Consider the following 57,671-nt stretch of genomic DNA (forward strand, 5'->3'; position numbering starts at 1 on the left):
TTCTCTTGGCGGGATAACCCCTTCGCTTAACGGGATAATAGAGATGCTTGGCGGGATATCTCGACTTATCCCGTGAAGCCAATTGATTATCCCGTCTACAACACAAGATATCCCGTGAAGAATACACATGTTTCATAATTGTCACATCTTTGTTCCACAAAATGACGTTCAAAATAAATATTACTTAAATTTACTAGTTTAATTGGTAGGCGCATTGGGTTTAAGTATAGTATAGTTATAAGTAATGAAAGCTTCAAAATTGAATAGTTTGCAGAACGGAGGCGGAATAATGGAATACCAAAACCAAGTCGCAAAAATCTTGCAAAATATAGAGAGAGTCATGATAGGTAAAGAACAAGAGGTCACATTGAGTTTAGTTGCCTTACTAGCAGATGGACATGTTCTATTAGAAGACGTACCAGGCGTAGGTAAAACAATGATGGTACGTGCATTATCAAAATCACTAGATTGTGAATTTAAACGTATCCAATTTACACCAGATTTATTACCATCCGATGTGACGGGTGTGTCGATATACAATCCGAAAGAAATGGTCTTTGAATTTCGTAGTGGTCCGATCTTCGGAGATATAGTTTTAGCAGACGAGATTAATAGAACCTCCCCAAAAACACAATCTGCATTATTAGAGGCAATGGAAGAAATGAATGTAACGGTAGACGGTATGACAAAATCATTAAATAAACCATTCTTTGTAATGGCAACACAGAATCCAGTGGATTATGAAGGAACGTATCCATTACCAGAAGCACAGCTGGACCGTTTTCTGATGAAATTAAGTATGGGATATCCGAATGAAGTAGATGAGTTCGAAATGTTAAATCGTACGGATCGACAACATCCAATCGATGAAATTACACCAGTGATTCATAAAGAACAGCTGATAGAAATGCAAAAAGAAGTAGATTCTTTATATGTAGACGCTACTGTAAAAAGATATATTGTGCAGCTTGTTTCAGCAACGAGAACGAGTAATTTTGTACAATTAGGGGTTAGTCCACGGGGTTCAATAGCATTAATGAAGGCTGCCAAAGCGTATGCCTATATACAAGGTCGTGACTATGTAATTCCAGATGATGTCGTAATGCTAGCACCATATGTGATGGCACACCGAATTATATTGCGACCTGAGGCAAGATATGAAGGAGTTACTCAAGAAAAGTTGATTACACAAATTTTAGATGAAATAGACGTTCCTGTTCGAAAGGAATTACATGGATGAAAGCACTCCTTCGAAAAATAGTAACGGAAGTCCAGTTATTTTTCTTATTAGGATTTTTATTTGTATTTTCTATGTTCCAAGGTGGATTTGTTAGTTGGTTTCTCTTTTACAGTATGTCACCGATTATTCTATATATGATGATGCTACCATTCTATCCTCTTCAGTATTGGGAAATAGACAGACACCTTTCTAATAGATATTTACAAGCGGGTGGAAAACTAGATATAAATATTACGATTAACCGAAAGTTTCCATTCCCACTCTTTTTCTTAATAGTCGAAGAAGACTATCCAGAATCGCTTCAATTTCAGGATATTGGCAAGAAAAAGTATCAAAATATTACCGAACAAGCAGGCTTTGAAAGGAAAAGGCGATGGAAAAAAGTAATATATCCTGGTTTCAAGCGGCATATTGCTATCACATATCCATTAGACCACTTACCAAGAGGAAAGCATCAATTATCACAAGTACATTTGAAAGTTGGCGATCCATTCGGCTTTGTGGAGGCAGCGTATACGATTGACTTACCTCAAGAATTTCATGTCTATCCCGCTATACAAGAAATCAAGTGGAAGCATTATTCATTGAGTTTAGAGGAAGGGGCTAGCCCGTCCCATATGCATGATGAGAAGTTGACAAATGTAGTGTCAGGTGTTCGTGAATATATTCCGGGAGATCGATTTTCGTGGATTGATTGGAAAACAACTGCCCGAAAAAACACGGTTATGACGAAGGAATTTGAGCAGGAAAAAGATTCAAGTATGGCTTTGATCCTTGATGTAGATGGTTTGCAAAATCAGCGTCATTTAGTATTTGAAGCGGCTATTGAATGGACGGTTTCGATTTTGCATACGATTCGTAAAAAAAATCAAAATGTTTCTTTTTATACGCTAGGGAAAGATGTGAAATATTTTTCGAATCAGCAGTTGCAATTTCAGTTTCCGATTGTTCAAAATTATCTTGCCACTGTAAAACAAGAACATGAAGTGCCTTTAGCACAAAAAATAGTATCATCAATACCTGAATTGGCGAAAGGTTCTACCGTTTTATTTGTGATCACACATTTAGATGAAATATTGGTAGATCGGTTTGTGGCATGGAAGGGTCAGGAGTATATCGTAATGATTTGTTATATTGTAGCAGAGAAAGACCATCAACTACACCAAGAACAATTAATAAAATCACTTCGCCTGAAAAATATTAGTGTGCAAATTATAACCGATAAACAATTGCAGAAAGAACAATGGGAGGTGAACCCATCCCGATGACATCAAAAATATCTCTATCCTCCATTTCCTCCTTTATCCTTTTATTGGCTGGATTTTTATTGTTTTGGGAATGGCTACGACCCTTGGAAGAAGTAACAGATACGGGAAATTCCCATTTGTTTGTAATTTACACTGCGATATGTTTTTTAGTATCCTTTTTTCTGAGGAATGGATGGGTGAAATTTGCCCTTAAATTTATTGCTTTATTATTGATTCTCGATTATTTATTTCTTGCTGAAACATTACTGTCTAGAGAATGGTTGCAACTAATCAAGACAGAGGTAAGCTATAATCTGGAAATCGCTTGGAATAATGATTGGTATTTAATGACCGCCTTTTTCAGAAGTCTCCTGTTTTTATTGTTGTTGTGGTTAATGAGTTATTTATTGCATTATTGGTTTACAGTCGCAAATAAATTTTTCATATTTGTCGTGTTAACGATCGTTTATTTAGCTGTATTAGATACGTTTACTGTATATGATGCCCCATTAGCAATGGTACGAACGTTTGTCATCTCGTTTGTTGTGTTAGGACTTAGTCGTTATGTAAAATTGATGGATAATAATGAAACGAATGATAAACAAAGCAATCTAGTGACTTGGATGTTACCGATTGTTGCCATCGTTTTATTTGCTGCCTTATTGGGAATTTATTCACCGAAACCAACACCACAGTGGCCAGATCCTGTCCCTTTTATTAAAAGTACTGCAGGACATGTCGGTTTTGGAGATGGTCCAGTTCAAAAGGTAGGTTATGGGGAAGATGACTCCCGTCTAGGAGGCTCATTTGTTCAAGATGATACAACAGTATTTGAAGCAATTGTCCATGATAATGTATACTGGCGCATTGAGTCAAAGGATGTCTATACTGGAAAGGGTTGGGAGCGTTCTTCTGAATTAGATTATGCTCCACTAGAGAATGGCGAGGTACAGTGGCGCACATTTCCGTTAGAAAATACGGAGACAACTCCGTATGAAGCAATGGTACGACCTGAGTCAACGAATGAATTACCTAAAGTAGTTTATCCTTACGGTATTAACCGAATTGAGTCCATGCAACGTGAAACATTTTATATGGACATGGCGTCGGGTATGATAGAGGCGGAGTCATCCGAACAGTCACCCAACAGATCCTACTCTGTCCAATATGATGCACCCTCTTTTTCTCTGGATGAGCTTCGGAATAATTCTAATAATGACCCCGAAGACATTAAACAAAGATATTTACAATTACCTGAGGATTTACCTGAAAGGGTCAGTAATTTAGCGGCAGAAGTAGTTGAAGATGAGGAATCAAGGTATGATAAAGCAAAGGCGATTGAGAGTTACTTTGCTCAAAATGGTTATACCTATCAAATTGAAGATGTTTCCGTACCTGATGAAGGCGAAGATTATGTGGATCAGTTTTTATTTGAAACACATGTAGGATATTGTGATAACTTTTCGACGTCGATGGTAGTGATGCTCCGTTCTTTAGATATCCCTGCCCGCTGGGTGAAAGGTTTTACTGGGGGAGCAGAAGTGGCGGATCAACCACCACTTCCTGATGGTTACTCCCTTTACGAAGTAACCAATAATAATGCACACTCATGGGTTGAGGTGTTTTTCCCTGATACGGGTTGGGTACCTTTTGAGCCTACAAGCGGCTTTACAAACCCAACTGATTTTTATCAAGATGTGACAAGTGATATTGACACGGGAGATTCTTCAGAAGAGGAAAACGCAACAGAAGAAGAAACTAGCGAAGAAGAACCTGAATTAGAAGATGCTGAAGCAGAGGAAGAGCAAGAGGATAATCTGATCGGTGATTTAGAAAATAATGATAATTGGAATGGTTGGCTCTATTTTTGGATTAGTATTATTGTCGTTATTCTCATTCTAGCAACTGTTGCTTTTCTAAAAAGAAATCAAATCAGAGATTGGTATACATTAAGAAAATGGCATAAACTAACTCAAAAGTTAGAGATAGAACCCGCCTATATCTATCTGTTGACTCTTTTAGAAAAAAGAGGCTATAAGCGTAGAAAAGGTCAAACTCTGAGGCAATATGCAGTGGAAATTGATCAACAATTAAGAACTACGGAAATGTATGATCTAACGTTAGCATATGAACAATACATTTATCGAAATCAGGAAATATCAGAAGATAAAAGTAAATTAAGGAATTTATTCCAACGCGTAATTGATCAAATATTAGCTTGACCAGTGCCGAAACGATTGATAGAATAGATAAAAATTATAGCGTGAAAGCATGTTGTGTGCCAACTTGTTTTTTGCTTGATGCAGTTATTTACGCATCTGTTTCAATACCTTCATATATGTTTGAGAATAGGGCTCAAATGTTTCTACCGGAACACCGTAAATGTTCGGACTATGAAGGCGGCGATCTTACCATAGATTTCTGCCTTTCTGTATGTTTTTAAAGAAAGGCAGATTTTTATTTGTGATGATACTTAAAGTTTCTATAGATTAATTGAAGGAGTGGACAACTTGGAAGTAAACAATGAAATGATTTTGGTTTTAGATTTTGGTAGTCAATATAACCAGTTAATTACCCGGCGAATACGTGAATTTGGTGTATATAGTGAGCTTCATTCCCATCGTTTAACAATAGAAGAAATTAAAGAGATGAATCCAAAAGGGATTATACTTTCAGGTGGACCACATAGTGTCTATGGAGAAAATAGTTTCCGTTGCGATGAACAAATTTTTGAGCTTGGTATACCAGTTCTGGGAATCTGTTATGGTATGCAATTGATGACACATCATTTTGGTGGTGTAGTAGAACGTGCAAACCAGCGAGAATACGGAAAAGCTGATATTCATGTGAAAGAGAATGCACTCCTTTTTGAAGGTACACCAAAAGAACAGGTCGTATGGATGAGTCATAGCGATAAAATTATCGAAGCTCCAAAAGATTTCGCGATTGAGGCAACAAGCTCATCAACACCTGTAGCAGCAATGAGAAATAAAGATAAAAACTTATTCGGTGTTCAATTCCACCCAGAGGTTCGTAATTCTGAATATGGTAATAATTTATTAAAGCAATTTGTATTCCAAGCATGCCATTGTAAAGGTGATTGGACGATGGCGAACTTTATCGATATGGAAGTAGACAAGATCAGAGAACAAGTCGGCGACCGTAATGTATTATGTGCGCTTAGTGGTGGGGTAGACTCATCAGTAGTTGCTGCTTTAATCCATAAAGCGATTGGCGATCAGCTAACATGTATCTTCGTGGATCACGGTCTATTGCGAAAAGATGAAGGGGAAACGGTGATGCGTACCTTCCGCGATCAGTTCCATATGAATATTATTAAAGTGGATGCACAGGATCGTTTCTTATCAAAACTAAAAGGCGTTTCCGACCCAGAACAAAAACGAAAAATCATTGGTAACGAATTTATTTATGTGTTTGATGATGAGGCAGCAAAATTAGAGAAAATGGACTTTTTAGCTCAAGGTACATTGTATACTGATATTGTCGAAAGTGGTACTGAAACAGCACAAACGATTAAATCACACCATAATGTAGGTGGCTTACCAGAAGATATGGAATTCACGTTAATTGAGCCATTAAATACACTGTTCAAAGATGAAGTTCGTGCTTTAGGAACAGAGCTAGGTGTACCCGATGAGATCGTTTGGCGCCAACCATTCCCAGGTCCTGGTTTAGGTATCCGTGTATTAGGAGAAATTACGCCAGAAAAAGTGGATATTGTTCGTGAATCGGATGCTATTTTACGTGAAGAAATTCAAAAGGCTGGACTTGATCGGGATATTTGGCAGTACTTTACGGTGCTTCCTGATATTCGGAGCGTAGGTGTCATGGGAGATGCTCGTACGTATGATTATGCGATTGGTATCCGTGCAGTAACTTCGATCGATGGCATGACTTCTGACTGGGCGCGTATTCCTTGGGATGTACTTGAAAAAATATCTGTCCGTGTTGTTAATGAAGTGAATCACATCAATCGAGTATTGTATGATGTGACGAGTAAGCCACCAGCGACGATTGAGTGGGAGTAAACTACTCCTGAAATAGATTAATGTTAATGACAGAGATATCACTTAATTGAATTGTGGTATCTCTCTTTATTTGAAATGTGTTTAGGAATATTGTCTATGTCAATGCTTTAAGGTTACCGAATTTTATAGGTGAGAGCTCATTTCAATAATTAAATTATAATAATAATATTTTCAAAATGGGCATTCATGCTTGGTGTTTGTTTCCAAATGTAGCAGTCCTTTGAAAAAACGAACGATGAATAAGTACAACGAAAAAAACATTCGTATTTTCTCTTGACTGATTATTACAAGGATAGTAATATATTAAATGAACTTATTAAATTAATAATAACCATTCGTCGTATAATGTTGGGGATATGGCCCAAGAGTTTCTACCGAAGCACCGAAATTTGCTTCGACTACGAGGAGGATGAAAGTTACTAGTTGTGTATTATTTTAGTAGCTTCTCCGAATTGTAAGGAATACTCTGGGTTACAGCCTAGAGTATTTTTTTTACGGCAGATATTAAAAGGAGAGAAAATAAAATGAGGAAGTTTTTTGAATTTGATAATTTAGGAACAAATTATCGCACAGAAACCGTTGCAGGTATTACTACTTTCCTGGCAATGGCATATATCTTATTTGTTAATCCAAGCATGTTAGCAGCAGACGGTGCAACAGGGATGGATGAAAATGCTGTATTTGTTGCGACAGCACTAGCAGCTGCGATCGGTACCTTAATAATGGGTGTTTTTGCGAAATATCCAATTGCGCTCGCACCAGGAATGGGTCTAAATGCATTTTTTACGTATACAGTGGTATTAGGTTATGGTATTCCTTGGGAAACGGCTTTAGCAGGTGTTTTAGTTTCAGGTATTATCTTTATTATTTTAACTCTTACAGGTGTTCGTGAAAAAGTAATTAACGCCATTCCGGCTGTTTTAAAGATGGCTGTAGGTGCAGGTATTGGTTTGTTTATCGCATTTATCGGTTTTCAAAATTCAGGAATTATTGTAGCGGACGATTCTACAATGGTAGCATTAGGTGATTTAACAAATGGACCGACATTACTAGCGGTATTCGGTATCGTTATTACCGTTATTTTAATAGCTATAGGGTTAAAAGGTGGCGTTTTTTATGGAATGGTGATCACTGCCATTGTTGGGATGATCTTTAGTCAAGTTCCTACACCAGAAGCGATTCTTGCACCAATTCCAGACGTTTCACCAACTTTTGGTGCGGCCTTCTCTCACTTAGGTGAAGTGTTCACTTTACAAATGTTAGTTGTAATTTTAACTTTCTTGTTTGTTGACTTTTTTGACACAGCGGGTACATTAGTAGCTGTTGCTTCCAAAGCAGGACTAATGAAAGATAACAAATTACCTCGTGCAGGTAAGGCATTATTTTCGGATTCTGCTGCTACCGTGGTAGGGGCAACATTAGGTACATCAACAACAACCTCGTATGTTGAATCAGCAACAGGGGTTGGAGCAGGCGGACGTTCCGGTTTCACATCTGTCGTCACGGCACTCTTGTTTATTTTAGCGTTGTTTTTCTCTCCATTATTAGGAGTAGTAACTTCTTCGGTAACCGCACCAGCGCTAATTATTGTTGGGGTACTAATGGCTTCATCATTAAAGGATATTCCTTGGGATAAGTTCGAAGTTGCTGTTCCAGCATTTTTAACAGTCGTGACAATGCCACTTGCATATAGTATTGCTACAGGTATTGCAGTTGGTTTTATCTTCTACCCTATTACAATGGTAGCTAAAGGCAAAGTAAAAGAGATTAACCCGATCATGTGGGTGCTGTTCATCATCTTTATCTTATATCTAACATTCTTACATTAAAATGTTATGAACGTAACAAAACCCCGGTTCAAAACTCCGGGGTTTTATTGTACGTTAGGAAAGCATAAGATATTAGTAACGGAGTAATTCGCCGAAGGGAAAATTTTGAATGTACAAAGTATAAGGAAAGCTTCGGCATTCGCTAATAGAGGAGCAAATGCCGAGTTTTTCTAATCATTAATATTGTAAATCAGTTTGGCTATTTGAAATAGCTTTTGAATATATAAAACTTTTATGATACAATCATTGAAAAGCAACCAATGAAAGAGGTTTCATCTATGCCAATTATCCAATCTGTTGATCGAGCATTGAAGATTTTAAATTTGTTTAATGATCAACAGTCACAATTAAAAATTACTGAAATTAGCACTAAATTAGATTTAAACAAAAGTACTACACACTCACTGCTAAAAACATTGAAGCAGCACAACTATATCAAACAAGACCTGGATAGTGGTAAATACAGCTTAGGGCTGAAGTTACTTGAAAGAGGACAATTCGTATTAAATAGTATGGATATTAGAGAAATTGCCAGAAAACACTTAATCGACTTGTCGGTTGTTACCGGTCAGACTGCTCACCTTGTTATTTTAGAGGGTGTTTATGGTGTGTATATCGATAAGGTAGAAGGCGCTTCAGCGATTGTATATTCGCGCATTGGAAAAAGAGTACCTATCCATTCTAGTGCGGTTGGGAAATCATTAATTGCATATAAAGGTGAAGAGGAAATAGCTAATCTATTAGAAAACTATGATTTCTTTAAACAGACCGACCATACGATTGTAGAAAAGCAAGTATACTTACGAGAATTAGAGAACGTAAGACAATCAGGATATTCGATCGATAATGAAGAAAATGAACCAGGAATATTTTGTATTGCAGTACCGATTTTTGACCATACCAATCAAGCAATTGCAGCTATTAGTATTTCAACTACTAAACAAACGATTACCACAGAATTAGAAAAGGAAATCGTTAATAAATTGAAACAAACATGTTCTGAGATCTCTGATACCTTAGGCAATAAAAGAATTTATCTTTCATGATGAATTTTTTTATTAACTATATATGAAAACTTAGTTTTATAATGTAAAACAAATCAATTAAAAGAGGAGGAAGAGGGAATGAAAGTAATAAGATTCAGAAAGAATTCGACTGAAACACAGCTAGCTGTTATTACAAAAGAAAATAACATCTTTGAGCTTATGTATGATACATTTCAAGATTTACTTAGCCAAACAGAACAGGAAAAAAAATCAGCTCTCCAATTAATAGAAGAGGATATCAAATCGAAATCACCAATCGAAAAGTCTTATTCTGAGTTAGATTTACTTGCGCCAATTCAATCAGATGAAGTCTGGGCAGCCGGTGTAACTTATTTAAAAAGTAAGGAAGCACGAAATCGTGAAGCAAACGTTCAAAAGGATTCTTTTTACGATAAGGTGTATGATGCCAGAAGACCCGAAATTTTCTTGAAATCAACAGCAAGACGATTGATTGGTCCTAATGTGCCTGTTGGAATCAGAACAGACTCCAATTGGCAAATACCAGAACCTGAACTAGCGTTAGTAGTAAAAGCAGATGGGGAAATCGTAGGTTATACAGTCGGGAATGACATGAGTAGTCGTGATATTGAAGGGGAAAATCCACTTTATTTACCGCAGGCAAAAATGTGGAAAAACTCATGTGCTATTGGTCCAGCGATTTTGTTAGCGGATACAGTCGAGGATCCTTACAACCTAGAAATAGAGTGTCGGATTGAGCGTAACGGGGAATTAGTAACAAAGGGTAATGCAAATACCTCGATGTTAAAGCGAACGTACAATGAGTTAGTATCCTATTTAATCAAAGATAATGACATTCTAGATGGAACGACGTTATTAACAGGAACATGTATTATCCCTGATGATAGTTTTACTTTACAAGAGGGTGATGTAATTGAGATAGAGATTGAATCCATCGGTATTTTAAGAAACCCAGTAAAATTAGCAACTAATTTATAAAAAAGGAGAATGTGATATGAGCGAAAAAACTTTTTCTAATTACATTGGTGGCGAATGGAAAGCATCTGCGTCAGGTGAGGTTATTCAAAGTACAAATCCAGCTAACAAAACCGAAGTAGTAGGTAGTGTGCAAAAATCAACAAGGGACGAACTAAATGAAGCAGTTGGCCAAGCGAAGGGTGCATTAAAGGCATGGCGCAAATTAGCCGGAGCGGAACGAGGCAATTACCTCTATCAGGCGGCAGCAATTATGGAAGAAAATCTTGAAGAGATCGCAACCACGATGACAAAGGAAATGGGAAAATCGTTACCGGAAGCTAAAGGAGAAACGATGCGCGGCATTCAAATCCTGAAATATTATGCAGGAGAAGGCATGCGTTCCGAGGGTGATGTCATTCCATCAACAGATGCGAGTGCCTTCATGTTCAGTAAACGTGTACCTGTTGGTGTTGTTGGTGTAATTACACCATGGAACTTTCCTGTAGCAATTCCAATTTGGAAAATGGCACCAGCATTAATTTATGGGAACACCGTTGTATTGAAACCAGCCTCCGAAGGATCTGTAACTGCGGCAAAAGTCTTCGAATGTTTTGATAAAGCAGGATTTCCGGCAGGAGTCGTCAATTTCATTACAGGAAGTGGTTCTGTGATCGGTCAAGGTCTCGCAGAGCATAATGATGTCAATGCTGTGACCTTTACTGGTTCTAACAATGTAGGTAGAAATATTGGAAATACTGTCGGAGCTCGCGGTGGAAAATATCAACTAGAAATGGGCGGGAAAAACCCGATCATCATTGCGGAAGATTGTGATATTGAAGCAGCTGTCGATGCAACGTTAAGTGGTGGTTTAAAATCAACTGGGCAAAAATGTACTTGTAGTAGTCGTGTAATCGTTCAATCTGCCATCTATGATCAGTTTAAAGAGCGTCTACTTGAAAAAGCCAAAGATATTACGGTTGGCGATGGTATGGATGGATCAACTTGGATGGGGCCTTGTGCGAGTGAAGGGCAATTCAATACCGTGAAACACTATATCGCAAAAGGACAAGAAGAAGGAGCGGCATTAGCGTTAGGTGGTAATGTTTTAACTGAAGGTAACCTGAAAGATGGTTATTATATCGAACCAACGATTTTTGATAATGTAACAACAGATATGACGATTGCACAGGAAGAAATATTTGGTCCTGTTTTAGCACTAATGAAAGTGGAAACAATCGAAGATGCGATTGATTTGGCTAACGATGTAGAATTTGGTTTAAGTGCCTCGATCTTCACGAAAAACATCGACCATATTTTAAGCTTTATTGACGATATTGAGGCAGGTTTGGTACGAATTAACTCTGAAACAGCAGGTGTTGAATTACAAGCGCCATTTGGTGGTATGAAAGCGTCCAGCTCATACTCAAGAGAACAAGGTCAAGCAGCAAAAGAATTCTTTACGACAACAAAGACTGTGTTTATCAAAGGATAAGTTCAATTGTGTGTCTGACTGGTTGTTAAGATTATCCCCTCTTGCTTGTAACTAATCAAGCAAGAGGGGGTTTATATATATAATTTTTTAAAAAAATAGGAGGATAGCAATTAAAAACATGAGCAGACGAGAAGAAGCACTATCCATGCATTTGCAGCACAAAGGAAAACTTGGAACGTACTCGAAAGTATCTGTAAAAAATACGGAAGACCTAAGTTTAGCGTATTCACCAGGGGTAGCAGAGCCGTGTCGTGAAATTTATAAGAATCCCAAAACGATTTATGATTACACGATGAAGGGCAATACGATTGCTGTCGTCAGTGATGGAAGCGCTGTATTGGGACTAGGTAATATTGGTACACATGCAGGATTGCCCGTTATGGAAGGTAAATCAGTATTATTTAAAGAATTTGCAGGAGTTGATGCTTTTCCGATTTGTGTCGATTCACAAAACGTAGAGGATATTATACAAACCGTTAAAATGATTGAACCGAATTTTGGTGGTGTGAACTTGGAGGATATTTCTGCTCCAAGATGTTTTGAAATTGAGGAACGTTTAAAGAAAGAATTAGATATTCCGGTATTTCATGATGATCAACATGGAACAGCTATTGTAACCGTAGCAGGACTAATTAATTCGTTAAGACTTGTCAATAAAAAATTTGAAGAGATTAAAGTGGTGGTAAATGGTGCTGGTGCTGCGGGGATAGCTGTCACTAAATTATTACAGCATTTTGGTGTAGCAGATATTATTGTGTGTGATTCCAAAGGTGCAATTTACAAAGGTAGAAATAAAGGAATGAATCCTATTAAAGAAAAAATAGCAGAGTCTACGAATCATGCAGGAGAAAAAGGTAATCTCAAGGAAGTACTAGTAGATACAGACGTGTTTATTGGAGTTTCTATTAAAGATATTTTAACAGGTGAGATGGTAAAAACGATGGCAAAAGATCCGATAATATTTGCATTGGCGAATCCTGATCCGGAAATTCTACCTGAGAAAGCTAAAGAAGCTGGTGCTCGAGTGATCTGTACAGGTAGAAGTGATTATCCAAATCAAGTTAACAATGTATTAGCTTTTCCAGGGTTGTTTAAAGGTGCACTAAAGGTAAGAGCCAAAGAAATTAATGAAGATATGAAAATCGCAGCTACTCAAGCAATAGCTGAATTAGTTAGTGAAGAGGAATTGTCTGATGATTATGTAATTCCAAATCCATTTGATACAAGAGTTGTGGAAGCTGTATCCCAAGCGGTTTCAGACCAGGCATTAGCAAGTTCAACGATAAAACTATAAAAAAATTGAAAGAAAGAGTATTGACAACTTTTCTGATCCATGGTTTAATTTACTAACAAAGGTTGACCAATTGATGACTAAACCAATCAATAAATCAACCTTTAGTTATACGGGTTATTTGTAAGCGTTTTATCAAAAGGAGGTGCAAACAACATTTTCCGTTTTTATCATTATTCAAAAAAGGGAGAGGTCAAATTGAAAAAGAAATTATTACTTTTACTTATGCTACTAGTTACAAGTATTCTTATTATTGCGTGTAACGGTGATGAAGATACTGTAGGTGAAGATTCAGAAGGTACAGATAACGGTTCAGGTGAAGAATCAAATGATGAAGGTTCAGCTAGTGAAGAAGAAGTTGAAATCAGGTTTGCATGGTGGGGTAATACAGAACGTGATAAAAAATATAATGAAATTCTCGATCTTTACGAAGAACAGAATCCTAATGTAACGATTATTCGTGAGCCTTCTACTTGGAATGATTATTGGCCTAAGTTGTCAACTCAAGTCGCAGGTGGAAATGCGCCAGATATATTCGGTTTACACTTACTTTTATATGGAAACGAATATTTTACGAAAGATGTTATTGAGCCTTTAGATTCTTATGTTGACCAAGGCTTAGTTAGTTTAGAAGGATGGGATCAATCCGTATTAGATGCAGGTACTTATAACGGTGATTTATTAGCACTAGCTAAAGGGGTTACCATACAAGCATTAATTACAAACAAATCAAAAATTGAAGGGCTAGGACTAGACGCTCCTCCTGCCGAAATTAGCTACGAAGATTTTAAAGATTACGCAGCAACTGCTGCTGAAGCATTACCAGATGGCGAATATGTAACAGTTGATCCAACCTTAATTGGGGAACATGGAATAGAGATGTGGGTTAGACAACAAGGAGGATCATTACTAACTCCTGATGGGTCAGCATTAGGCTTTGAAAAAGAGCATTTAACAGAATATTGGCAATATTGGGCGGAAATGAGAGAAATGGGTGCGGTACCACCAGCAAATATTAGTGCTGAGCAGGCAGGAGTACCAGAAGAAAGTACACTTTTTGCTCAAGGAAAACAACTTTTTCAAGATCGTCCAACCAACCAAGCAAAAATGTTTGCTGATTTATTAGGTGATGCAGAACTAGCCATTACTCGTTATCCAGTGATGGAAGATGGTGAATTCCGTGGTGGGGAACAATTGCAAGTGCCGGCTATCGTCATGAGTCAAAACTCTGATGTTAAAGAAGAAGCGGCAAAATTATTAAGCTTCTTTGTAAACGATTTAGAAGCAACAAAAATCTATAGTGCAGAAAATGGTCTGCCAGGGACTGAACCAGTTAGAGAGAACTTAGAAGGTTCCTTACATCCAATGGATCAAAAAGCAGTGGAACATATGAATCTAGTAACAGAAGACATTCCAAAAACGACCATTCGTCCAGAAGGGGCAGTACAGATTACAGAATTATACCAAAGTTACTCAGAACAAGTAGCTTTTGAACAAATGACAATTGATGAAGCGGTAGATGCATTTTTTGAAGAAGCAGCTACTATTTTAGGTCAGTAATTTATTAAGAGTGGACAGAATGCCATTTTGGTTATCTGTTCACTCATACATAAAATGGGGAGGTGAATGCTATGATTAGTAGATTTTGGCATAAGAATAAAATTCCATTATTATTTCTATCGCCTTGGTTAATAGGTGTTACTATTCTAGCCTTTATACCGATGATCGCTTCACTATATTTAGCATTTACGAATTACAATATGTTACAAGCTCCTACTTGGGTGGGCTTAGAGAATTTTAATACCATGTTAAATAGTGATAGTAGGTTCTTTCAGTCCTTAAAGGTAACATTTATTTATGTGTTTCTTGGAGTTCCGTTACAACTAATTGTAGCCTTTAGTTTAGCAACTGTGTTAAACAGAGGAGTTAAAGGGCTCTCGTTCTTTCGTGCTATCTATTATGTCCCATCTATATTAGGACCTAGTGTTGCAATAGCAGTGTTATGGAGACAATTATTTGGAATGGAAGGTATATTTAACGATTTTGTTTCTATCTTTGGGTTAGAGCCACAAAGCTGGATTTCAGACCCCTCTACATCACTTTATACATTAATTGTTTTGCTTGTCTGGCAATTTGGTTCTCCGATGGTTATCTTTTTAGCAGGCTTAAAACAGATTCCATCAGACTTATATGAAGCAGCTGCTATAGACGGTGCAGGTCCAGCCTATATGTTATTTAAAATCACGTTACCATTGATTACTCCAATTATATTCTTTAACTTAGTTATGCAAATCATTGGAGCATTTCAAGCATTCACTCCTGCTTATATCATTGGTGGAGGAACAGGTGGTACGCTAGATTCAACATTATTCTACACACTATACCTATATATAAAGGCGTTTACGCAATTTGAAATGGGTTATGCTTCGGCTATGGCTTGGTTCCTATTAGTGATCATCGCGACATTTACTGGATTGTTATTCTTAACAGCAAGAAAATGGGTACATTATCAAGATTAAGGAGGTGTCATCTTGTCAAATACAATTAATCAGTCGAACGTTACTTCCTCTTCAAAGCCAACAAGTAACTATTCCACCAAAAAGAAAATATTTGAAAGCGTAAAGTTTATCCTACTCCTCTTAGGAGCAATTGTGATGCTTTATCCGGTAATGTGGATGCTTAGTAGCTCATTTAAAACGGTGGATAAGATATTTACGGAAGTAGGTTTATGGCCGTCAGAGATTACTTTTAATAATTATCTTCAGGGTTGGGAAGGGATATCCGGATTTACGTTCTCTACATTTTATCTAAATTCATTTATCGTAGTAGGTTTAAGTATTCTAGGGAATATAATAGCCTGTTCCATGGCTGCTTATGCCTTTGCCAGACTTGATTTTACTTTTAAAAAGATATTATTTGCGGTTATGTTAGCATCGATGATGGTTCCTATTCATGTGTTACTAATACCACAATATATTTTATTTAATAATTTGAATTGGATTAATACCTATTTACCATTGGTTGTACCAAAATTCCTAGCAACAGATGCATTTTTCATATTCTTAATGGTTCAATTTATAAGAGGTATTCCAAGAGAGTTAGATAATGCGGCGAGGGTTGACGGATGTGGACCTGTTCAAATCTTTACAAGAATTATTTTTCCATTAATGACACCAGCTCTTGTAACGACAGCTATTTTTACATTTATCTGGACATGGAATGACTTCTTCTCCCAATTTATTTATTTAAGTAATCCTGAGAAATGGACGGTAACATTAGCATTAAGAGGTTTCTTAGATACGATGGGCGAGTCGATGTGGGGAGATATGTTCGCAATGTCGATACTGTCGTTAATTCCTATTTTTGTCTTCTTTATAGCATTCCAAAAACTACTTATTGAAGGTATATCAACAACTGGAATTAAATAAAAAACAGATATTCATTTTTAATGAGGGGGTGTAGTGAATGGAACTACAAGGAAAAACGGTATTAGTGACGGGTGCAGCGACTGGTATCGGAAGAGCAATAGCTCTAAAACTAGCAAGGAAAGGAACAAATATAGCAGTTAATTATACTAAATCTATTAATGAAGCTGAACAAACTTTAGAGGAAATTAAAGCTTTAGGTGTCCAAGGAATGCTAGTTCAAGCTGACGTATCTGATAATAAACAGGTTACTAAAATGTGTAATCATGTTCTTAATAAATTAGGAGCTATTGATATTTTAGTAAATAACGCAGGGACAACTAATTACGTTGCTTTAGAGGATTTAGATGGTATGAAAGATGAGTATTGGGATAATGCGTTTAACGTAAATGTAAAAGGTATGTTCTACACAAGCAGAGCATGTCAGGAAGAACTAAGAAAAAATAAAGGATGTATTGTGAATGTAACATCGATTGCAGGTTTTAATGGCTCTGGCAGTTCGATGGCATATGCTGCTTCAAAAGCGGCAGGAATTAGTGTAACAAAGTCATTGGCTAGAGCATTAGCTCCTGATGTTAGAGTTAATTCTGTGGCACCTGGAATCGTATTAACTAGATGGGTGAATGGTCAGGAAGAGCATATTGATAAACATAGTAGCGGCACTCTACTAGAAAGAGTAGCCAAGCCAGAAGACGTGGCAGATATGGTTTATGGAATAATTGCCGGTGGAGATTTTGTGACCGGGCAGACAATTGTGGTTGATGGTGGTTTCACCATTCATTAATAGATTTTACTAAACATAAGGAGGTATTTTACATGTCAAAAGGTATTTTTTTTGGTAAGGGATTTGGTAGAGCGATCGTTATTAATTTAACGAAAGGTGATAAGTTGTTAGAGAGTATTAGGGACCGATTGAAAGAAGAAGGGATAAAGGATGCTGTCGTATTTGGTGCGGTTGGATCCATGCAAAAATTAGTCTATCATCTTCCAACAAGTATGGGGCCAACCTCTGAAGATAAGTTTCTTACAATTGAAGGGGATGGACCAGTGGAATTAGGTTCTTTATCTGGAAATATCATCGATGGGGAGCCACACTTGCATATTGTAGCACAGGATAAAAAAGGAAATTATATTGGACATTTAGAAGAAGGAACAGAAGTATTGTTTTTAGCTGAAATCATTTTAGCAGAAATTGAAAGTTTGAATATCCATCGAGTTCAAAATGAACACGGTGTAGCATATTTATCCGAAAAATAATCGGATGGAAAATAAAAAATACTGGAGGAATTATTCATGGCAAAATCAAGAGAAGAAATTTTAGCGGAAATAAAAAAGTGTAGAGCAGCAGATTTATCAGATGGTATGGATGCATTAGGTTTAGTAAATAAAGGGTCTATGTCAACAGAAATGAGACCAATTAGACCAGGCATTTCTTTTGCTGGATACGCTTGGACAGTAAGACTTGTTCCAGATACAAGGACGCATAAACCTTGTGAAACAGTGGAAGAGTACATTCAACAAAAAAATGACTTTTGTTCAGATGCCTATTCCTTTATGAAGGAATTAAAAGCACAAGACGTAACCGATCATGTACTTGTGATTGATATGGATGGATATCCTGGTGGTGTGTTAGGTTCAGAAAATATGATGAATTTTCATATCATGGGTATGGCAGGAGCAATTGTAGATGGAGGTTGTAGAGATTCTTATGAGTGTAACCTTCAAAAAGTAAATGCCTTCTCTACTAAACGTACTTTCCATCATGTTACCGGTAGAATGAAAGGTGATGGTGTAAATGTTCCAGTTAGTTGTGCAGGTGTAACGGTAGAGCCTGGTGACTATGTAGTAGCAGATGACGATGGAGTCCTGGTTATCCCTCAGGAAAGAGCAGAAGAAGTGGTCAAGTTTGCTCAAGCTATCCTAAAAGACGACCAAGAAGCAAGGAAGAGTCATTATGAATCATTAGGATATCAGCCGGATGAAACTCTAAAAAGAATTTAGTTCTTGATTCCCCCTTTTCTTAACCATATTAAGTAGAGTTGCTTTTTCTAAAGCGGCTCTACTTTACCAATAAACTCTATCTTTTCTAGTTATCTTAACTCTTGTGAATAATTGACTTTCAATGGACATAGCACATATAATACCTGTATATATACTAAAGTAATTAGAACATGCAAAGAAAGTAGGGGAAGTCGATGGAAAAAGGTCAATTTGAATTTAAACCAATTCAAAAAAACCCTCTAGTTGTTGAGTTAACTAGAAGATTATTAGATTATATTTTTTCTGGAAGCATTCAACCAGGGGATCGTTTGCCGGCAGAAAGGCAGCTACAAGAAGCATTGGGAGTAGGTAGGTCAGCAATTAGAGAGGCCATTAAAGTCCTTACTGTTTTAGGGATACTAGAGGTGAAACAAGGAGATGGCACATATTTAAAAACAGCGGATTCGGGGTTGCTGCTCGAATCGATTGAATGGGGATTGCTCTTAGGTGAGAACAGGGTGCATGATATTATAGAAGTAAGAAAGGAAATTGAGGCGCCAATTGCCAGATTAGCGGCAGAGCGATGCACTGACACGGAGCTAAAAGAACTTCGATTAATCTTAGATAAATTAAAGGTTTCAACAATAGATGACTTTGTTGAGTTAGATATTGCCTTCCATATAAAAATCGCCCAAATGTCAAAAAACACAGTCTTTATCGGAATATTATCTAGTATTCAATCATTATTAAGAACGTGGATTAAATTAGTAATTGAAGAAGTTGGGGAAACGCAATTCTCTTATAATGACCATTATAATATATATCAAGCATTATCAAATAAGGATCCACAGGCATCTGTTGAAGCAATGGAGCTACATTTAGACGATGCAACAGGTAGAATATTAAATATTATAAAAGCAAAAAATGAAATAGATGCATAAATAGTGACTGTAAAACTTGGTACGAAACAAGCGATAACCGAGTTTTATTTTTGTTACTAGTGGTCAACCAATTCACCAAAAGGATGGGATGTTATGGACTTTAAATACTTTTTACCAACTACGGTTGACGTTGGATTAGGACTATCAAATTCAGTTGGGGAAATGTATCGAAAAGAGCAAGTGGATAAAGTGTTTATCATAACGGATAGAGGAATCAGAAAGGCGGGAATACTCGAGGGAATTTTAAATTCATTAGAAGAAAATGTTATTTCCGTCGATATATACGATGAAGTAATTCCCAATCCCAACGCCGAAAGTATAATGAATGGAGTTGAAAAATTAAAATCTTCAGGAGCAACGCAAGTTTTAGCTGTCGGTGGTGGTAGTAGTATCGATACCGCTAAAGGTGTAGCAATTATGATGCAAAACGAAGGGAATATCTTAGATTATGAAGGTGTAGGATTAATTAAACATCCTGGAGTGGATTTAACAGTAATCCCAACTACTGCGGGAACGGGAAGTGAAGTAACTGCTTCTACTATCGTAACAGATGCGAAAACCCAGTTTAAAGCAGCGGTAATCAGCCCTTATCTATTCCCCAAAAAAACCATTCTAGATGCCGAGTTAATCGTTGGACTACCTCAAGAAATTACAGCGGCAACTGGAATGGACGCATTAACACATGCGATAGAATCGTATACTTCTAAAACCGCTAATCCTATTAGTCAAGCATTAGCGATTCAAGCAATAAAAATGATAAGTGCTCATATCAAAAATACTTACTTCGTTGGGAATAATCTTGAAAGTAGAGAGAATATGCTGATAGCTTCTTTATTAGCGGGTGCTGCTTTCTCACAGTCTAGATTAGGTAATGTGCATGCTATATCTCATACCTTCGGTGGTGTATTCGATATCCCCCACGGTATTGCAAACGCTACTTTATTACCATTTGTGATGGAATTTAACCTTCCAGCTTGTCCAGAAAAGATGGCAGATATTGCGGAAGCGATGGGGGAAGATACTATAGGGCTGTCTTCATATGATGCTGGTAAAAAGGCAATTGAAGCTGTCATTAAGTTAAATCAATCCTTGCAAATTCCAAATAATATTAAGGATATTGGAGTTAATCTAGATTATCTCTCCAAACTAGTGGAAGATTCGATGCGAAGCGGCAATGTTCTAATCAATCCAAGATTAACAAAAGCAAATGATATTGAACAAATTATTAAAAACGCTTACAATGGAGAGTTGCATGTTTAGGATGACTCTTGAAAAGAGGGATGATGATGCCGAATAGTAAATATAATGCTCTAATTATGCATTTGAATGACAATGTAGCAACAGCAGTAGATGATCTTGCCGCAGGTGCAGATGCAAAGGTTAAAATTGAAAATAAAAACCAAACTATCGAGTTAATAAATGATATTCGTTTTGGTCATAAATTTGCACTTTCAGATATTAATAAGGGTGAGGAAATTAAAAAATATGGTGAGTCTATTGGTGTTGCCATTACTGATATTAAACAAGGTGAGCATGTGCATGTCCATAATATTGATAGTATTCGTGGGAAGGGAGCAGTGACAAAAAATGAATTTTAGAGGATTTTTAAGAAATGATAACCGTGCCGGAATTAGAAATCATCTATTAATTTTCCCTACATGCATGTCTGCATCTTCTACAGCTAAGTTAATTGCAGGACAACTACCAGGGGCAGTTAGCTTTGATAATCAAGTGGAAAACCAATTATCTAAAGAGGATGTTGAGCAGGTAGAAAGAACACTGCTAGGTTTTGCAACTCACCCAAATGTTGGAGCGATCGTTATGGTGGGTTTTGGAAAGGAAACAATTTCAGCCGACTCATTAGCCGAACAAGTACGTATGAGCGGAAAGCCTGTCGCATCTTTAAATATGATGGAATGTGGTGGGATCAAATCAGTTGTTGCTAAAGGAGTACAGATAGGTAAGCAATTTGAAGAAGAACTATCTTTAATACAAAGAGTCGATATACATGTCAATGAATTAGCAATTGGTATAGAGTGTGGCGGCTCAGATACAACTTCAGGTCTTGCTGCGAACCCTGCAGCTGGATTTGCCTCAGATTTGCTTATAGAAGATGGAGGTACCACCTTCTTGTCAGAAACTCCTGAGTTAATAGGAGCTGAGCACGTGTTAGCTAATAATGCCGTCAACGAAGAAATTGGTCGTCAAATTATTGCAACCGTTAACAAGTATGAGGAAAACCTGAAAAAATCAGGAATGGATTTTAGAGGTGCGCAACCGAGTCCGGGTAACATTCAAGGTGGATTATCTACTATTGAAGAAAAATCATTAGGGGCAATCTATAAATCTGGTACAGCACCGATCAAAGGTGTCTTACAATATGGTGAACGTTTTAAGGTAAAAGGTCATTATTTAATGAACTCTCCTGGATATGATATCGAATCAATTACAGGAATGATTGCAGGAGGAGCACAAATTATTATATTTACAACAGGAAGAGGGACTCCAGTTGGTTCTCCCATCGCTCCTGTAGTGAAAGTATGTGGCAATCCCAAGATGGCGGACATTATGAAGGACAATATCGACATAAATGCAGGAAAAATAATTACTGGTGAAAAATCTATAGAAGGTGTTGGCAGAGAATTATACGATTATATTTTAAAAGTAGCTAGTGGTGAAAAAACGAAAGCTGAGATATTTGGCTTTCAAGAATTTGCGATCAACCGAGTGATTTCATAGAAGGAGGTGAAGTGCTGTGGCGCTCAAAGGCTATATTCGAGAAAACGGACAGGTCGGTATTCGTAATAAATTGCTAATATTACCCTCTGTTTTATGTTCATCTAGTACAAGTGCTCAAATTGCAGATGCTTTACCAAACGTTGTTTCAATAGCTAATCAAGCAGGCTGTGCGCAAGTAGGGGATGACTTAACCCAAACCGAACGAACGCTTATGGGCTTTGGTCTCAATCCAAATGTTGGTGGTGTGTTGATTGTTGGATTAGGCTGTGAAGGTGTAAACCCTCTAGGATTGGCGAATAAGGTAGCAGAGTCTAAAAAGTTAGTTGATTATCTAGTTATTCAACAGGTTGGTGGAACGACAAATACAATCGAAAAAGGCATAGAAGAAGCCAACAAAATGGTGAATGCTATTGATGAGCCAAAACGAAATGTTGACCTATCTGATATATGTCTTGGGATAGTGATTGACAATTCCATAGAGGAAAGCAAATTGATCGTTTTGTCCAAAGTAATTGAAGTATTATCTGATTCTATAGGCGTAGTTATTATACCCAAAAGACATCAATCTTATTTTTCTGATGCTAAAGAATTGGTATATGGAAAAACGGTAACAGAAAAAGGAATATATTATACTGCTAGTGAATTAGGAAATGTTGCATTAATGACTGGAATGGTAGCAAGTGGGGCACAAACAATTATACACTTTACTGAAGACGGTGATCCTGCTGGTTCATCTATATCCCCTGTCATAAAATGTAGTGTGAACGAGGATATATTTGAGATTTTTTGGGAACACATCGATCTTGATATAAGCGCACCGCTGGCACAAAATAATGAAAGCCTTATTTCCAGTCAATTGTTATCAGTTGTTACGAATACAATCAATGGAATAGATACAAAGTCGGAAATGTTAGAGTTAAATGATTTTGCCATACACCGCATCTTACCAACTTTTTAATAGGAATCGTTGTAAAGAAAGGAAGTGTTGTTGTGAAAGTACCTTCCTATATCAGTGTAACAGACCAATTTATAAACGGTATGAATGTATACTTGGAACAAAAAAATATTGCTTTAAGTGAAGTAGTAGAAGTGTTCGCCGGTAATGGACAATTAGGGTTACGATTGGGATTAGAACCTGATCAAAATATATCAGACTTATTAATGCATCAGGATAAGTGGTATCGGGATGAAATCAGCAGCCAGTGGGATTTGCGACCTAAGGGTGTGATACAGGAGTCAGCAGATGAGACAGTTGTTCGATTTAAAAATAATCAAAGGCCAATTAAATTAATAATCGTTGCTGCTCCACCACCTGCTAATTCCTATTATTGTCCCAGTTACGCAATGGCTAAAAATCTACATGATTATAATCCTGAAGCAAAAATGTTATTTGTAGGTGAGTTAAATAGTGATGCTTTTGCTTCTGTGAAATTTTTTGAGCACGTTAATAAAGTGGAAGATCGACTGTTCGAGAAATGGATACAAAATACATACCACCAGCAAGGGTATTTTAAAGATCAAGGCATATTGGTCAAGCCTTATTTATTGGAGTTCTCTTACTGTAATGATGTGGATTGTGATTGTAAAAATAGTAATAATTAAAGTTTTGAATGTAGAAGAGTAAAACTGGTTGAGATCGCATTGACGAGGACAGAAACTGCCACGAGTATAGCAAATAATCCATATTCTTTATTAAACCTTATTGTTAATTTTCTGGAACCGATCGCTAATCATGAATGATAGGTTAAATGAAGGGGATATGCTGAAGCATGAAACAATGTATTGAGGAATAATGCATAACAGATGTATAAAATATAAGGACCCAAACGATATCGAAGTTTATTCGAATAATCGTTTGGGTTCTTCTAATTACATAATTCTTCTTATTGTTCTCTCAGCGCCTTCTCTCCCGCTTCTAATACCTCCACAATTCGATCGACATCATATACACTACCTTTCCAAGTTCCGCCACTTACTTTTTGTAAAGCAGCCCATAAACGAGTGTCGTCTGGAAGGTTGTCAGAAGGTTTGATATCTGCGTTGATGCTCCTTGATGCAAGAATACTAGCGCCTTCTTGATAAGAAACTTCTTTTTCTGCATCTCCGACAAAATTAATTGTACCTTCTAAGTTTTTGGCATCGATTCTTACTTCGATGATATCTCCATCCTGAAGCTTACCTATTGGTCCATCCGCTAGTCCCTCCGGTCCAACGTGACCAATACAGGCCCCTGTTGAAACACCAGAGAAACGAGCATCGGTAATTAATGTTACATATTTTCCATAAGATAAGTGTTTTAAAGCAGATGTTACTTGGTACGTTTCTTCCATCCCAGTTCCTAAAGGACCACAGCCTGTTAAAATCATAATGTCGCCTTTTTTAATCTGCTTTGTTTTGATTGCTTCAATCGCACTAGCTTCACTTGTGTAGATTTTAGCTTCACTTTTATGATAATACACTTGGTTTTCATCGAGTCTGGAAGGATCAATAGAAGTTGATTTAATAACAGCTCCTTCTGGTGCGATGTTTCCGGTTGGAAATGTAACAGTAGAAGTTAATCCGCGTTCTTCGGCTTGTTCTTTTGACATTATCACTTCATCTGCATCAATTTGATCTGCTTCTTTTAATTTATCCTTCATTTTTTGTCTGCGTTCGGAATGTTCCCACCAGTCTAAATTTTCTTTGAGTGTGTGACCAGTAACTGTCATCACGTTTTCACGTAATAATCCTAGATCACGCAGATGCAACATAACCTCTGGAACCCCACCAGCTAAATAGCCACGAATCGTAGGATGTGGTATTGGTCCATTTGGTAACAAACTAACCAAACGTGGAGTTTCTTTGTTGATACGGTGCCAATCTTCAATAGAAGGAATACTACATTTTGCCGCATGTGCAATTGCAGGAATGTGCAATAGTAGATTTGTAGATCCACCAAAAGCTGCATGAACAACCATAGCATTATGGATGGCGTCATCTGTCACGATATCTTTGGTTGTGATTTTTTCTTCTTCCATCGCTATGATCGCTCTTGATGATTGACGTGCCATTTCCTTCCATACCTTTTGACCGGATGGTGCTAGTGCAGCGTGAGGAACGGTCATACCTAATGCTTCGGCGACGACTTGTGCTGTCGCAGCGGTACCTAAGAACTGACAACCGCCTCCTGGTGTTGCGCATGCCGCACAACCTAGCTCAGCTGCTTCTTGTAATGAAAGTTCATCATTGGAATAACGCGCACCAATTGTTTGAACCTTGCCAGCATCTTCCCCATAAAGCGGTGGTAATGTAACACCACCAGGAATAACAACGGTAGGTAAATCATGCATAGATGCTAATGCAATCGTCATCGCTGGTAAACCTTTGTCACAAGTAGCGATCCCTAATACTGCATCACGAGTTGGTAACGAACGAATTAATCTACGATACACCATTGCGGCATCATTACGATATGGAAAGGAGTCAAACATACCGGTCGTTCCTTGAGTGCGGCCATCACAAGGATCACTCACATATGCAGCAAAAGGAATGCCAGCATGTTGGCTGACTTCATTTGCCGCTTCTTTCATTAATATATCTACTTCCCAATGCCCAGTATGATACCCCAAAGCTAATGGGTTACCTTCTTTATCCTTTAGGCCACCTTGTGTGCTTAGCAGTAATACTTGTTTACCGTCTAACATATTAGGACTCCAACCCATACCAACGTTCTGAGATAATCCGAATAAATCCCCGCTTGGCGACTTCCTGAGCATTTTATCTGTTAGAGGAAGTTTACCGATGGGACCTCTGGCGACAGTTTTTATATCATAAATCTCTTCAGGGTGCTCCATTATGTTGTCTATTTTTGTCATATTTGTTCCCCTCCATATAAAGCGGTTTCATCTTATAGACTAAGTATAGAGGGTAAGAAAAAGTGTGTCAATAATATAAAAGCGAGTTTTATAATGTAAAATTAATCGTGTATAAAACGCTTACATTTTGTGTTGACAAACAACTTGTTGGTAGATATAATGCGTTTATAGAAAAATAGTTTTATAATAGCAAACTGAATTTTATAATATACTTTTATTTTTATTACTTAGTTTATTCACAAGATAAACTTAGTATTAAAATATATCTTTTTGAACAAAGGAGGGATTTGAATAAAAATTATTTTGTAAACGCTAACAAAATAAAAAAGGGGATGAAAAGATGTTTGGTAAAAAAACATTATGGATAATGTTAATTGCTATTATGTTATTAATTGTTGCATGTGGACCATCCGATGAGACGAGTGAAAACGAAGATAATACAGGAGAGGATTCTTCAGAAACAGAAAATAGTGGCGACGATTCAGAAGCTGAAGGTGATGAAGAAGAAATTACTTTGATTTTATGGCATATTGAGACTGGACCTTCCGGAGAAGCGATTGAAGCAGCTGTAGATCGTTTCGAGGAAAAAAATCCTAACGTAACGGTAGAAGTTTCTCAGCAAGAAAACGACCCATATAAATCTCAATTGAGTGTTGCTATGGGTGGCGGAAATCCACCAGACGTATTCCATTCTTGGGGTGGCGGTTGGTTAAAACAATTTGTGGATTCAGATCAAGTTGTTGATATTACCGACTCAGTTGATGCTAGTTTGTATAATGAAGCAGCGTTGTCAGTTTCAACTTTTGAAGATAGTATTTATGGTGCTCCGGTTAGTATGGATGTAGTGCCTGTATTTTATAATAAAGAAATATTTGAAGAATACGGTATTGAAGAACCTGAAACATATGAAGACTTACTTGGAATTGTCGAAACACTTACCTCAAATGATATTACACCATTTGCTCTGGCTAACCAGACTAAATGGACAGGTTCCTTTTATTTAATGTATATGGCCGAAAGACTTGGTGGTCCGGAATTATTCAACGAGGCTTTCGAGCGTTCAGGACGGACGTTTGATGATGAAGCTTATATTGAAGCTGGACAGAAGATTCAGGAATTAGTTGAAATGGGTGCTTTTCCTGAAGGTGTAAACGGCATGAACTACGATACTGGTCAATCACGTCAGTTACTTTATACAAATAGTGCAGCAATGATGGTAATGGGCGGTTGGCTAGTAAATAATGTGCGAGATGAAATGCCTGAATTTGAAGAAAAATTAGGTTTCTTCTTATTCCCATCTATTGAAGGAGGAGAAGGTGAACAAAATCATGTAGTAGGTGGTGTGTCTCCAGTCTTCTCTGTTGCTAAACAATCTGAACATCCTGAAATGGCTGCTGAATTAGTTAATGAACTTGCAAGTTTAGAAACCGCAACACAATTGTCTAATAATGCAGGTTCAATATCAGCAGTAAATGGAGTGGAATATGAGGATCCTTACATTCAAGAAATGAGTGATATTCTAGAAAGCTCAGAAGCAATGCAAACATACTATGATCAAACATTGCCTCCTGAACTAGCACAAACGCATCTAGATACAACACAAGCTATTTTTGGCTTATCTATGACACCAGAAGAAGCAATGGCAGAAGTAGAAGAAAAAGCGAAAGAGGTATTAGCAGAATAACGAGCTTATTGAGAACTACATTAATAAAAAATTAATGTAGTTCTCACACTCTAATAGGTGGTGGTAGTAATGGAAAGGACAGATGATTTAAAGATAGTAAAGGTCAAAAATGTTCCTAAACGGAAAAACAAGGATACATGGGCGATTATTGGTTTTATTGCACCGGCTTTTCTGATCTATGGTGTATATGTTATTTATTCCATTTTTATGACATTTTACTATAGTCTTTTTGACTGGACTGGAATTGATAGTAATATGGTTTTTATTGGATTAGAGAACTATATAGCATTATTCCGAGATGGAGTGTTTTGGACTTCTATACAAAACAACTTCTTATTAGTAATTGCATCACTTTTTACCCAATTACCAATTGGTTTAATTATGGCATTATTGTTATTTAGTCCGATTAAAGGAATGCGATTATTCAGGTCGGTATATTTCATGCCATTTCTAATGTCTACAGTAGCAATTGGGATTCTCTTTATTTTTATCTACGAAGGTAACTATGGTTTATTAAATTCTGTTTTAGGAGTAATAGGATTAGAATCATTGCAGACCGCTTGGATTGGTAAAGAGAGTACAGCTATTTGGGCTGTAATCGCCACCGTTTGTTGGCAATTTGCACCGTTTTATATGATTCTCTTCAGAGCAACTATTGTTGGTATTCCTGAAGAATTATATGAAGCCGCTGATATCGATGGTGCTACTGGTTGGCAACGATTTAAAAATATAACACTGCCATTATTAATGCCGATAATTGTTACATCAGCTATATTATCCGTAATTGGTTCATTGAAATATTTTGATCTAATATACGTTATGACTGGTGGTGGCCCTAATAACTCCACTGAATTAATGGCAACTTATATGTATAAACAAACATTTACTAATTTTAATATGGGCTATGGTAGCAGTATTTCTTTCGCTATGTTCATTATAGCATTTATCGTCACATTGTTTATATTATTTGGCGACAAGCAAAGAAAGGGGAATGACTCATGACTAAATTAGTAAAAAAAATCCCGTTGTATCTACTAGCGATCCTTATTTTAGTCATAACAGGTCTACCGTTTTTTATAATGTTCTTAACTTCCTTTAAAGGACAAATGGAATTTATGACTTCACCATGGTCTTGGCCTGAAAACTTCTCTTTGGATAGCTATAAGCTGCTTATTGAATTAGAGTTTTTTGGGTATTTTTGGAATAGTATGATCGTGTCAGTTATATCGGTTGTGATCGTTATTTTTATTGCAGCAATGGCTAGTTATCCCCTAGCTAGATTAACATTTCGTTTGAATCGTCCAATTTTTATTATTTTTATGGTAGGGATGATGATACCTATTCATACAACATTAGTTCCTATTTTCACATTGACTAATGACCTAGGGTTGTATGATTCATTATTAGGTTTAGTTGGCCCGTATATTGCATTTGCATTACCAATATCGGTTGTTATATTCACTCAATTTATGCGTGATATTCCTAAAGAATTAGAAGAATCAGCTAAAATTGATGGTTGCAGTCACATTAGATTATTTTGGAATATCATTTTTCCATTATTGACACCTGCTGTAGCTACAGTTTCTATTTATAACTTTATTCAGATTTGGAATGAATTTATTTTTGCATTAACATTAACTAGTTCATCTCAAACAGCTACTTTACCAATCGGACTTCGTGAATTTTATGGAGAATTTTCTGTGAATATACCGGGAATTATGGCAGCACTTACTTTAGGAAGCTTACCTTTATTATTAGTATACTTCGTGGCACAAGAAAAGATAGTGGCAGGACTCGCTGCTGGATCTGTGAAGGGGTAATGATAAAGAACAGATCTTACATCTTACACTTTATAAAGAAATAGGTTAGGAGGAAATAAAATGACTATTGAATATCATGTTGCAAAAAATGGCTCTGACAATGGAAAAGGTACAGAAAATGATCCCTTTTTGACAATAAATAAAGCGGCATCTGTTGCAGTTGCAGGAGATGACGTGATTGTACATGAAGGCGTTTATCGAGAATGGGTGAAGCCTTCATATGGAGGATTAAGTAAATACCGAAGAATTACATATAGGGCAGCAGATGGGGAAAAGGCTGTCATTAAAGGATCAGAACAGATTAATAATTGGGAAAAAGTTAATGGAACTGTTTGGAAGGCTGTAGTATCCAATGATTTATTTGGTGAATATAATCCTTTCAAAGAAGAAGTTTTTGGAGATTGGGTTGTTTACAATCCTGGTAGACATCTTGGTGATGTTTATCTAAATGGAATGTCTTTTTATGAAGTTGAAACTTTTGAACAATTAAAAGAACCGAAAACTAAATTAGAAGTGTTAGATCATTGGACAAAAACAATCGTTCCTGTTCATAACAAAGAACAAACGAAATATGTGTGGTTTGCGGAAGTTGATAATGAAAGTACAACGATTTATGCAAATTTTCATGAGACAAACCCTAATGAAGAATTAGTTGAGATCAATGTTCGAAAAGCCTGCTTTTATCCTGAACAGACGGGAATTGATTATATCACTGTTAAAGGATTTGAAATGGCACAAGCAGCAACACCATGGACACCTCCAACAGCTGATCAGCCAGGTTTAATAGGCCCACACTGGAGTAAAGGGTGGATTATTGAAGAAAACGTTATTCATGATGCAAAGTGTAGTGCGATTAGTATTGGGAAGGAGATTTCCACAGGTCACAATTATCGAAGTATCCGGAAAGATAAGCCTGGCTATCAATATCAGTTAGAATCAGTCTTTTCGGCTATGGAGATAGGTTGGAGTAAAGAAAGAATTGGCTCCCATATTATTCGAAATAACACTATCTATGATTGTGGTCAAAATGCTGTAGTAGGTCATTTAGGTTGTGTGTTTAGTGAAATCTATAATAACCATATCTATAATATAGCTTTAAAACGTGAGTTTTTCGGACATGAAATTGGTGGGATCAAGCTTCATGCGGCAATCGATGTTCAAATAAGAAATAATCGCATTCATGATTGTTCATTAGGAACATGGTTAGATTGGCAGACGCAAGGTACTATCATAAGTGGAAATTTATTTTATAGAAACAACCGCGATTTATTTGTTGAAGTAAGTAGTGGTCCTTATATTGTAGATAATAATATTTTAACAGCTGACTATGCATTAGATAATCATGCGCAAGGTGGCGCATATATAAATAATTTGATTCGTGGCAAAATGATACAACGAAAAATGCTAGATCGTGCAACACCATATCATGTGCCGCATAGCACGAAATTAGCAGGGTTTGCTCCAGTGTATGGTGGAGATGATCGTTACTATAATAATATATTTATAGGTGACGATTATATCCAAACTACTGGTTTGGAAACATCAATTCCTTCTGAGATAACTAATGATTATATAGGTACTGTTCATTATAATGGTTATACAACCTCATTAGAAGAATATATCGAAAAGGTAGATCAAGAGGGCGGTGACCATCGCACTTTCCATAGTATTGAGCAACCAGTTTATATAAACAAAAATGCCTATTTTAATGGAGCTGAACCCTTTGATCAGGAAAATGAGAATATAGTGAGGGATGACTTTAATCCTAATATTAAGATTATTGAGGAAGGTTATGAAGTATTTCTTTCAATAGAACTTCCTGAAGATTTTGAAACATTGTTAGGAGGTATTCAATCAACTACTACATTAGGAAGAACCCTTATTGTTGATGCAGAATTTGAAAATCCAGATGGAAGTGAATTAATCGTTGATAAAGATATATTAGGAACCGATCGTGAAGAAATGACTGTGCTAGGTCCTATAAGTAATTTGCGAGCTGGTAAAAATTATATAAAAGTTTGGTAATGAAAGCTTAAATCTCATGCTTTAATCCTTTAATGAAGACAAATCTCTCTTATATCCTGCTGAAAATGTTATAGGAATCGTATGAAACTCTATAACAGACTTCATTTAATGAAAGTACAATCCGAATGATTATACGAAATAGAATTCGTGATCATTCGGATTCTTAAAATCAATAAAAATACCTCGGCTGATCCATTTAATTTTACTGTTAGAAAGTGAAATGATTAAACGAAAAATAAATATTGAAAGTTAATGAACTCTTACCTTATTCGTTTCTTCTGCGATTTTTACTTTCCACAGCTTTTGATCGGAACAAGGTAACATTTTTCTTTCTCATTCCTCAAATTCGTCAATCTCAATAGCATTCTTTTTCTTCTGCTCCTGGATGAGTCGATGCAAGTGAATCGTCATCATTCCTTGTTTTAATGAGGCATTGATCCGATCTTGTCTTACTGGGAAAGGAAGGTCAATTTGTCTTGAGAAGTCACCTTGTAAAATCTCTTGTTTTATTAATTTCCCAGATGTTTGAACTGGAAAAAGTGACCCCTTCAATTCCAAAACATTAGAATCAACAAACACCTTTACTTGTTTACGATCTTTAATTCCGGGCAAGTTAACATAAACTACTAGTTCATTATCCAATTCATATATATTAACGGCAGGTATCGGAGGTTTGATAATATGTTCAAAATCATCCCAAAAGTTTCCGCCAAAAAATTGATCTAAATTGTTTTTCCATTCATGCATATGTTGGAATGGATCCAAAGCTATCTCTCCCCTTTCATGCGTAGCTATGTTAAAATAGGTTCGCTATAATATAGGATATGAACCTATCAAAAAGGTTGTGCGTAAACGGAGGTGCTATAATGCTTGAAAATGCATTTATAATGGTAGTCATTATTATGACAATAAATATTGTTTATGTATCACTTTCTACATTAAGAGTGATTTTAACGTTAAAAGGAAGACGCTATATAGCTGGAACAATTGGAACTTTTGAAATCGTCATTTATACATTGGGGCTAGGGCTAGTATTAGACAATCTTGGTGAAATTCAGAATTTAGTAGCATACGGGCTTGGATATGGTCTAGGGGTGGTAATTGGATCAATGATTGAAGAAAAATTAGCATTAGGGTATATTACGGTGAATGTGATTTCTTCAAATCCTGATATTTCTTTCACAAGACAACTGAGAGAAAAAGGCTACGGTGTGACAAGTTGGTATGCATACGGAATGGACGGAGATCGATTATCGATGCAAATTTTGTCGCCGAGAAAATATGAACTGCATTTATACGAAACGATCAAAACTATTGATCCAAAAGCCTTTATTATTGCCTATGAACCTAAGCAGATTCATGGTGGTTTCTGGGTGAAGCAAGTAAAAAAAGGGAGGATTCGAAAAAGTGTCCAAAAAGCAGAAGAACAGCAAGAAGCCAAACAAGAAGAAGTTCACAGTCGAGGAGAATGAATCGATTGATGCATGTTTAGAGCGAATCAAACAAGAAGGATATCAGCCAGTGCGACGAGTTGAAGAACCAATTTTTATAGAAGAAAATGGAGAAAAGGTTCCATATGGAAGTGAAATAATATTTGATGCAAAAACAGCAAAACACGAACATTAAAATGAACTATTATTTTAATGTTCGATTTTTGTTGACAGGGTTCTAGTGCTCTTGTTATCATATGAATGTAGTTAAATAATTTAACAAAAACAAAAAGAAAACCAATAATGTACTGTAATTAATTCCTCATATAATCTGAGAATATGGCTCAAAAGTTTCTACCCGTCACCGTAAATGATGGACTATGAGGGAAGATGAACGATGATTTTTAATGAAAAATCATCAGGATAGTTATGGACCTATAACCTATTCATCTTCTCTCCTGATAGAGAAGATGAATAGGTTTTTTTGTAAGACAAGAAAGTATAAAATTTTCGCGGATGTCTAGCTCCGAACGTCCAGAAACTAGGCGACTTCACGAATCGCCCTACGATAAAGAAGACTTGCCGATTGGTGAAAACAGAGGCTTAGTTGCACTTATGCCTTCAGGTGAAAGTCATCATCGGCTCGCTTTTCTCAGTGATTCCTTTATCTCAGTTGATTCTGAAGTCGCTACGTTTCTAAGCGGGCGCTCTACGCTTTTCTTAATATTTCACAAAGAAATGAGGGGTTTCAATGGTGCAGGTCGGTGTTATTATGGGAAGTATTTCAGATTGGGAAACGATGAAGCATACTTGTGACATGCTTGAAGAACTAGAAATTAGTTATGAGAAAGAGGTAATCTCCGCACATCGTACACCTGAAGACATGTTCGCTTATGCTGAGAAAGCTCGTGACAGAGGGTTAAAAGTGATCATCGCGGGTGCTGGAGGCGCAGCGCATTTGCCGGGTATGGTTGCTTCTAAAACTACTTTGCCAGTAATCGGTGTACCAGTTAAAACAAGCACAATGAGTGGACTTGATTCCCTGTATTCGATTGTGCAAATGCCAGGTGGAGTTCCAGTAGCAACCGTAGCAATTGGTAAAGCTGGTGCTAAAAATGCTGGTATTCTTGCCACCCAAATAATCGGTACATCTAACGAAAAAGTTGCCAAACGTCTAGAAAACTATCAAGATCAAATGAAACAAAAAGTAGCAGAAATGAGGGACCAACTTGCAGACCAATAAATTATTATTCGGATCTACCATTGGAATTATTGGCGGTGGACAACTGGGACGAATGATGACGACAACTGCCAAACATATGGGATATCGCGTTATTGTTTTAGATCCTACTCCAGATTGCCCTACCGCACAAGTTGCAGATAAGCAAATTGTAGCTGCATATGATGACCTAGAAGCAGTCAAACAATTGACAGAGAAAAGCGATGTCGTGACCTATGAATTTGAAAATGTCGATTTAAAGGCGGCTCAAATTTTAGAAGAGGCCGGTATTCTTCCTCAGAGTGCTAACTCACTAAAAGTCACCCAAGATCGTGAATTGGAGAAAAAAGCAATGGTTGACAGTAATCAGCCAGTTGCCGATTTCGCGATTGTGTCAACAACCGAAGAGTTACAAACCGCAGTTGAACGAATCGGTTATCCTTCTGTAGCCAAAACATGTCGAGGTGGCTACGATGGCAAAGGTCAAATCAAGCTTTCTAGTCCAAATGATTTGCAAGAGGCTTCTGAAATGCTAGATTCCGTTGATCGCTTAATTATTGAAAAATGGGTACCTTTTGATAAAGAAATCTCGATTGTGTTCACAAGAACGAAATCAGGAGAGATGACCTATTTCCCTGTTGCCGAGAACAAGCACCGTGATCACATTTTACATGCCACAATTGCACCTGGCCTTGTGTCGGAACAAATTTCTGAGAAAGCTACACACGCAGCAAAAGCTATTGCCGAAACAATCGATGTTGTTGGAACATTCGCTATTGAAATGTTTGTCTGTGGTGAAGAGATTCTCATTAATGAATTAGCACCACGCCCACACAATTCCGGCCATTATACGATCGAAGCATGTAATGTTTCTCAATTTGAACAGCATATTCGAGCAATTTGTGGTTTGCCGCTGATCCCAGTTCACGCTCATGGGGGTGCCGTAATGGTCAATTTGCTTGGTAAAGATGTCGAACCCTTTTTTAATCAATTAGAAGACAATCCTTCTGCACATATTCACATGTACGGCAAAGCCGAAAACAAGCCACTTAGAAAAATGGGACATGTAACATTTATTGGGGACAATCCATTAAACATATATAATGAACTAGTAGAAAAAAAGATAATCGAAAACTAGGAGGAAACATTCATGATCGAACGTTATACAAGAGAAGAAATGGGAAAGATTTGGACAGATGAGAACCGCTTTAATGCGTGGCTTGAGGTGGAAATTTTAGCATGTGAAGCATGGAGTGAGTTAGGTATCATTCCGAAAGTAGATGTAAAAGAAATAAGAGCAAATGCCTCATTTAATATTGATCGTATTTTTGAAATTGAACAAGATACACGTCACGATGTAGTGGCATTTACTCGTGCGGTTTCCGAAACGCTAGGTGATGAAAAGAAATGGGTGCATTACGGCTTAACCTCAACAGATGTAGTCGATACGGCACTCTCCTATATGTTAAAACAAGCCAATCAAATTATCCGTCGCGATATCGTAAACTTCATTGACATTTTAAAAGAAAAAGCGATCGAACATAAAAACACCGTAATGATGGGACGTACTCATGGTGTACATGCAGAACCTACCACATTTGGTCTGAAGCTGGCGCTTTGGTATGAAGAAATGAAACGTAATTTAGAGCGTTTTGATGCAGCGGCCAAAGTGATCGAGACTGGTAAACTATCAGGCGCAGTAGGTACCTACGCGAATATCGATCCTTTTGTAGAAAAATTTGTTTGTGAAAAATTAGGCTTACAAGCTGCACCAGTTTCGACACAAACACTGCAACGTGACCGTCATGCCCAATATTTATCAGCACTAGCGCTTGTTGCAAGCTCGATTGAAAAATTCGCGACAGAAATTCGCGGACTACAAAAAACAGAAACACGTGAAGTGGAAGAGTTCTTTGCAAAAGGTCAAAAAGGATCTTCTGCAATGCCACATAAACGTAACCCGATCGGTTCGGAAAATATGACAGGTATGGCGCGTGTCATCCGTGGTTACATGATGACAGCGTACGAGAACGTTTCGTTATGGCATGAACGTGATATTTCTCATTCATCTGCAGAACGTGTTATTTTACCGGATGCGACGATTGCACTTAATTATATGCTGAATCGTTTTGGCAATATCGTGAAAAACTTAACGGTATTTCCTGAGAATATGAAACGTAATATTGATCGTACCTATGGTGTTATTTTCTCTCAACGTGTATTACTTTCCTTAATTGATCAAGGGATGAGTCGTGAAGAGGCATATGATATTGTACAACCAAACGCAATGAAAGCATGGGAAACCGCAACACCATTCCGTCAGTTAATCGAACAGGAAGAACGGATTACCAGTACATTATCAAAAGAGCAATTAGATGATTGCTTTGATTATACCTATCATTTAAAAAATGTCGATCAAATCTTCAAAAAAATCGGCTTAGCCTAAGGAGCGTGTAACGAGATGAAGGACAAGTTGTTATATGAAGGAAAAGCGAAGCAAGTGTTCACCGTCAAAGATCAGCCAGAATTGTTAGTCCTTTCTTATAAGAATGATGCAACAGCTTTTAATGGAGAAAAAAAAGCAGAATTCCAAGGTAAAGGCCGTTATAACAATCTGATTTCTGCCAAAGTATTTGAATACTTACATCACCACGGTGTCAGTAGTCATTTTAAAGAAGCCTTAAATGAAACCGAGCAATTGGTTGAAAAGACAACGATCATTCCATTAGAGGTAGTGGTGCGAAATGTGGCGGCAGGTAGTATTGTTCGCCGCACAGGGATCGAAGAAAAAACGATTTTTTCACCGCCACTAGTTGAACTTTTTTATAAAAAAGATGAGCTTGGTGATCCACTGATTAACGATGAGCATGCCTTACTTTTAACAGATGCTACAGAGGCAGACCTCAAGCAAATTAAAGATATGGCGCGCCAAGTGAACGAACAATTGCAAAGCTTTTTCAAAGAAATCAATTTACAGCTTGTCGACTTCAAACTCGAATTTGGACGAAATGCACAAGGAGAAATTGTGTTATCAGATGAGGTAAGTCCAGATACATGCAGACTATGGGACATTGCAACAGGCGAAAAAATGGATAAAGACGTGTTTCGCGAAGATCTAGGAGATTTAGTCACTGTATATGACAATATTTTATCAAGACTGGAGGCAAAACAATGAAACTAGTAAAAGTACACATCACATTAAAAGAGGGTGTTTTAGACCCACAGGGAAAAGCAGTACAGGGATCTTTAAATACATTAGGCTATGACAATGTACAAGAAGTTCGTGTAGGTAAATATCTTGAATTAACGGTAACTGATGATGCCAATATTGAGAAAGAAATTGAAGATATGTGTAATAAGTTACTTGCTAACCCAGTTATTGAAAATTACTCCTATACAGTGGAAGAGGGGGTTACACAGTGAAATTTGCTGTCGTTGTCTTCCCAGGCTCCAATTGTGACCGTGATATGTACTATGCGGCAAAAGATGCACTAGGAGAAGAAGCAGATTTAGTATGGTATCAGGAAGCAAACCTTGATGGATATGATGCGATTCTAATCCCTGGTGGATTCAGTTATGGTGATTATCTTCGTTCTGGTGCGATTGCATCTACTTCTGATATCGTCAAGCAATTACGCACACAAGCAGAGAAAGGTATTCCGATTCTTGGTGTCTGTAATGGATTCCAGATTCTATTAGAGTCTGGCTTACTTCCAGGTGCGATGCTACGAAACCAAAATTTAAAATTCATGTGCCATTTTGAAAACTTAGTTGTTGAAAATAATGACACTCTTTTTACATCAAAATATCAAAAAGGTGAAGTTGTCTCAATTCCAATTGCCCATCATGATGGAAACTACTATTGTGATGAAGAGACACTTGCTAAATTAAAAGAAAATAACCAAATTGTATTTTCTTATCAAAATAATCCGAACGGTTCTGTGGCAGATATAGCCGGAATCATCAATGAACAAGGAAATGTGTTAGGAATGATGCCACACCCAGAACGTGCAGTAGAAGCTATTTTAAATAGTGATGATGGCTTCAAACTATTCCAATCAATGTTAGAAAACTGGAGGGAACGTTATGTTGCAGGCGCCTGAATTGAGTCCAGAACAAGTAGAACAAGATAAAGTCTATCAGGAAATGGGCTTAACAGATAAAGAATATGACATGATCAAAAACATTATGGGTCGACGTCCAAACTTCACGGAAATCGGCATTTTTTCGGTAATGTGGTCAGAACATTGCAGTTATAAAACGTCGAAACCTTTACTAAGCAAATTCCCAACGGAAGGTCCTCAAGTTGTGCAAGGGCCTGGTGAAGGCGCTGGTGTGGTAAATATCGGTGATGGTCAAGGTGTTGTATTTAAAGTCGAAAGTCATAATCACCCTTCAGCAGTTGAGCCATATCAAGGTGCTGCAACAGGTGTTGGTGGTATTATTCGTGACGTATTTTCGATGGGAGCTCGACCAATCGCTTCCTTAAACTCCTTACGCTTCGGTAACTTAAACACAGGACGCGTGAAATACCTTTTCGATGAGGTTGTTCATGGTATTGCTGGTTACGGAAACTGTGTAGGAGTACCTACAGTAGGTGGAGAAGTCCAATTTGATGATTGTTATGAAGGAAATCCACTTGTGAATGCAATGTGTGTTGGTTTAATTGATACCAAGGATATTCAAAAGGGAATTGCCGCTGGACTAGGTAACACGATCATGTATGTTGGCTCTAAAACAGGACGTGATGGTATTCACGGTGCAACATTTGCTTCTGAGGATTTATCAGAAGACTCTGAAAGCAAACGTTCCAATGTGCAAGTCGGTGACCCTTTTATGGAGAAGTTATTAATTGAAGCATGTTTAGAAGTGATTCACTCAGATGCATTAGTTGGTATTCAGGACATGGGTGCTGCTGGTCTTACCTCTTCAGCAAGTGAAATGGCAAGTAAGGCTGGCATGGGGATGGAAATGAACTTAGATCTTATTCCACAACGTGAAGAAAACATGACCGCCTATGAGATGATGCTGTCAGAATCACAAGAACGTATGCTTTTATGTGTTAAAAAAGGGGAAGAGCAGGAAATCGTTGATATTTTCAAAAAATATGACTTGGAAGCTGTAGCGGTAGGTGAAGTAACCGGTGATAAAATGTTCCGCTTATTGCATAAAGGTGACGTTGTAGCAGATATTCCTGTTGATAACTTAGCAGAGGATGCACCTATTTTTCATAAAGAATCGAAAGTTCCTCACATTTATGAAGAATATCAAAAGATGCCTGCCTACAAACCAGATGTTACCGATCATGCAGAAACGTTGAAACAATTATTACAGCAGCCAACGATCGCAAGTAAAGAATATATCTATGATCAATACGACTCAATGGTACAAGCAAATACCGTTTTCTCACCAGGATCAGATGCTGCAGTGGTTCGAGTGCGTGGTTATGATAAGGCGATAGCGATGACAACCGATTGTAATTCACGTTATATTCACTTAGATCCTGAAGTAGGCGGTAAGATTGCCGTTGCAGAAGCTGCTCGTAACATTGTTGCATCTGGTGCAAAGCCACTTGCTTTAACAGATGGCTTAAACTTCGGAAATCCAGATAAACCAGAAAACTTCTGGCAAATGGAAAAAAGTGTGGAAGGTATGAGTGCCGCAAGCTTACGTCTTAATACACCAGTTATTAGTGGGAACGTATCACTTTACAATGAATCAAATGGTCAAGCAATATTTCCAACACCAGTAGTAGGTATGGTCGGTTTACATCAATCTTTATCAGATATAACGCCATCTCATTTTCAACATGAAGGTGATCTTGTCTATGTGATTGGTGAGACGAAAGCAGAATTTGGTGGTAGTGAATTGCAAAACCTTTTAGAAGGAAAGTATTTTGGAAAAGCTCCAGCAATTGATCTAGATACAGAAGCAAAACGCCAGGAGCAGTTACTGGATGCCATTCAGGCAGGGCTTGTTTCCTCTGCTCATGATCTAGCAGAAGGTGGATTGGGCGTTGCCGTTGCGGAATGTCTATTTAATGGAAAAGGATTAGGTGCAGAGCTTCAAGTAGAAGGCGATGTGACGAGTGCATTATTTAGTGAATCACAATCACGATTCTTAGTATCGATTCCAGAAGGTAAACGCCAGGCATTTGAAGCAAAAGTAGAAGATGCAAGATTGTTAGGAACAGTAACTTCGTCTAATAGACTAGTAGTACGAAATGGTGACAAGGAAGCAATCACTGAAGACGTAGAATCATTACAACAGCTATGGAAAGGAGCTATCCCGTGCTTGCTGAAATCAAAGGCTTAAACGAAGAATGTGGTGTATTTGCGATCTGGGGACATGAAAAGGCAGCTGAAATGACGTATTATGGTCTTCATGCTCTCCAGCATCGTGGACAAGAGGGTGCAGGGATTGTCACGACAGATGGTGAAAAACTGAACGTCCATAAAGGTGTCGGTTTAATTAATGATGTTTTTTCTGAAGGGGAAGTTTCACGCTTAACCGGGCATGCAGCGGTAGGTCATGTCCGTTATGCGACACAAGGTGGCGGTGGATTTGAAAACGTCCAGCCACTTGTGTTCCGTTCTCAAACAAATAGTATGGCACTGGCTCATAACGGTAATTTAGTGAATGCCCATCAATTAAAAAGCCAATTAGAAGCACAAGGTAGTATTTTGCAAACTACTTCAGATACAGAAGTAATTGCCCACTTAATTAAACGAAGTGGAAATGTACCGATGGAAGATGCGATTAGTTCAGCGCTAGGCATGATCAAAGGTGCTTATGCATTTTCAATTTTAACAGAAGATCAGCTATTTATTGGCTTAGATCCACGTGGATTGCGTCCTTTATCGATTGGTCGTCTCGGTGATGCTTATGTGGTTGCTTCTGAAACTTGCGCATTTGATTTGATTGGTGCAACCTATGAGAGAGAAGTGTATCCAGGTGAATTAATTATCATTGATGAAGATGGCTTTCGTACGAGACAATTTACTTCTCCAATGGAGCGTACGCTTTGCTCGATGGAATACGTATATTTCTCCCGTCCAGATAGTGATTTGAATGAGACAAATGTCCATGCAAGTCGTAAAACAATGGGGAAACAACTTGCGACAGAGTCACCAGTAGAAGCCGATGTCGTAACAGGTGTACCTGATTCCAGTATCTCTGCTGCCATTGGATTTTCAGAAGCAACTGGAATTCCATATGAACTCGGATTAATTAAAAACCGTTATGTCGGCAGAACGTTTATTCAACCATCACAGGAACTGCGAGAACAAGGTGTGAAAATGAAACTATCAGCAGTACGGGGTATTGTCGATGGAAAACGAGTTGTTATGGTAGATGATTCGATTGTTCGTGGTACCACGAGCCGACGTATCGTTCGTTTATTAAAAGAAGCAGGCGCAACTGAAGTGCATGTTCGAATTGCCTCTCCCCCAATTCAAAATCCATGTTATTATGGAATAGACACGTCAACCAAAGGTGAATTGATCGCAGCGAATCATTCATTAGAAGATATGCGTGAAATCATCGGTGCCGACAGCTTATCCTTTTTGTCTACAGAAGGCTTGGAAGCATCGATTGTAGCAGATCGTGATCGCAGGCAGCATGGTGTCTGTCAAGCTTGTTTCACTGGTAATTATCCGACGGAAATTTATCCAGATACGGTGATCCCTGCTTATAAAGAGTAAAGTGGCCATAAAACGGTGGAAAGTGGCCATAAAATGTTAAGAAGTGACCATAAAAGTAGAAAAAGTGGCCATAAAAAGCCTAGAAGTGGCCATAAAACCATCAAAAGTGGCCATAAAACTTGCAGGCATAAAAAGGAGTTCAATTAATGAGTGATATCTACAAAGATGCCGGAGTCGATGTACATGCAGGCTATCAGGCAGTCGATTTAATGAAAAAGCATATCGCAAAAACAAATCGCCCCGAAGTAATCGGTGGCGTTGGAGCATTTGCAGGCCTTTTTGATTTAAGTAAATTCTCATATGAAGAACCAGTATTAGTTTCAGGAACAGATGGTGTCGGAACAAAGCTAAAGCTTGCCATTGAAATGAATAAACATGACACTGTCGGCATTGATTTAGTGGCGATGTGTGTCAATGATATCGTTGCTCAAGGTGCCGATCCACTATTTTTCCTGGATTATATCGCATGTGGTAAAAATCAACCGGAAAAAATTGAACAAATCGTCAAAGGCATCACTGACGGTTGTGTTCAAAGTAATGCCGCATTAATTGGTGGTGAAACAGCGGAAATGCCGGGGATGTATGGTGATGATGACTATGATCTAGCAGGCTTTGTAGTCGGAATCGCTGATAAACAACAAATCATCACAGGCGATAGCATTCAAGCAGGAGATAAAGTGATTGGCCTTGCCTCCTCTGGAGTGCATTCCAATGGTTTTTCACTCGTTCGGAAAATTATAGAAGATAAAGGTCTCAACTACCAAGCACACATCGAAGAACTATCAACCACACTAGGGGAAGCTCTTTTAGAACCAACCAAAATCTACACGAAAGCAATACAACAATTAAAGTTGGATCTGACAATTAAGGGGATTAGTCACGTAACCGGCGGTGGTTTTTATGAAAATCTACCACGTGCATTACCTGAAGGTTTCGGTGTAAATATTCAAAAAGGATCATGGCAAAAGCCGGCTGTTTTTGATTATTTACAAAAACAAGCAGATCTAAAAGAAGAAGATATGTATGGCGTATTTAACATGGGGATCGGAATGGCAGTAATCGTTGATGGACATGAAGCGGATATGGCACTCCAATTGTTAGAAGATATCGGTGAACAGGCATATGTGATCGGTGAGGTTACAACAGAAACAGGGGTGACATTTTCCAATGACTAAAATAGCAGTATTCGCGTCAGGAACCGGAAGTAATTATGACGCCATTATAGAAGCAGAAAAAAATGGTGTAATGGATGCAGAAGTAGCACTACTTGTGTGTGATACACCTAATGCAAAAGTGTTAGACAAGGCAAATGAGTATGGTACGCCAACATTTGCGTTTGATCCAAAACAATATCGAAACAAAGAAATGTTTGAAGCGAAGCTAGTAGAAATACTCCAATTAGAAAAGGTCGACTTAATCGTCTTAGCAGGATATATGCGATTGATCGGAGAAACATTACTACGTCCGTTCGAAGGGAAAATCATTAATATTCATCCATCCCTTTTGCCATCGTTTCCAGGACTAGATGCGGTTGGACAAGCATTTGATGCAGGAGTAAAAGTATCTGGGGTAACCATTCATTATGTAGATGAAGGAATGGATACCGGAAAGATTATTGCGCAAGCACCTGTTCAAATTGAAGATGATATGACTAGAGAAGACTTACAAAAAGCCGTTCATCAGGTGGAACATACGCTATATCCTGCAACGATTCAGAAATTGATTACGAGAGGAGAATAACGTTGAAAAAACGTGCTCTATTAAGTGTATCGGACAAAAGCAATTTAGTTCCTTTTGCTAAAGGATTAGACAAATTAGGATATGAATTAATCTCTACTGGTGGAACATTAAAAGCTTTAAAAGAAGCGGATTTACCAGCAAAAGCTGTTTCAGAAATTACAGGTTTTGAAGAAATTTTAGATGGCCGCGTAAAAACGTTGCATCCCTATATTCATGCAGGATTGCTAGCACGTCGTGATGAAGAATCACATGTGAAACAACTAGCTGAACGTGATATTGCACCAATTGATGTCGTAGTCGTTAACCTTTATCCATTTAAAGAAACGATTGCAAATCCTGATGTGACAGAAGAAGACGCAATTGAAAACATTGATATTGGTGGACCAACGATGTTGCGAGCAGCATCTAAAAACTTCCGTGATGTGACAGTAGTAGTCGATCCAACTGACTATGATGCTGTGCTTGACAATCTCGGAGACAACGGCGGCACAGCGGAATTCCGCAAAACATTAGCCGCAAAAGTATTCCGTCATACGGCAAATTATGATGCGATAATCGCGAACTATTTTGTTGATATTACAGATGAAGAAGACCCTGAAACAGTGACCCAAACGTTTGAAAAGGTTCAATCACTAAGATATGGTGAGAACCCACATCAAAAAGCAGCTTTCTATAAAGAAGGCAATGTTAAAGGTGCATCAATTGCTAACGCCAAACAATTACATGGCAAGGAATTATCGTATAACAATATTCAGGATGCCAATGCAGCTTTAGAAGTGGTATTAGAATTTGCTGATCAGCCTGCAGCTGTTGCGGTAAAACATATGAATCCATGTGGAGTTGGAATTGGTGAAACAATTTCAGAAGCTTATCAAAAAGCATACCAGGCAGACCCTGTCTCGATTTTCGGTGGTATTGTCGCACTTAATCGTGAGGTAGACGAAGCAACAGCAGATCAATTAAAAGATATTTTCTTAGAAATTGTGATTGCGCCAAGCTTTTCTGAAAAAGCAATTGAGATCCTAACGGTAAAGAAAAACATTCGTTTACTAGAAACACCAATGGAAATCAATGAAACAGATACTAAAAAAGTAGTCAGTGTGATCGGTGGACTACTAGTGCAAGATCGTGATAATGGCAAAATTTTAGCAAATGATCTTGAAGTGGTAACCGATCGTAAACCAGATGCCAAAGAAATCGATGAATTGCTATTTGCGTGGAAAGTTGTAAAACACGTGAAATCAAATGCAATTGTTGTAGCAAAAAGCGATCAAACATTAGGTGTTGGCGCTGGACAAATGAATCGTGTCGGAGCTGCCGCAATTGCCTTTGAACAAGCAGGTGAAAAAGCCCAAGGTGCTGTGATGGCATCAGACGCCTTCTTCCCGATGCCAGATACAGTTGAAAATGCAGCAAAAGCAGGTATCAAAGCAATTATTCAACCAGGTGGATCGAAGCGTGATCAAGATTCAATTGATGAATGTAACAAACATGGTATCGCAATGGTATTAACAAAAATGCGTCACTTTAAGCATTAAAGCGGAGGATTCTCAACAAGTTGAGAATCCTTTCCTATATTCGATATATAAGGAGGCTCTCCCATGAAAGTATTAGTAATCGGCGGTGGCGGTCGTGAGCATATCATTGTCAAAAAATTAAAGGAAAGCAAACGCGTCACAGAAATCTTCGCAGCACCAGGCAACGGAGGTATTGCAGAAGAAGCAACCTGTGTACCGATAAAAGACGATGCCATCGAAAAATTAGTATCTTTTGCCTTAGAACAGCAAATCGATTGGACAATTGTTGGCCCAGAAGTCCCTTTAACAAAAGGTGTTGTTGATGCATTCCGTAATCAGAATTTAAAAGTATTCGGTCCAACAAGAGATGCAGCGATTATCGAAGGAAGTAAAGATTTTGCCAAAGCATTTATGCAGCAATATGATATTCCAACAGCAAAATATCAGACATTTACCGATGTAGAAAAAGCAAAAGCATACATAAAACAAGAAGGCGCACCAATCGTTGTCAAAGCAGACGGACTTGCAGCAGGTAAAGGTGTGGTCGTTGCCATGACAGATCAAGAAGCACTTGATGCTGTAGAAAATATGTTAATTGATAATAAGTTTGGTGATGCCGGCAGCAGAGTAGTAATTGAAGAGTACTTAGAAGGTAAAGAATTCTCCCTTTTCGCTTTCGTTGATGGAGAAAACGTCTATCCAATGGTGCCAGCTCGCGATCATAAGCGCGCCTACGATAATAATGAAGGACCAAATACAGGCGGTATGGGTGCTTTTTCTCCAGTAGCAGATCTTGATCCGCAACATGTCGAGTATACTGTTGAAAAAATCTTAAAGCCTGTTGCCAAGGGCATGAAGAAAGAAGGTCGAAAGTATACGGGAGTTCTCTATGGTGGGTTAATTGAAACAAAAGAGGGACCAAAAGTAATAGAATTTAACGCGAGATTCGGTGACCCAGAAACACAAGTAGTCCTTCCATTACTGGAAAATGATTTAATCCAAGTAATAGAAGATGTGACATCTGGTAAGGATCCACAACTAAAATGGAAAGATGGATATGCGATAGGAACAGTTGTCGCATCCAAAGGGTATCCAGGATCCTATGCAAAAAATGTGAAGCTTCCGGATTTAGATACGAACAACCACGATGTCTACGTGATTCATGCAGGGACTGCTCGATCCGAAGATGGCAACTTCCACTCCACAGGTGGCAGAGTCCTTCTCATTGGTTCTCTGCAAAATAGCCCAGAAAAAGCACAGACCGAAATTTATAACTACCTCACACGTTTCGATTCGTCTGATGATTTCTTTTATCGCAAAGATATCGGTTTTTCAAAATGATACTTTTGTTTTAAGCACCACAGTTGATGAAAACTGTGGTGCTTTTAAATGCAAGAAGAAACGGCGCATCTGCAAGAAGAGGATCGGATATGCTAGTAAAAGGATTAGCTCTCACCAAGTATTTCACATAAGAAATTCTTAGGGGAAGAGATTCATCTCGAAACAACAATTTTGACAAACAACAGTTACTAAAGTATAATTACTTACATAAAGTAAGTTAATTACAGGAGGACAATTATGAAATTTCATCAGAAACCGAACACGTATGTAAGTCACGTAAAAATTAATGTACAAGATTTATATAGATCAATCCAATTTTATCAACAAACTCTAGGATTTGACATTTTAGAAAAAACAGATACACAAGCAATATTAACTGCTGACGGCAATACGAGTATCCTATCTTTAGAACAGCCAAAGAATGCAGAACCAAAACAAGCAAGAACAACAGGTCTATATCACTTCGCCATACTATTACCTAACCGTGCGGATCTTGCTAATTTTGTATTCCATTGTATCGAAAATAATGTCAGATTGGGCTCATCCGATCACCTCGTCAGTGAGGCACTGTATTTCAATGATCCTGATGGAAATGGAATTGAAGTTTATATTGATAAAGATCCTGAAACATGGACTTGGCAAAATGATCAAGTAGCGATGGCTGTTGATCCATTAGATTTTGAAGATTTATTAAAAGAAGGTCAGCAAGGCGCATGGCAAGGTTTACCTGCCCAAACCTTAATGGGACATATTCATCTACATGTGGCAAATATGGCCGAAACAAAGACTTTTTATGAAAAAGGGTTAGGTTTCGAAACAGTTTCTCGATTCGGCGATCAAGCGTTATTTATCTCTACAGGTAAGTATCATCATCACATTGGATTAAACACATGGAACGGTGTTGGTGCACCACCACCATCAGAAAATAGTGTAGGGCTTGCGTCTTATACTCTTACTTATCCAAGTAAACAAGCATTAGACGAGGTTGTATTCAACTTAACAGCAATTGGAGTACCTGTAGAACAAGAACAAAAACAAATAATTATTAAAGATCCTTCCAAAAATAACATTATAATAACCTACTAATTTTAAAAGCTACTCAATTATTACAGTTGAGTAGCTTTTTTGCATTTCAAACAAATAGACCGAAAATTCGCATACAAAAATGATGGATTCAGATCTTTCAATTGTTATAATTAGTATATAATGGAAAAAAGGGGGGGTGCTATTTTGAAAAAAATGATGATAGCTCTTAGTAGTTTAATGTTAGTAGCAATGGTCTTCCTAATTATAGTTTATGAAGGTCGAGAACCTTTACTTTCGCCAGAAGCAAAAATAATAAAAACACAGCAAACGGAAGTTACTTCTGATCCTGAAAGGCAACCGTTAAAAGTAATTGAGACACCTAGTGAAACTGACTACTCCTTACAAAATGATCAACTTCATATCACACATGATAATGGAGATACGTGGCACAAAGTCCCAATTGAAATAGAACATCTTTTTGCAGGAGAATATCAAGGTAATAGGCAAGAACTAATCGGTGGTAGTTATGAAATGACGGAAGAATATACGGCTTTCCTCTATTCAGAAGGTGAAGATTGGCAATATCAAACGATTAAAATAACCTATACAGATGACAAAGGTAAAACATGGAAAGAAAGTATAGTGAAAGACGAAGCACTAGCCATGCGTTTTAGAAAAATCGATATAACAAATGACGGATTTTGGACTGTTATTTTTACGTTTGATCGCACGATGTCGCAGGAAGCATCTGCTATTTATCTATCAAATGATCAAGGAGAGAATTGGCAGTCTATAAGCACACCAGATTCAACAAGACTTGTGGCAGATGGGGGCTTTATCGACCAAAATACAGGATTTATTTCGTACGGTACGCTTAATCCCGATGCGCCAACAAGTTTATATGTTACAAATGATCAAGGAGAAACATGGGAACAGTCTGTATTTAATATGCCAAATAAGTATGAAGAAGTATTTGTAATAGCAAAATCCCCAATAGAAAAAGAGGATCACTTAGAACTAATTATGGAACAGGGGCCAAATGGTGACTATTATAGAAATGGTTTGATAAAAGCAAAGTTTATCTCAAAAGATAACGGCCAAACTTGGGAGTTTGTTGAGGAGGTAGAGCCAGAAAATGAAGAAATGGGTTAAAATTATAGGGATTCTAATTTTTTTAATTGCAGTTGCAATTTTTTGTTTGCAATTAGGTAGTTTTATAGCTCAACCTCTTTATCAAGCAGAGTATATTGATAACCGCTTGTTCTACTTATTTAATATAATCATTGTGCTTAGTCTTGGAATAAGTATGTTACTACTGCTTTCGCTAAATAAAAGGCGAATAACTATAATTGTTACTATAGGAATCATTATGACAGCAATAAATGTCTACTTGATGTATGAAAGTAATCAAGGAATAAAAAATATTACAAGTGTGTCGCCAAGTGGGGAAGAAGTGTTTGCTATTAAAAGTAATACATACACTGGAGAAGCGACATATTATCGCAGTTATTTTCGAATATTAGGCCGACCTCATAAAGAATTATCACAGGTTATTGAGAAGGGTGGACCAATCAATTGGTTAACGGATGATATTGCGGTTTTTACTTACCTTGATAAAAATCAACATATTCAGCAATTTGTCGGGACATATGGTGATCGTCAGGATGGCAGGTCATATTATTATGTTGGCAGTCAAATACGTGGTAATTGGCAAGGAGAAAATACACGAGTTATCGCTAATTCAGATGGTATTACCATCATGCAACAGGGCAACGATCATTTTTTTGATTGGGATCATGTACAACAATATGGAACATTAGCAATTGTTTTGTCAGAAAATGACCAAGCAAAATGGACGATTGCTCTAGGGGCGGATTTTTCATTTGATGATCATACACCAGAGCCTCCTACTGGTGAAATTATTTTGTATAAAGCTAAGTTAAAAAATACTGAAGCAATTGCTTTAGAATACATAGGTGAAGCACAATCTATGCAATAATCTATGATAAACTAAAACTATAATCTTCTTAGGAGGGATCAACTTGGTGCGTAATATTCAGTCAAAAGTGCGTGAAACCAATCGATTATTACGACAAAAATCCTTACACACGATTCTGGAACAATTAGATAACCAAGTAATGGAATTAACAAAAAAGGATCGGCGAAAAAAATACAATAAAATGAAGCAGGATGCATATAGCTTTTTCCGAGGCAGTGCCTATCTGTTCTATTATGATCTTACCAAAATACCATTTAGCTTCCATACAAAGGAAGAAAAATCAACATGGATAATGGGTGACATGCATTTCGATAATTTTAGTAGTTTTCAAGATGAGGCAGGAAACCTTGTCTTTGATGTAGACGATTTTGATGAAGGCTACCTTGGGTCCTATTTATATGATGTTTTAAGAATGGTCGTTAGTATTCGTTTACTAGCAGAACAACAGGGAGTGACAGAGCAAGATGATCAGGATGAGTTAGTTATTTCCTTTTTAAACACTTATCGAAAACAAATCAAAAAGTTTGCGAAACGTGAAGAAGACCCGACGCAACTTCATTTTACAAGAGATAATACCAAAGGGCCGATCAAAAAGACATTGGAAAAACTGGGAGAACGCAAAGATACACATGAATTGCATAAACAAACGATCCTTAATGAACAACGGGAAAGAGAGTTTAATCGAGACAAGGAAAAATTAGAAGAAGTTACGACAAGAGAGTATAAAGAAATCACTCGGAATTGGCATAACTATTTAGACTCACTACCGACTGATTTATATAAAGGTGAGCAACATTATCAGATAAAAGACATTGTTAAGAAAACAGGATCTGGTGTCGCATCGACAGGTTTAAAAAGGTATTATGTGTTAATCGAAGGAGTTCATAGTGAGGATCATGATGATGTTATATTAGAGGTGAAAGAAGCACGTCCAGCAGTACCAGCATATTTTCTACCTTATAACGAAATGTTTTGGAGCAAATATCCACATCAAGGAGAGCGAGTAGTCGCGACCCAAAAAGCAATGCATCATCAAGCAGATGCTTATCTAGGTTACTTCTCGATCGGAAAACGTGAATTTTATGTAAGGGAGAGATGTGCTTATGATAAAGATATTTCCCTTAAGCATTTAAGCGAGTTAAAACCAATCAAACAGTCGGTGAAGATCATGGGGAAAATCGCAGCGAAGATTCATGCTAGAGCTGATCAAGATATTCAAGAAGATTTATTAGACTATCATAGTGAAGATGAGATTCATAACATGATTAAAGAAAACAAAGATGCTTTTATTCATGAGCTTGTGCTATGGTCACGTTTTTATAAAGAACAAGTAGAAAAAGATTATGCGTTATTTTTGGATTGGTTAAAAACTTATTATTACAAAAATAATTAAAAGGAGCCTTTAAAGAGATGTCTGACGCACACAAAAAAGAAGCGCCAAGCTCAGTAAGATGCAAAATAATTACCGTTAGTGATACACGGACAAAAGAGACAGATAAAAGTGGACAATTAATGTGCCACTTTTTAGAGCAAAATAATCATCAAGTAGCTGCACACCAAATCGTAAAAGACGTACAGAATGAAATCAAATTAGCAATAGAGGATGGAATTACCCAATCCAACATTGATGCGATTTTAATCAATGGTGGAACAGGAATTGCCAAAAGAGATGTCACCATTGAAGTAGTGGAGAACTTGCTGGATAAACCAATGCCAGGCTTTGGAGAAATATTTCGAGTTCTAAGCTACCAAGAGGATATCGGTTCCGCTGCAATCCTTTCACGAGCAACAGCAGGTGTTATCCAGGATAAAGCTGTTTTTGCAACACCAGGCTCATCAGGAGCTGTAAAATTAGCAATGGAAAAGTTAATTATCCCAGAGCTTGGCCATGTGATGAGAGAAATCAATAAAGACTTATAGACCATTGTTTTAATCAAAACCAAAGGTGGCATTTAGGATGAGGAAAAGGAAATTAGAAGAAATCAATCTTATTATTGAAAAAAACCGTAAATTAGCGAATGAAACGATTTACAAATCCTTGCCACCTAAGAGACGAAAAAGATCATGGACCAGAACACTTGGGGAATGAGAGGCTCTCGACGAAATTGCGGTAGCTAGTTGGAAAAAAGCTGAAGCAGAAGGCAAAATAAAGCGAATATCGAAAAGGAAAATGTATTATGATTACCGCTGAAAAAAAACTATTAGGTGGATTAACAGTTGAAATATACACTCGAAATGACTATCAAACACATGATATTGATACGCACTAAAAAAAGTATCTTGAATTAAGTCTTTTGTCTGTCCATGGTCGCTAAGTATATAAATTTATCATACCAATCATGTAAACGGTCGAGTTGCAAGCTCCCTATTCCTTTCTGTTCCAACTAACCTAACAGCGGATGATTGTTTGAAAAGTTACACACTAATAAAAAAATCACCCAATCTATTTGAGTGATTCATTCCTCTCTTCTGTATATCCCACTTTTGCCACCTGTTTTCTCTACTAAATAAGTTTGACCAATAATCATTCCTTTGTCGACGGCTTTACACATGTCATAAACCGTTAATGCCGTTACAGAAGCAGCCGTTAATGCCTCCATTTCAACACCAGTACTTCCCTTTGTCTTTGCTTCAACCGTTATAACCAATTCATATGTATCCTTATCCTGCACCCAATCGAACTGAATATTTACGCCACTCAATGGCAACGGGTGACACATTGGGATAATCGTCGAAGTCTGTTTAGCTGCCATAATCCCCGCTACTTGTGCAACAGAGAGGACATCGCCCTTACCAATGGTCTGGTCGATTATTTTTGAATATATTTCTTTGTTGACAAAAATGCTAGAGCGAGCAATAGCAGTCCTGCTTGTCACTTTTTTATCGGATATATCGACCATTTTGGCTCTGCCTTGTTCATTGATATGTGAAAAATCTGTCATCTACATCACCAACCTTTTTCCTCTCATTATACTATATTTAAAGAGTACATCCAGCTGTGAGGTTTCTCACTTTCTAATATTAGCGCTCTAAGTTAACATGTTATAATAGTAAGATACAAGTATAGAAAGGTTTTAGAAAATGAATAAACGTTGTATAGCATATGTTTTGTCGGCCGTTCTTCTACTCGCAGGCTGCCAATCTAAAGAACAGGAAATTACCATATCTGCAGCAGCTTCACTTACAGATGTGTTAGAAGAAGTTGTCATTTTATTTGAACAAGAATATCCTTCTATACAAATATCTCTTAACCTGGGAGGATCGGGAGCCTTGAGTCAGCAGATCATTCAGGGAGCACCAGCTGATATTTTCTTATCTGCTTCTATCGATAAATTTGATCTTGTACGACATGAGGGATTATTAGATGGACAATTTATCCAACCTCTAGTAATGAATAAATTGGTTTGGATTCAAGCAAAAGGAACAACTTCTTTCAAAACAATTGATCAGATCAACCGCATTGCAATAGGTACACCGGAATCCGTACCGGCCGGCAAGTATGCAAAAGAAGCATTTACAGACATCGAGATTTTCACAAAGCTAGAAAGCAAGTTCGTATATACGAAAGATGTAAGACAAGTTCTTCAATATGTAGAGACAGAAAATGTGGATGCAGGCATTGTATATCAAACAGATGCAGAAATATCTGAAGCAGTACAAATTAATAAAGAATTACCATTAGGAGAATATGATCCGATTATCTATCCAGTTGGTATTTTAAAGGAAACCCAACAAAAAGAGGCTGCGGAGACATTTTATCGATTCTTACAAACTGAAGAAGTGATTGAACTATTTAAACAATATGGATTTTTAGAAATAGATGGTGACATAGATGGAAGCATTTTTTCAACCAATTAAATTATCTCTAATTGTTTCGTTGATTGCACTAATCATTGTTTCTACAATTGGAATTACCATTGCATTTGTAATGGCGAAAAAACAATTCAAAGGAAAAGTTTGGATCGAAACGGTACTGTTATTACCAATTGTCTTGCCTCCTACTGTGATTGGATTTATCTTAATTATGCTATTTGGTCAAAATGGTATATTAGGAGAATTGACTAAATTCCTTTTCAATCAGACACTGATGTTTACTATTTGGGCAGCAGTTATTGCAGCAGTAGTTGTCGCTTTTCCACTTATGTATCAATCGGTTAAGACGGGTTTGTCTTTTGTCGATCACCATATCGAAGACGCCGCTAGAGTCGATGGTGCTAATGAATGGAAGGTATTCCGTTTTATTACACTGCCACTTATCCAAAAGTCTATCTTGTCGGGAACGATTCTTAGCTTTGCGCGAGCACTAGGGGAATTTGGTGCTACTTTAATGTTTGCTGGTAATATTCCTGGGCGGACCCAGACAATACCAATGGCGATATATGTTGCTTTTGAATCGAACAACATGGCATTAGCTTGGACATGGGTAATGTCTATTATTGTCGTATCATTTATTATGTTGCTTTTTTTACGTAAATCTGCCTAAAAAAAAGTCATAAATTTGTAAATAACTCACAATGCAAACGCTATCAATCCATGATAAAATGAGGAGAAATGAAAAAGAAGATGAGGAGATTATAATGAATGATCATTTATATAGATGGAGAAATAAAGAAATTCGTAAGCAAGTAGCTGTGATTGATGAAAAAGAACCCCCAACTTTGGTATTAAAGAATGCATACTATTTGAATGTCTTTATGCGAAAATGGTTGGAAGCTCATATCTGGATATATCGTGATCGTATTGTGTATGTAGGGTCCCGATTACCTGACTCACTTGTAGATGTCGAGGTTGTTGACTGTACAGGAAAATATATCGTACCTGGTTATATTGAACCACACGCACATCCGTTTCAACTTTATAACCCTTATGAATTAGCTATGTATGCCGGACAAACAGGAACAACAACATTGATGAATGACAACTTACCATGGCTTTATTTAACCAACAGGGAGAAAGCGTTTACATTGCTTGAAGATTTTATGAAATTACCAGTATCGATGTATTGGTGGGCACGGTTTGATTCACAGTCCGAGATAAATGAAGAACAGGAAATTTTTAATGACGAAGAAGTTCATGCCTGGCTGCAACATGAGGCAGTTGTACAAGGAGGAGAACTCACGGCATGGCCACAGGTTTTACGCGATGATGACCGTATTTTATATTGGATGCAAGAAGCGAAACGACTCAGAAAGCCTGTAGAAGGGCATTTTCCAGGTGCTTCAGAGAAAACATTGGTGAAATTAAAGTTGCTAGGTGTAAGCTCTGATCATGAAGCTTTGTCTGGAGAAGAAGTCTTTAATCGTATCTCAATGGGTTATCGGGTGGGTTTACGTAATTCTTCCGTCCGACCTGATTTAGAAAAGTTGTTAGTAGAATTACAGGAATTAGGTATCAACTCCTATGATTTCTTAACAATGACAACGGATGGCTCAACACCTGCCTTTTATAAAAAAGGCATTATTAATCAGTGTATTCAAATCGCTATTGATAGTGGCGTACCAGAGATTGAAGCCTATATGATGGGGACCTATAATGCTGCTGAGCAATTTCATTTAGAAGAGAGATTAGGAGGAATTGCCCCTGGACGTGTTGCGCATTTGAATATATTGACAACATCTGATAATGCTACACCTGAATCGGTGATATCAAAAGGAAAATGGCTAAAAAAAGACGGCGAGTTAGTAAACCAAGATGTTGATATTAATTGGGAAAAATACGGATTAGGTAAACTTGAATTAGACTGGCAGTTAACGGAACGTGATCTGCAATTTTCAATGCCTGTCGGATTAAAAATGGTGAACGATGTCATTATGAAACCATATCCGATTGCTATTGATGCAAATACGGAAAAAATAATAAATTCTACGGAAGAATCTTTTCTAATGTTAGTAGATCGAGAAGGTGACTGGCGTGTGAATACGATTATCAAAGGATTTACCAAAACACTTGGGGGGCTAGCCAGTTCTTATTCTCTTACAGGAGACATTGTTTTAATTGGAAAAAGTAAATCCGATTTATTACTCGCTTTTTCTAGAATGAAGGAAATTGGTGGCGGAATCGTATTAGTTCATGAAGGGGAAGTCATTTTCGAATTGCCACTAACAATAGCTGGAATGATGTACGACGGAAGTATGCCGGATCTAATGGTGGAAGATCAAAAATTGAAAGATATATTGATTGAACATGGCTATCAGTATCAAGATCCACCATACAACTTGCTATTTTTATCATCGATGCATTTGCCATTCGTTCGGATAACACCATTAGGGATTATTGATGTAAAGAAAAAAGATATCTTATTTCCAGCGATTATGCGATGATTTTTTGTTATACTATAAATAGTTCAATCGGCATGCATTTGATTGTATGCCGATCTTTGATTTCTACATATATTAAAAAAGGTGGAAGACAGATGAAAAAGTTATTATTAGTTATTTTTATATTGCTTTTTTCTTTAGTTGCTTGTTCCAAGGATGAAGAAACAGCTAAGGAACCTGAACCAGAAGAGGATTCGGTAGAAGAAGTGATAGAAGAACCTGAAGAGCCAGAAGAACCAGAACATATTTATCCGTTAACTGGTATGGAAGCAGAACAAGCGGCAAAGGGAAGAATGATAGCAGTTATGGTCAATAACCATCCTAAAGCCAGACCGCAAACAGGTCTGTCACAAGCAGATACTGTATTTGAAATCTTAGCGGAAGGTAACATTACCCGATTTATGGCAATTTTTCATAGTAATATTCCTGAACGGGTGGGGCCGGTGCGTAGTGCAAGACCTTATTATTTTAATTTAGCGGATGATTATAATGCCATTTATGTATATCATGGTGCAGCTAATTTTATTGAAGATATGATCCAAAACGGTGCAGCACAAGGATTAAACGGCATGTATTACGATAATGACAAAGTATTATTTGAGCGTTCCAGTGATCGTGTTGCTCCCCACAACTCTTATGCCTTATTTGATGGTATTTATCAACGTGCTGAGGAACAAGGGTATTCATTGGATGCGGAGTATCAACCCCTTACTTTTATTGAGGAAGATGCAGAATTAGCTGGGGAATCTGCTACAGATGTTCAATTTAGTTATAGTAATTATTCAGTAAGATATGTCTATAATCAAGAAGAGAAAAGTTACGAACGGTATAGTGATGGAGTACAAACAGTAGAAAAGACAGATAGTACACCTATCATGCTTGATAATGTCTTAATTATGGAGACGCCACACCAAGTGATTGATGATGCTGGTCGTCGTGAAATTGATTTGGAATCTGGTGGCAATGCTTTATTACTACAGCAAGGTAAAGTACAACACGTGCAATGGGAGCGAAATGATGGTAGAATAATCCCAACAAAGGATGGAGAGCCAGTTCCGTTTGTACCAGGTCAAACATGGGTAAACGTTATCCCGACTAGTCCTGGTATTGATGGTGTTCAACTATCTAGTGGAACGGAATAACTTGAGGCTTCAATCAGGGTTTTCGACTCCCGCTATACTCGATGAAACTTATCAGAAAGATATATTTCAATTTTTATAGGTATTACAGATGTCTACAGCGCGTTAAAAAGGAGAGGTGTATACCATGCAAATTGATAAATTGCGTGGCAAACAATTAGATCAATTATTCGATGCTGTTTTAACACTGAAAAATCGCGAAGAATGTTATCGTTTTTTTGATGATATTGCAACAATGAATGAAATCCAGTCACTAGCACAACGACTGCATGTTGCTAAAATGCTTGATGAAGGTCAAACATATACCACAATTGCAAAAGAGTCGAGTGCATCAACGACAACAATTTCACGTGTCAAGCGTTGTTTAGCCTATGGTAATGATGGCTATCGTATTGTGTTGGACCGTTTAAAGGAAGAGGAACAGGAGTAGAATAATCAAGAGTGCCTGCTTTTAGGTACTCTTTTTCGACGTTTATAAAGTGAAACTTTGATTAGTGGAGGGAACTAGATGATTAGATTTGGCGTAATAGGAACTAATTGGATTACCGATCGTTTTATTGATGGTGCAAGTAAATTAGAAAATTTTGAATTAAGTGCTGTCTATTCAAGAACAGAAGATAATGCTGAAGCATTTGCTAGTAA

Annotated in this window: 54 protein-coding genes and 3 riboswitches (1 of these 57 only partly in view); of the genes, 51 read left to right on the forward strand and 3 right to left on the reverse strand. The window is 37.5% G+C overall.

The annotated features are described in order from the left end of the window. The first annotated feature begins 289 nt into the window (after positions 1 to 289). From BUC25_RS14190 to BUC25_RS14290, 21 genes are all read left to right on the forward strand, one after another. Positions 290 to 1,240: an AAA family ATPase gene (locus BUC25_RS14190; protein ID WP_073202554.1), complete on the forward strand. Its 951-nt coding sequence runs from the start codon at positions 290 to 292 to the stop codon at positions 1,238 to 1,240. Further along, positions 1,237 to 2,508, forward strand: a complete 1,272-nt coding sequence (locus tag BUC25_RS14195; protein ID WP_073202555.1) for a DUF58 domain-containing protein — start codon at positions 1,237 to 1,239, stop codon at positions 2,506 to 2,508. Before BUC25_RS14190 ends, BUC25_RS14195 begins: the two co-directional genes overlap by 4 nt. Further along, the gene (locus tag BUC25_RS14200) at positions 2,505 to 4,709 is read left to right on the forward strand and encodes a transglutaminase TgpA family protein (RefSeq protein WP_073202556.1); all 2,205 of its coding nucleotides are present in this window, start codon (positions 2,505 to 2,507) and stop codon (positions 4,707 to 4,709) included. Before BUC25_RS14195 ends, BUC25_RS14200 begins: the two co-directional genes overlap by 4 nt. Positions 4,710 to 4,799: 90 nt before the next feature. Further along, positions 4,800 to 4,901: riboswitch (purine riboswitch) on the forward strand. Between the two features lie 114 nt (positions 4,902 to 5,015). Continuing rightward, positions 5,016 to 6,536, forward strand: coding sequence for a glutamine-hydrolyzing GMP synthase (gene guaA / locus BUC25_RS14205; RefSeq protein WP_073202741.1), 1,521 nt, complete (start codon positions 5,016 to 5,018; stop codon positions 6,534 to 6,536). 318 nt (positions 6,537 to 6,854) lie between these two features. Continuing rightward, positions 6,855 to 6,957, forward strand: a riboswitch (purine riboswitch). A 103-nt stretch (positions 6,958 to 7,060) separates the two neighbouring features. Beyond that, on the forward strand, positions 7,061 to 8,365 hold the full coding sequence (locus BUC25_RS14210; protein ID WP_073202557.1) for an NCS2 family permease: 1,305 nt from the start codon (positions 7,061 to 7,063) through the stop codon (positions 8,363 to 8,365). A 278-nt stretch (positions 8,366 to 8,643) separates the two neighbouring features. Further along, positions 8,644 to 9,411: an IclR family transcriptional regulator gene (locus BUC25_RS14215; RefSeq protein WP_073202558.1), complete on the forward strand. Its 768-nt coding sequence runs from the start codon at positions 8,644 to 8,646 to the stop codon at positions 9,409 to 9,411. 78 nt (positions 9,412 to 9,489) lie between these two features. Then, positions 9,490 to 10,368, forward strand: coding sequence for a fumarylacetoacetate hydrolase family protein (locus BUC25_RS14220; protein ID WP_073202559.1), 879 nt, complete (start codon positions 9,490 to 9,492; stop codon positions 10,366 to 10,368). A gap of 16 nt (positions 10,369 to 10,384) precedes the next feature. After that, positions 10,385 to 11,839 (forward strand): alpha-ketoglutaric semialdehyde dehydrogenase GucD, encoded by a 1,455-nt coding sequence (gucD, locus tag BUC25_RS14225; protein ID WP_073202560.1) that lies wholly within the window; start codon positions 10,385 to 10,387, stop codon positions 11,837 to 11,839. A 118-nt stretch (positions 11,840 to 11,957) separates the two neighbouring features. Further along, a complete protein-coding gene (locus BUC25_RS14230) occupies positions 11,958 to 13,133 on the forward strand; it encodes an NAD(P)-dependent malic enzyme (RefSeq protein WP_073202561.1) in 1,176 nt (391 codons plus the stop codon). A gap of 195 nt (positions 13,134 to 13,328) precedes the next feature. Next, positions 13,329 to 14,690 (forward strand): ABC transporter substrate-binding protein, encoded by a 1,362-nt coding sequence (locus BUC25_RS14235; RefSeq protein WP_073202562.1) that lies wholly within the window; start codon positions 13,329 to 13,331, stop codon positions 14,688 to 14,690. A 71-nt stretch (positions 14,691 to 14,761) separates the two neighbouring features. Next, the gene (locus BUC25_RS14240; protein WP_073202563.1) at positions 14,762 to 15,649 is read left to right on the forward strand and encodes a carbohydrate ABC transporter permease; all 888 of its coding nucleotides are present in this window, start codon (positions 14,762 to 14,764) and stop codon (positions 15,647 to 15,649) included. 87 nt (positions 15,650 to 15,736) lie between these two features. After that, on the forward strand, positions 15,737 to 16,558 hold the full coding sequence (locus tag BUC25_RS14245) for a carbohydrate ABC transporter permease (protein WP_073202742.1): 822 nt from the start codon (positions 15,737 to 15,739) through the stop codon (positions 16,556 to 16,558). A 37-nt stretch (positions 16,559 to 16,595) separates the two neighbouring features. Next, positions 16,596 to 17,339, forward strand: a complete 744-nt coding sequence (locus BUC25_RS14250) for an SDR family NAD(P)-dependent oxidoreductase (RefSeq protein ID WP_073202564.1) — start codon at positions 16,596 to 16,598, stop codon at positions 17,337 to 17,339. A 32-nt stretch (positions 17,340 to 17,371) separates the two neighbouring features. Then, positions 17,372 to 17,812 carry a PPC domain-containing DNA-binding protein gene (locus BUC25_RS14255; RefSeq protein ID WP_073202565.1) on the forward strand — a complete coding sequence of 147 codons (441 nt, stop codon included), beginning with the start codon at positions 17,372 to 17,374 and terminating at the stop codon, positions 17,810 to 17,812. A 36-nt stretch (positions 17,813 to 17,848) separates the two neighbouring features. Continuing rightward, positions 17,849 to 18,556 (forward strand): RraA family protein, encoded by a 708-nt coding sequence (locus BUC25_RS14260; protein WP_073202566.1) that lies wholly within the window; start codon positions 17,849 to 17,851, stop codon positions 18,554 to 18,556. Between the two features lie 194 nt (positions 18,557 to 18,750). Continuing rightward, the gene (locus tag BUC25_RS14265; protein ID WP_073202567.1) at positions 18,751 to 19,476 is read left to right on the forward strand and encodes a FadR/GntR family transcriptional regulator; all 726 of its coding nucleotides are present in this window, start codon (positions 18,751 to 18,753) and stop codon (positions 19,474 to 19,476) included. A 93-nt stretch (positions 19,477 to 19,569) separates the two neighbouring features. After that, positions 19,570 to 20,736: an iron-containing alcohol dehydrogenase gene (locus tag BUC25_RS14270; RefSeq protein WP_073202568.1), complete on the forward strand. Its 1,167-nt coding sequence runs from the start codon at positions 19,570 to 19,572 to the stop codon at positions 20,734 to 20,736. A gap of 26 nt (positions 20,737 to 20,762) precedes the next feature. Continuing rightward, entirely contained in the window at positions 20,763 to 21,074 is a 312-nt protein-coding gene (locus BUC25_RS14275) for a UxaA family hydrolase (protein ID WP_073202569.1), read from the forward strand. Beyond that, complete coding sequence (locus tag BUC25_RS14280) at positions 21,064 to 22,215, forward strand: UxaA family hydrolase (protein WP_073202570.1); 1,152 nt, start codon at positions 21,064 to 21,066, stop codon at positions 22,213 to 22,215. The genes BUC25_RS14275 and BUC25_RS14280 overlap by 11 nt, the downstream gene beginning before the upstream one ends. A gap of 16 nt (positions 22,216 to 22,231) precedes the next feature. After that, entirely contained in the window at positions 22,232 to 23,173 is a 942-nt protein-coding gene (locus BUC25_RS14285; protein ID WP_073202571.1) for a UxaA family hydrolase, read from the forward strand. Between the two features lie 32 nt (positions 23,174 to 23,205). Next, complete coding sequence (locus tag BUC25_RS14290; RefSeq protein ID WP_073202572.1) at positions 23,206 to 23,817, forward strand: hypothetical protein; 612 nt, start codon at positions 23,206 to 23,208, stop codon at positions 23,815 to 23,817. A gap of 281 nt (positions 23,818 to 24,098) precedes the next feature. Here the strand turns inward: BUC25_RS14290 and BUC25_RS14295 are convergent, their stop codons facing one another. Continuing rightward, entirely contained in the window at positions 24,099 to 26,069 is a 1,971-nt protein-coding gene (locus BUC25_RS14295; RefSeq protein WP_073202573.1) for a YjhG/YagF family D-xylonate dehydratase, read from the reverse strand. 340 nt (positions 26,070 to 26,409) lie between these two features. Between BUC25_RS14295 and BUC25_RS14300 the strand changes: the two genes are divergently transcribed. The 4 genes from BUC25_RS14300 to BUC25_RS14315 all read left to right on the forward strand — a co-directional run bounded on the left by BUC25_RS14300 (position 26,410) and on the right by BUC25_RS14315 (position 31,598). Next, positions 26,410 to 27,753, forward strand: coding sequence for an extracellular solute-binding protein (locus BUC25_RS14300; RefSeq protein ID WP_073202574.1), 1,344 nt, complete (start codon positions 26,410 to 26,412; stop codon positions 27,751 to 27,753). A 69-nt stretch (positions 27,754 to 27,822) separates the two neighbouring features. After that, entirely contained in the window at positions 27,823 to 28,755 is a 933-nt protein-coding gene (locus BUC25_RS14305; protein ID WP_073202575.1) for a carbohydrate ABC transporter permease, read from the forward strand. Continuing rightward, positions 28,752 to 29,573, forward strand: a complete 822-nt coding sequence (locus tag BUC25_RS14310; protein ID WP_073202576.1) for a carbohydrate ABC transporter permease — start codon at positions 28,752 to 28,754, stop codon at positions 29,571 to 29,573. The genes BUC25_RS14305 and BUC25_RS14310 overlap by 4 nt, the downstream gene beginning before the upstream one ends. Before the next feature lie 60 nt (positions 29,574 to 29,633). Then, positions 29,634 to 31,598: a right-handed parallel beta-helix repeat-containing protein gene (locus BUC25_RS14315; RefSeq protein ID WP_073202577.1), complete on the forward strand. Its 1,965-nt coding sequence runs from the start codon at positions 29,634 to 29,636 to the stop codon at positions 31,596 to 31,598. Positions 31,599 to 31,931: 333 nt separating this feature from the next. Here the strand turns inward: BUC25_RS14315 and BUC25_RS14320 are convergent, their stop codons facing one another. After that, positions 31,932 to 32,363: an Hsp20/alpha crystallin family protein gene (locus BUC25_RS14320; RefSeq protein WP_073202578.1), complete on the reverse strand. Its 432-nt coding sequence runs from the start codon at positions 32,361 to 32,363 to the stop codon at positions 31,932 to 31,934. Between the two features lie 101 nt (positions 32,364 to 32,464). On the opposite strand from BUC25_RS14320, the gene BUC25_RS14325 reads away from it, so the two are divergent. The 20 genes from BUC25_RS14325 to BUC25_RS19710 all read left to right on the forward strand — a co-directional run bounded on the left by BUC25_RS14325 (position 32,465) and on the right by BUC25_RS19710 (position 51,662). After that, a complete protein-coding gene (locus tag BUC25_RS14325; RefSeq protein WP_073202579.1) occupies positions 32,465 to 33,070 on the forward strand; it encodes a DUF2179 domain-containing protein in 606 nt (201 codons plus the stop codon). Beyond that, complete coding sequence (locus BUC25_RS14330) at positions 33,006 to 33,224, forward strand: NETI motif-containing protein (RefSeq protein WP_073202580.1); 219 nt, start codon at positions 33,006 to 33,008, stop codon at positions 33,222 to 33,224. The genes BUC25_RS14325 and BUC25_RS14330 overlap by 65 nt, the downstream gene beginning before the upstream one ends. Positions 33,225 to 33,330: 106 nt before the next feature. After that, positions 33,331 to 33,429, forward strand: a riboswitch (purine riboswitch). Between the two features lie 350 nt (positions 33,430 to 33,779). Beyond that, a complete protein-coding gene (purE, locus tag BUC25_RS14335) occupies positions 33,780 to 34,271 on the forward strand; it encodes a 5-(carboxyamino)imidazole ribonucleotide mutase (RefSeq protein ID WP_073202581.1) in 492 nt (163 codons plus the stop codon). Next, a complete protein-coding gene (gene purK / locus BUC25_RS14340; protein WP_073202582.1) occupies positions 34,258 to 35,385 on the forward strand; it encodes a 5-(carboxyamino)imidazole ribonucleotide synthase in 1,128 nt (375 codons plus the stop codon). Before purE ends, purK begins: the two co-directional genes overlap by 14 nt. 12 nt (positions 35,386 to 35,397) lie before the next feature. Beyond that, complete coding sequence (gene purB / locus BUC25_RS14345) at positions 35,398 to 36,693, forward strand: adenylosuccinate lyase (RefSeq protein ID WP_073202583.1); 1,296 nt, start codon at positions 35,398 to 35,400, stop codon at positions 36,691 to 36,693. A 15-nt stretch (positions 36,694 to 36,708) separates the two neighbouring features. Further along, a complete protein-coding gene (gene purC / locus BUC25_RS14350) occupies positions 36,709 to 37,422 on the forward strand; it encodes a phosphoribosylaminoimidazolesuccinocarboxamide synthase (protein ID WP_073202584.1) in 714 nt (237 codons plus the stop codon). Further along, complete coding sequence (gene purS / locus BUC25_RS14355) at positions 37,419 to 37,670, forward strand: phosphoribosylformylglycinamidine synthase subunit PurS (protein ID WP_073202585.1); 252 nt, start codon at positions 37,419 to 37,421, stop codon at positions 37,668 to 37,670. Before purC ends, purS begins: the two co-directional genes overlap by 4 nt. Continuing rightward, the gene (purQ, locus tag BUC25_RS14360; RefSeq protein ID WP_073202586.1) at positions 37,667 to 38,350 is read left to right on the forward strand and encodes a phosphoribosylformylglycinamidine synthase subunit PurQ; all 684 of its coding nucleotides are present in this window, start codon (positions 37,667 to 37,669) and stop codon (positions 38,348 to 38,350) included. The genes purS and purQ overlap by 4 nt, the downstream gene beginning before the upstream one ends. Beyond that, positions 38,334 to 40,562 carry a phosphoribosylformylglycinamidine synthase subunit PurL gene (gene purL, locus BUC25_RS14365; RefSeq protein WP_073202587.1) on the forward strand — a complete coding sequence of 743 codons (2,229 nt, stop codon included), beginning with the start codon at positions 38,334 to 38,336 and terminating at the stop codon, positions 40,560 to 40,562. Before purQ ends, purL begins: the two co-directional genes overlap by 17 nt. After that, positions 40,538 to 41,950, forward strand: a complete 1,413-nt coding sequence (purF, locus tag BUC25_RS14370; RefSeq protein ID WP_073202588.1) for an amidophosphoribosyltransferase — start codon at positions 40,538 to 40,540, stop codon at positions 41,948 to 41,950. Before purL ends, purF begins: the two co-directional genes overlap by 25 nt. Positions 41,951 to 42,096: 146 nt before the next feature. Further along, positions 42,097 to 43,125 carry a phosphoribosylformylglycinamidine cyclo-ligase gene (gene purM / locus BUC25_RS14375; protein ID WP_073202589.1) on the forward strand — a complete coding sequence of 343 codons (1,029 nt, stop codon included), beginning with the start codon at positions 42,097 to 42,099 and terminating at the stop codon, positions 43,123 to 43,125. Further along, complete coding sequence (gene purN / locus BUC25_RS14380) at positions 43,118 to 43,690, forward strand: phosphoribosylglycinamide formyltransferase (protein ID WP_073202590.1); 573 nt, start codon at positions 43,118 to 43,120, stop codon at positions 43,688 to 43,690. Before purM ends, purN begins: the two co-directional genes overlap by 8 nt. A gap of 2 nt (positions 43,691 to 43,692) precedes the next feature. Beyond that, positions 43,693 to 45,228 carry a bifunctional phosphoribosylaminoimidazolecarboxamide formyltransferase/IMP cyclohydrolase gene (purH, locus tag BUC25_RS14385; protein WP_073202591.1) on the forward strand — a complete coding sequence of 512 codons (1,536 nt, stop codon included), beginning with the start codon at positions 43,693 to 43,695 and terminating at the stop codon, positions 45,226 to 45,228. 63 nt (positions 45,229 to 45,291) lie between these two features. After that, complete coding sequence (gene purD / locus BUC25_RS14390; RefSeq protein ID WP_073202592.1) at positions 45,292 to 46,548, forward strand: phosphoribosylamine--glycine ligase; 1,257 nt, start codon at positions 45,292 to 45,294, stop codon at positions 46,546 to 46,548. Positions 46,549 to 46,785: 237 nt separating this feature from the next. After that, positions 46,786 to 47,634, forward strand: coding sequence for a VOC family protein (locus BUC25_RS14395; protein ID WP_073202593.1), 849 nt, complete (start codon positions 46,786 to 46,788; stop codon positions 47,632 to 47,634). 153 nt (positions 47,635 to 47,787) lie between these two features. Beyond that, positions 47,788 to 48,726 (forward strand): WD40/YVTN/BNR-like repeat-containing protein, encoded by a 939-nt coding sequence (locus tag BUC25_RS14400; protein WP_244535200.1) that lies wholly within the window; start codon positions 47,788 to 47,790, stop codon positions 48,724 to 48,726. Continuing rightward, on the forward strand, positions 48,710 to 49,573 hold the full coding sequence (locus tag BUC25_RS14405) for a hypothetical protein (RefSeq protein WP_073202595.1): 864 nt from the start codon (positions 48,710 to 48,712) through the stop codon (positions 49,571 to 49,573). Before BUC25_RS14400 ends, BUC25_RS14405 begins: the two co-directional genes overlap by 17 nt. A 46-nt stretch (positions 49,574 to 49,619) precedes the next feature. Then, the gene (locus BUC25_RS14410; protein ID WP_073202743.1) at positions 49,620 to 50,966 is read left to right on the forward strand and encodes a DUF2252 domain-containing protein; all 1,347 of its coding nucleotides are present in this window, start codon (positions 49,620 to 49,622) and stop codon (positions 50,964 to 50,966) included. A gap of 17 nt (positions 50,967 to 50,983) precedes the next feature. Continuing rightward, entirely contained in the window at positions 50,984 to 51,493 is a 510-nt protein-coding gene (locus BUC25_RS14415) for a MogA/MoaB family molybdenum cofactor biosynthesis protein (protein WP_073202596.1), read from the forward strand. Between the two features lie 37 nt (positions 51,494 to 51,530). Then, positions 51,531 to 51,662 carry a hypothetical protein gene (locus BUC25_RS19710; RefSeq protein WP_280174062.1) on the forward strand — a complete coding sequence of 44 codons (132 nt, stop codon included), beginning with the start codon at positions 51,531 to 51,533 and terminating at the stop codon, positions 51,660 to 51,662. A 367-nt stretch (positions 51,663 to 52,029) separates the two neighbouring features. Here the strand turns inward: BUC25_RS19710 and moaC are convergent, their stop codons facing one another. Beyond that, positions 52,030 to 52,515: a cyclic pyranopterin monophosphate synthase MoaC gene (gene moaC, locus BUC25_RS14420; RefSeq protein WP_073202597.1), complete on the reverse strand. Its 486-nt coding sequence runs from the start codon at positions 52,513 to 52,515 to the stop codon at positions 52,030 to 52,032. 139 nt (positions 52,516 to 52,654) lie between these two features. On the opposite strand from moaC, the gene modA reads away from it, so the two are divergent. The 6 genes from modA to BUC25_RS14450 all read left to right on the forward strand — a co-directional run. Then, positions 52,655 to 53,431: a molybdate ABC transporter substrate-binding protein gene (modA, locus tag BUC25_RS14425; RefSeq protein WP_073202598.1), complete on the forward strand. Its 777-nt coding sequence runs from the start codon at positions 52,655 to 52,657 to the stop codon at positions 53,429 to 53,431. Continuing rightward, positions 53,406 to 54,056 (forward strand): molybdate ABC transporter permease subunit, encoded by a 651-nt coding sequence (gene modB / locus BUC25_RS14430; protein ID WP_073202599.1) that lies wholly within the window; start codon positions 53,406 to 53,408, stop codon positions 54,054 to 54,056. The genes modA and modB overlap by 26 nt, the downstream gene beginning before the upstream one ends. Before the next feature lie 94 nt (positions 54,057 to 54,150). Further along, positions 54,151 to 55,893 carry an adenine deaminase C-terminal domain-containing protein gene (locus BUC25_RS14435; RefSeq protein ID WP_073202600.1) on the forward strand — a complete coding sequence of 581 codons (1,743 nt, stop codon included), beginning with the start codon at positions 54,151 to 54,153 and terminating at the stop codon, positions 55,891 to 55,893. Positions 55,894 to 55,985: 92 nt separating this feature from the next. Next, positions 55,986 to 57,032 (forward strand): DUF3048 domain-containing protein, encoded by a 1,047-nt coding sequence (locus BUC25_RS14440; protein ID WP_073202601.1) that lies wholly within the window; start codon positions 55,986 to 55,988, stop codon positions 57,030 to 57,032. A gap of 124 nt (positions 57,033 to 57,156) precedes the next feature. Continuing rightward, positions 57,157 to 57,459: a YerC/YecD family TrpR-related protein gene (locus BUC25_RS14445; RefSeq protein ID WP_073202602.1), complete on the forward strand. Its 303-nt coding sequence runs from the start codon at positions 57,157 to 57,159 to the stop codon at positions 57,457 to 57,459. A 78-nt stretch (positions 57,460 to 57,537) separates the two neighbouring features. Next, positions 57,538 to 57,671: the 5' portion of a Gfo/Idh/MocA family protein gene (locus tag BUC25_RS14450; protein ID WP_073202603.1), read on the forward strand. 853 nt of this gene lie beyond the right edge of the window; only the first 134 of its 987 coding nucleotides appear in the window; it begins with the start codon at positions 57,538 to 57,540; its stop codon lies off the right edge, out of view.

Source organism: Gracilibacillus kekensis (genome assembly GCF_900143085.1).
In the GTDB taxonomy this organism is placed as follows: domain Bacteria; phylum Bacillota; class Bacilli; order Bacillales; family Amphibacillaceae; genus Gracilibacillus; species Gracilibacillus kekensis.

Excerpts from the sequence above, each read along its gene's own strand:
- BUC25_RS14190 (WP_073202554.1), top strand. The coding sequence starts at position 290 with ATGGAATACCAAAACCAAGTCGCAAAAATCTTGCAAAATATAGAGAGA.
- BUC25_RS14195 (WP_073202555.1), top strand. The coding sequence starts at position 1,237 with ATGAAAGCACTCCTTCGAAAAATAGTAACGGAAGTCCAGTTATTTTTC.
- BUC25_RS14200 (WP_073202556.1), top strand. The coding sequence starts at position 2,505 with ATGACATCAAAAATATCTCTATCCTCCATTTCCTCCTTTATCCTTTTA.
- guaA (WP_073202741.1), top strand. The coding sequence starts at position 5,016 with ATGATTTTGGTTTTAGATTTTGGTAGTCAATATAACCAGTTAATTACC.
- BUC25_RS14210 (WP_073202557.1), top strand. The coding sequence starts at position 7,061 with ATGAGGAAGTTTTTTGAATTTGATAATTTAGGAACAAATTATCGCACA.
- BUC25_RS14215 (WP_073202558.1), top strand. The coding sequence starts at position 8,644 with ATGCCAATTATCCAATCTGTTGATCGAGCATTGAAGATTTTAAATTTG.
- BUC25_RS14220 (WP_073202559.1), top strand. The coding sequence starts at position 9,490 with ATGAAAGTAATAAGATTCAGAAAGAATTCGACTGAAACACAGCTAGCT.
- gucD (WP_073202560.1), top strand. The coding sequence starts at position 10,385 with ATGAGCGAAAAAACTTTTTCTAATTACATTGGTGGCGAATGGAAAGCA.
- BUC25_RS14230 (WP_073202561.1), top strand. The coding sequence starts at position 11,958 with ATGAGCAGACGAGAAGAAGCACTATCCATGCATTTGCAGCACAAAGGA.
- BUC25_RS14240 (WP_073202563.1), top strand. The coding sequence starts at position 14,762 with ATGATTAGTAGATTTTGGCATAAGAATAAAATTCCATTATTATTTCTA.
- BUC25_RS14250 (WP_073202564.1), top strand. The coding sequence starts at position 16,596 with ATGGAACTACAAGGAAAAACGGTATTAGTGACGGGTGCAGCGACTGGT.
- BUC25_RS14255 (WP_073202565.1), top strand. The coding sequence starts at position 17,372 with ATGTCAAAAGGTATTTTTTTTGGTAAGGGATTTGGTAGAGCGATCGTT.
- BUC25_RS14260 (WP_073202566.1), top strand. The coding sequence starts at position 17,849 with ATGGCAAAATCAAGAGAAGAAATTTTAGCGGAAATAAAAAAGTGTAGA.
- BUC25_RS14265 (WP_073202567.1), top strand. The coding sequence starts at position 18,751 with ATGGAAAAAGGTCAATTTGAATTTAAACCAATTCAAAAAAACCCTCTA.
- BUC25_RS14270 (WP_073202568.1), top strand. The coding sequence starts at position 19,570 with ATGGACTTTAAATACTTTTTACCAACTACGGTTGACGTTGGATTAGGA.
- BUC25_RS14275 (WP_073202569.1), top strand. The coding sequence starts at position 20,763 with ATGCCGAATAGTAAATATAATGCTCTAATTATGCATTTGAATGACAAT.
- BUC25_RS14280 (WP_073202570.1), top strand. The coding sequence starts at position 21,064 with ATGAATTTTAGAGGATTTTTAAGAAATGATAACCGTGCCGGAATTAGA.
- BUC25_RS14295 (WP_073202573.1), bottom strand. The coding sequence starts at position 26,069 with ATGACAAAAATAGACAACATAATGGAGCACCCTGAAGAGATTTATGAT.
- BUC25_RS14300 (WP_073202574.1), top strand. The coding sequence starts at position 26,410 with ATGTTTGGTAAAAAAACATTATGGATAATGTTAATTGCTATTATGTTA.
- BUC25_RS14305 (WP_073202575.1), top strand. The coding sequence starts at position 27,823 with ATGGAAAGGACAGATGATTTAAAGATAGTAAAGGTCAAAAATGTTCCT.
- BUC25_RS14310 (WP_073202576.1), top strand. The coding sequence starts at position 28,752 with ATGACTAAATTAGTAAAAAAAATCCCGTTGTATCTACTAGCGATCCTT.
- BUC25_RS14315 (WP_073202577.1), top strand. The coding sequence starts at position 29,634 with ATGACTATTGAATATCATGTTGCAAAAAATGGCTCTGACAATGGAAAA.
- BUC25_RS14325 (WP_073202579.1), top strand. The coding sequence starts at position 32,465 with ATGCTTGAAAATGCATTTATAATGGTAGTCATTATTATGACAATAAAT.
- purE (WP_073202581.1), top strand. The coding sequence starts at position 33,780 with ATGGTGCAGGTCGGTGTTATTATGGGAAGTATTTCAGATTGGGAAACG.
- purB (WP_073202583.1), top strand. The coding sequence starts at position 35,398 with ATGATCGAACGTTATACAAGAGAAGAAATGGGAAAGATTTGGACAGAT.
- purC (WP_073202584.1), top strand. The coding sequence starts at position 36,709 with ATGAAGGACAAGTTGTTATATGAAGGAAAAGCGAAGCAAGTGTTCACC.
- purS (WP_073202585.1), top strand. The coding sequence starts at position 37,419 with ATGAAACTAGTAAAAGTACACATCACATTAAAAGAGGGTGTTTTAGAC.
- purL (WP_073202587.1), top strand. The coding sequence starts at position 38,334 with ATGTTGCAGGCGCCTGAATTGAGTCCAGAACAAGTAGAACAAGATAAA.
- purM (WP_073202589.1), top strand. The coding sequence starts at position 42,097 with ATGAGTGATATCTACAAAGATGCCGGAGTCGATGTACATGCAGGCTAT.
- purN (WP_073202590.1), top strand. The coding sequence starts at position 43,118 with ATGACTAAAATAGCAGTATTCGCGTCAGGAACCGGAAGTAATTATGAC.
- purD (WP_073202592.1), top strand. The coding sequence starts at position 45,292 with ATGAAAGTATTAGTAATCGGCGGTGGCGGTCGTGAGCATATCATTGTC.
- BUC25_RS14395 (WP_073202593.1), top strand. The coding sequence starts at position 46,786 with ATGAAATTTCATCAGAAACCGAACACGTATGTAAGTCACGTAAAAATT.
- BUC25_RS14400 (WP_244535200.1), top strand. The coding sequence starts at position 47,788 with ATGATGATAGCTCTTAGTAGTTTAATGTTAGTAGCAATGGTCTTCCTA.
- BUC25_RS14405 (WP_073202595.1), top strand. The coding sequence starts at position 48,710 with ATGAAGAAATGGGTTAAAATTATAGGGATTCTAATTTTTTTAATTGCA.
- BUC25_RS14415 (WP_073202596.1), top strand. The coding sequence starts at position 50,984 with ATGTCTGACGCACACAAAAAAGAAGCGCCAAGCTCAGTAAGATGCAAA.
- BUC25_RS19710 (WP_280174062.1), top strand. The coding sequence starts at position 51,531 with ATGAGGAAAAGGAAATTAGAAGAAATCAATCTTATTATTGAAAAAAAC.
- moaC (WP_073202597.1), bottom strand. The coding sequence starts at position 52,515 with ATGACAGATTTTTCACATATCAATGAACAAGGCAGAGCCAAAATGGTC.
- modA (WP_073202598.1), top strand. The coding sequence starts at position 52,655 with ATGAATAAACGTTGTATAGCATATGTTTTGTCGGCCGTTCTTCTACTC.
- modB (WP_073202599.1), top strand. The coding sequence starts at position 53,406 with ATGGAAGCATTTTTTCAACCAATTAAATTATCTCTAATTGTTTCGTTG.
- BUC25_RS14435 (WP_073202600.1), top strand. The coding sequence starts at position 54,151 with ATGAATGATCATTTATATAGATGGAGAAATAAAGAAATTCGTAAGCAA.
- BUC25_RS14440 (WP_073202601.1), top strand. The coding sequence starts at position 55,986 with ATGAAAAAGTTATTATTAGTTATTTTTATATTGCTTTTTTCTTTAGTT.
- BUC25_RS14445 (WP_073202602.1), top strand. The coding sequence starts at position 57,157 with ATGCAAATTGATAAATTGCGTGGCAAACAATTAGATCAATTATTCGAT.